Source organism: Nocardia tenerifensis NBRC 101015 (genome assembly GCF_000308715.1).
Classification (GTDB): Bacteria; Actinomycetota; Actinomycetes; order Mycobacteriales; family Mycobacteriaceae; genus Nocardia; species Nocardia tenerifensis.
Map to the genome: position 1 here is coordinate 1 of NZ_BAGH01000050.1, position 55226 is coordinate 55226.

Genomic DNA, 55226 nt, shown 5'->3' on the forward strand with positions numbered 1-55226 from the left:
GCGCCTGCGCCTGGCCAGCGCGGCGATGGCGGCGAAGAGCTGCTCGCGCGGCTCGCCCTCGAGATCGGCGACGACCACGACGTGACAGCTGTCCAGATCGACCTCGAGCAGCGCCGCGCGCCGCCGGAGCAGATCATGGTCGTGGGTCTGCGAGTTCAGCAGGTCGGCGAGCAGTTCACCGCGCACGCGAGCCTCGGCCTCGGCCATGCGGCGCCGGGTGACGAGCACCAGCGCCGCGACCAGTGCGGCGCGTTCGAGAATGCGGCGGTCGGGGTCTTCGACGGCCGACGAACCGAGCAGAACCAGGGTGCCGAGCGACTCGGACTCGGTGATCAACGGCACCGCGCAGAGCCGGCCCTCGACGACGCTGTGCCCGCGGGTATGGGCATGCCGGGCCAGTTCGGCGATCTCATCTCCGGTCCCGGCCGGTGCGGGCACCTCGCTGTCGCCGTGCAGCAGCACGACCTCGCCGGCGACAGCGGCCGCCGTCGCCTCGATGACCGCGTCGACGCTCGCGCCCTCGATCACCAGCTTGGTAAGCCGTTCGTGCACGTCCGCGGTCCGCTCGAGCTCGGCGACGTGAGTTCGAATGGTGGCGTTGGCGATTCGCAGATCCTCGACGGCGGCCTGGGTCGCGGTCAGCAGCCGAGAATTGTCGATGGCCACGGCCGCGTGCGCGGCCAGCATCACCAGCGCGCCGATATCGCGACTGCTGAACGGTCGCTGGCCGCGGTGTGCCGCGAGCAGTACGCCGATGATCTCCTGCTTGAGCTTCACGGGCACGCCGAGCAGCGACTCGATGCGCTCGGCGACGACCGTCTCGTCGATATCCGGTGTGCGCTCGATGGTGGGATCGTTGAAATACGAAGCCACACTGTAGGGTTCGCCGGTGCGGGCGACCTTGCCGCCGACGCCGGCGCCGCGCGGGAGTCGCAGTTCGTTCAGCAGTCCGGAGATGTTGCCCGAGGCGGCCTTGATGTAGCAGTCGCCGCGGGTGCGGTCGCTGAGGCTGATGTAGGCCAGATCGCAGCCGAGCAGGCGCCGGGCGCGGTCGGCGATGGCCTGCAAGATCGCGTCGTGGTCGCGCAGCGAGGCCAGATCGTTGGCGGTGTCGTTGAGCAGTTGCAGCTCCGCCTCGTTGCGGCGGTGGTTGACGAGCTTCTCGCGCAATCGCATCGCGACGGTGCGCTCGTGCTCCAGTTCGGCGAGCCGCTCGGTCGGCGCGTTGGCCTGTCGTGCCCGTTCCAGCGCCGAGTCGTACGCGCTGATGTCGGCGTCCTCGAGCAGCAGGTCGAGAATCGATCTGCCCTGGATGACCGTCATTGCTCCTCCACGGGGTACCGCGCGGGGCCCGGCGATCAGCGGTCGAGCGGTGGGTTTGCTGCACGGTGGCCGCTACGGTCCTGGCCCCATTGTCGTTCTGTTCGTCGCACTCTAGACGCCGCTGGCCTGCTGATACCCCCAAATCATCGGGTTGTCATCGCATCGGGCCGAGGTCGCGCCCAGTATGCCGATGCCGTTGCCGGTGGTCCGGAGATCGGCTCCCGTGGGGCAGGACGACCGCTACGGTCGACTCCGACGATGTCACGGCTGAACCCTCCTCCGAATACCCGGCGCATATCCCTGCTGCTGTGACTACGGACACTATTCGCGGCACCAAGGGTGCTCAATGTGCACACCGCATACCTCGGCGGGCGCTGATATGTGACCGCATGGGTGCACCCGCCACTGCGCGCACGGGCGTTCTCACCTACCCGCTGTCGCGCTGTCGGCCGGTCTGCTCGCCGGGATCCCACGGTGATCGGCTCACATCGCGTCACGGCGATTGTGTCCGCCGCACCCATCGCTATCCCCGGCACCGCTTTTTATGGTCTATTCACCTCGGGTGTCCCAGATCACAACCCGTCCGGCCCGAGGTCACGAGCGCTCATTTCCGGGTGCCGTGGTTCGGCGGGCAGGAGGCAAAGATGCTTTTCCGGTTGCGCAGAAAGCGTTCGAACAACGCGATGAGTGGCGGCGCGGGCCGTACGAATCGAGGATTGGCCGCGTTGTCGATCGCCGCGGTGATCGCGGCGGGTGGGGCGGTGGCGACCACGCTGCCGTCGGTCAGTGCCGCGCCACCCGTGCACGATCCGGTCATCATGATTCCGGGTATGACGGGCGACGTCGGGAACATGGACCCGATGCGGCAAAACCTGCAGGCCAACGGCTGGCCGGCGGATCGGCTGTTCACCTGGACCGACAGCAGCAAGATGACCCAGGACCTCGCGGTCGCGGCCAAGGAGCTGGGGGCGAAGGTGAATCAGGTGCGGCAGCAGACGGGCGCGAGCAAGGTGGTGCTGGCGACCTGGTCCGCGTCCACGCTGGCCGGGCGGTATTACATCAAGAAGCTCGGCGGCGCGGACACTGTCTCGCAATACATTTCGTTCTCCGGCCCGCACCACGGCACCACGTTCAACTCCTGTAAGCAGTACGTCTCGTGCCAGCAGTTCGCCGAGCCGAACACGCCGTTCCTCACCGATCTCAACTCCGGCACCGAGGTCCCCTTCAACGACAGGGTCGCCTATCTGACCCTGCGCTCGACCGGCGACTGGAACGTGGCGCCGACCGATTCGGCGAAGCTGGCCGGCGCGGACAACCAGTTGCTGACGACCCCCACCCATTTCACCATCATCACCGACGCGGGCGCGTTGAAGATCATGCGCGACTTCATCGTCGCGCACGAGGGCACTACGCCGACGCCGACCTCGACGACCACCCCACCGACCTCGACCACCGCGCCGCCGGTGCAGCCGTGCTTCTCCGATTCCAACTGGAAACACGTGCAGGCTGGCCGGGCGCACGACCAGGCGGGCCGAGCCCTGGCCAACGGGTCCAACCAGGACATGGGTCTCGACGTCGTCTCCGGCACGACGAAGCTGCGCAAGACCGGCGACAACTACTACGTGATCGACGCTTCGTGCCCCTGACGATCGCGGGAAGCGCTCGGGCCTGACCGGGCGGCGATGGCTTCCGGTGCGGATACGGCTCGTACCGGAAGCCATCGGACCGTGCCCGCGACCGAGCGACCTCGTCGGCTACCGCCCTGGTTCTGACTAAGGAGAGCAGATGAACACCGGGAACCAACCCCTGCGCGCCGGCGGCCTCGCCGCGGATCACGAGGTGCTGTGGGTCCCACCCCGCGAGGCGTGGGCTCGAACCCGCATGGGGGACTACCTGGATTGGGTTGCCCGCGAACAGGGTTACGCCTTCGCCGACTACCCGGAACTGTGGCGCTGGTCGGTCGACGACCTGCCCGCCTTCTGGGCGTCGATCTGGAACTACTTCGACGTGCCCGCGTACTCCCAGCCGACCGCGATCCTCACCGATGCGGACCGGATGCCCGACGCGCGCTGGTTTCCCGGCGCCCGATTGAACTACGCGCAGGCGGTCCTGCGCATGCCCGGCCTCGCCGACGGGGACACCGCGGTGATCGCGCACTCGCAGACGCGCCGACCCGTGCACTACACCGTCGCCGAGCTGCGCGACCAGGTGGCGCGGGCGCGGCGGGGTCTGCGCGAGCTCGGCGTCGGTCGCGGCGATCGTGTCGCGGCTTACCTGCCGAACATTCCCGAGACGTTGGTGCTGATGCTCGCGACCGCCAGCCTCGGCGCGATATTCACCTCCTGCCCACCGGAATTCGGCGCGCGGTCGGTGATCGATCGGCTCGGGCAGATCGAACCGAAGGTGCTCGTCGTGGTCGACGGTTACCGCTACGGCGCGAGATCGATCGACCGATCCGCGGACGTCGACGAAATCAGGTCTGCCCTAACCGGACTCGCGCACCTCGTACAACTTCCCTATCTCCACCCGACGGCGCCGCCGATGTCCGGTGCGTCGAGTTGGCACGAGCTCCTCGGCCGCGCAGGCGAATTCACCTTTGAGCCGGTGCCGTTCGAGCATCCGCTGTATGTGCTCTACAGCTCGGGCACCACCGGATTGCCCAAGCCGATCGTCCACGGGCACGGCGGCATACTGCTCGAGCACCTGAAATCGATTGCGCTGCATCATGATCTGGGGCCTGGGGATCGGTTCCTGTGGTTCACCACCACCGGGTGGATGATGTGGAACTATCTGGTGTCCGGCCTTGCGGTCGGCAGTGCGGTGGTGCTCTTCGACGGTGACCCCGGCTACCCGGATCTGACGGGTCTGTGGGAACTCGCCGCCACCACGCATACCAGCTATCTCGGCACCAGCGCGCCGTTTCTCCTCGCCTGCCGCAAGAGCGGCCTGTCGCCGAAGACGGCCGTCGACCTGTCGGCGCTGCGCGGGCTCGGCTCCACCGGCGCGCCGCTGCCCGCGGCGGGCTATCGATGGGTGTATGACGAGGTAGCGGCCGACATCTACTTCGCGTCCATCTCCGGCGGAACGGATCTGTGTACGGCCTTCCTCGGGGGCGCGCCTCTCTTGCCGGTGCGGGCGGGGGTCATGGCGTGCCGGGCGCTGGGGGCCGACGTGCAGTCGATCGACGAGGAGGGCTGGCCGGTACTGGGTCGCGAGGGCGAGCTCGTGATCAGCAAGCCGATGCCCTCGATGCCGGTCGGTCTCTGGGGCGATGTCGAGCGAGTTCGCTACCGCGAGACCTACTTCGGGGCGATACCGGGACTGTGGCGGCACGGGGACTGGATCACTATCGCCGAGGACGGCAGTTGTGTGATCGGCGGACGCTCCGACGCCACGCTCAACCGTGGGGGCGTACGGCTGGGCACCGCGGAGTTCTACGGCGTGGTCGACGCGATGCCCGAGATCCGCGACAGCCTGGTGATCCATCTGTCCGACAACGACTCCGGTGCGGACGAGCTGATTCTGTTCATCGATCTCGAGGAAGGCCGGGATCTCGATCTCGCGCTGCGACAGCGGATAGCCGCCCGGCTGCGCGCCGAGCTGTCGCCGCGTCATGTGCCGGACGAGATCCATCAGGTGCCCGAGATACCGCGCACGCTCTCGGGCAAGAAGCTCGAGATTCCCGTGAAGCAGATCCTGCGCGGTGCGCGGCCCGAGACCGTGACCGCCGCAGGCGTATTGGCCGATGCCGAGGCATTGCGGCCGTTCGTCGAACTGCGCGAGCGCCGGTCCGGTGCGGCTGGGTCGGCCGCACGCGACCACCGAAAGTTGTAAGCCCTCTTTATATCCATCGATCCTCGCCGATGGCGCCGTCGAATCGTCGCGCGTGTTCCTTCCGCCGATGTCCAACACTGAGCAAGGCAGCATAATGTCAACCAACACAACATTTTCGAGTGACCCGACAGACCTCGGGGCTACGCCGCGAGGTCTGAAACGGGTCGTCGCGGCGTCCATGGCGGGCACCGTCGTGGAGTGGTACGAGTTCTTTCTCTACGGCACCGCGGCCACGCTGGTGTTCAGCAAGGTGTTCTTCGCCAAGGGCACCAGCGATCTCGACGCGATCCTGGCCGCGTTCGTCACCTACGCCGTGGGCTTCGCGGCGCGACCGGTGGGCGGCTTGGTGTTCGGACACTTCGGCGACCGGCACGGACGCAAGAAGCTGTTGCAATTGAGTCTGCTCCTGGTCGGTGCCGCCACCTTCCTCATGGGCTGCCTGCCGACCTTCGGGCAGGTGGGGTATTGGGCACCAGGGCTTTTGGTCGCTCTGCGCTTCGTGCAGGGGTTCGCCGTCGGCGGTGAGTGGGGCGGGGCGGTCCTGCTGGTGGCCGAGCACAGCCCGAATCGTGCTCGGGCGTTCTGGTCGGCGTGGCCGCAGGCGGCGGTGCCCCTCGGCAATATGCTCGCGACGCTCGTTCTGCTGGTGCTGACCTCGACCCTGTCCGGCGCGGCGTTCCTGTCCTGGGGCTGGCGCGTGGCGTTCTGGCTCTCCGCGGTGGTGGTATTGATCGGCTACTACGTGCGGACCAAGATCACCGATGCGCCCATATTCCTTGCCGCACAGGCGGAACGGGAGACGTCCGCCGGGTTCAGCGCGCTGGAGGTGCTGCGGCGTTATCCGCGTGGGGTTTTCACCGCGATGGGGCTTCGCTTCGGCGAGAACATCATGTACTACCTGGTCGTCACCTTCTCCATCACCTATCTGAAGGTGCAGGTGGGCGCCGACACCAAGGCGATCCTGTGGTGGCTGCTCGCCGCACATGCCGTGCACTTTCTGGTGATTCCGGTGGCCGGGCGGCTGAGCGACCGGTACGGCCGCCGACCGGTCTACCTCGTCGGGGCGGTGACCGCGGCGACGTGGGGTTTCTACGCCTTCCCCATGATGGACAGCGGGCACCACGCGGTCATCCTCGCCGCCATCGTGCTGGGACTCGTGTTCCACGCGTTCATGTACGCGGGGCAGCCGGCACTCATGGCGGAGATGTTCCCGACCCGGATGCGGTACTCCGGCATTTCTCTCGGCTACCAGGTCACCTCGATCGTGGCCGGGTCGCTCGCGCCCATCATCGCCGTCCGGTTGCTCGACGACTACGGCTCCGCCGTTCCCGTCGCGGTCTATCTGGCCATCGCGGCCTCGATCACGGTGATCGCCGTTCTGTGCGCCCGCGAAACCAGCGGGGCCGATCTCACGGACCTCGACCGTGCTGACGAAATAGCGCGTCGCCCTTGAGCTTTCGTGCTCGATCACCTCGCCGGGGCGGCGAGTGCTCGGCTGGCCCGGGCACGGGGCGATGTGGTTAAGGGCGGGTAACGCTAGGGGATCGATTCTGTGGTCGGTGGGGCGCGCCGGTTCGGGGTGCGGGATCTGGGGGGCGCGGGTGGGTAGGGTGGCACCGGTTTGCTCGGTGGTTGCGTGATCGGGTGCGCTCGCCGGGTTCGGGCACCGTAAGGGCTGGACGAGGCGAGGAAAGGGACCTGGGACCGTGACGATCGCGGCAGAGCACGAGGTACTGAGCGCCACCGAGGTGGACCTCGGTGTCGACTGGCTGATCGAGCAGTTCGACTCCGGAGAAGAGCTGGTCGAAGACGTCGCGGAGCCCGCGGCCGCCCCGTTGTTCCGGGTGGAGAAGGGCAATCCGACCGACGAGGAGATCGCGGTGCTCGCGTGCGTGTTCGCCGCCGCCGCGCAGGCCGCCGCGAACGTCCAGCAAGCTCCACCGAACCGGTGGGGCTCCCGCGAGCGCAAGGGCAACCCGGCGTTCACCGACTACTCGTTCCCGGAGATGTCACACCTGCGCGCCTGAGCGTTCGGACCTGACCCGAGGCTGTGACCTTGCCGAAGACCCCTCAGCTCCGCGCTGGCGGATTGAGTCTGCGGGAGGCGATCCAGCCGAGCCACTCGGCATCTGTCGACGGCTCGCCGTCGGCGGCGGCGATGGCCTGACCTCGGTCGAACGCGGTGGTTCGCCATGGTGGTGGGCGGCGGTGCGCGGGGCGTGCGTCGGTGGCGCTGCCGAGTGCGAGCCAGCGTTCCAGGAGGATGCGTGCGGGTTCGGTGGCATCGATCGCCAGCAGCCAGTCGATGAGGGCCGGCAGGCAACCGTCGAGGAGGCGCTCGGGGATATCGGTGACGTTCAACGGATTTCGTGTGTACGTGAACCAAGGTATGCCGACTTCGCGGATGCTTCGCGCGAAAGTGTCGAGTCGCTCGACGCGGTGCCGGGGTGCGGACAGGTCGATGGTGTACTGGCGTCCGTAGTCGAGCACCTCGTCGAAACGTGTTGTGCAGGTCCAGGTATCCGTCTCGGTGCGGCCGGGTCGAGCCGGGTCGCACCGAATTCCCCTGTCTTGTACCAGCAAGCCGATGCCCGTGATAACGATGTCCTGACCTGCCCGGTTATCCGTGGACGTTTGAAACCAGATCTTCTCGGCCCGGGTCCCGTTTCGCCGTCGCAGCGCCTTCTCCGATTTGAGCCAGGTGTCGAACCCGCAGTCCGCGAGGTTCGCGGCGAGCCAGCGGCCCGCAGCATGCGCCACCTCCCCCGGTTGCTCCGCATTGATCAACTCGTCGGCGAGTTCCGCACCCGATTTCGTCCCCATCGCGCTACGGTAACCCGCCGCCGCCGGTCTCCGCCGGGAGTGTCCGAATCCGCTCCCGGAGGGTCGCGGATGCGATTATCCACTCCCCGCACGTGATTTCGACAGAACATCCTTGCGTCGGTGTGTGCGACGGTCGCCGCGGCGCGACAAGGCCGAAGGTGGGCTCGAGAATTGCCCGGCACGCCCACGGAGTCCGACCCATCCGGGACCTTTGCGGCAACGAACTAGGAGGAACACTCGACCAATCGTCGTCGCGCGGATCGGCAGGAAAGGGGAACGGCGATATGCATCGGATCGATACGTCGGACCGTCGCGTCGGTACGGTGTTGCCGGCACTTTCGACCACCGGTAATCGAGCTCGCGGTATGCGCGTAATCGATGGTGGTGTAGCGACTTTCGATGTCAGGGTGCCCGACAATCGGATACCGATCGAAGCGAAGAAGCGTCGACGCCAAAGCCGACATGGTCAACAGACCAATTTTCGATTGGGCGAACGTCCAGCGGTGGAAGCAATTGCTTGGTGACGGCTACGCGCCTCGTCGCGCCAAAGCTCCGACCGCCGAGAAACTTCCACGCGCCGGACGTCGAGCGCGGCTTACCGGATCAGATCTGTGGGAAGATGTTTCTGCACGCGAAGAGTGTCCGCACCCGATGCCGGAGGTGCCTTCGGCAGGCCTGAATACCGTTCGTCCAGTGAAGCTGTAGCTGACTTGGGAGGTCGAAGGTCATGAGGTACGAACGAATATCGGAGCACCCGTCGACACTGGCGGACATCTTGGTCGGCCGCGCCGTCGAACAACCCACGCGAGTCGGTTACACGTTTCTCGACGCGCACGGACACCGCGAAGTCGAGGATTACGCACTCCTACTGAATCGCGTGCTCGACCTGGCGACTCGGCTGCAGAAAGTCAGCGCGCCGGGCGACCGAATTCTGTTGCTCTGCCCACCGGGCCTAGAGATGGTGCACGCATTCTTCGCCTGTTTGCTGACCCGGCGTATCGCCGTACCGCTGTACGTGCCGACCTCGCAACGACATTCCGACACGGTGGCCGCGATCGCGCACGACAGCCGCGCCGTCGCCGTCATAGCCCCGCGGTCGGCCGCGCCGGTGGCTCGCGAACTGTTCGACCGGCCGGACGAGCAGATCATCGACAGTGCGGCGACGGAAAGCGGTGGCTCCCTTGACGTTCTCGACACGCCGCTACCCTCGGAGAACGAGGTAGCGCACCTCCAGTACACCTCGGGCTCCACCGGCTGCCCGAAGGGAGTGGTGGTGCGCCACCGCAACCTCATGCACAACCTCGAGAGTGTGCGGCGCGGCTTCGGACACACCGAGCACAGTTCGGCGGTTCACTGGCTGCCGCCCTCGCACGACATGGGCCTGATTCTGGGCATCCTTTCACCGCTTTTCGTCGGGTATCCCGTCACACTCATGTCACCGTTGACATTCCTGCGCGACCCACTCATCTGGTTGCGCGCCATATCGGAGACCGCGAATACCACTGCGGGCGGGCCGAATCTGGCCTTCGGCATCTGCGCCGAGCGAGTATCGAGCGCGGACGCCGCGCAGCTGGACCTGTCGCGGTGGGACGTCGCCTTTGTCGGCGCCGAACCGGTCAATCCTCTTGTGCTGCACAAATTCGCCGACAAGTTCTCCGTGAGCGGATTCCGGCGAGCGAGCTTCTTTCCCGGCTACGGGCTCGCCGAGGCGACTTTGTTTGTGAGTGGTGGACCCGTCGGTGCGGGCCTGCGCACGCGAGCGTTCTCGAGCGAGGAATTGGAGCAGAACCTGCTCGTGGAGAAGCCGGGCGATCGGGAATTGGTCGATCTCGGGCCGGTCCGGGCCGGGGCGGCGGCGGTGGTCGATCCCAAGACGCTGCGTCGCGCACTACCCGAGCGCGTCGGCGAAATATGGCTGTGCGGAGAAAGCGTCACCGCGGGCTATTGGAACAAACCCGAGGAGAGCGCGCGAACATTCTCGGCGCGGATCGCGGGCGAGGGCGCGACACCGTATCTGCGTACCGGCGATCTGGGATTTCTGGCCGACGGGCACCTGTTCGTCTGCGGACGCCTCAAAGAAGTCATGATCATCAACGGGCGCAACCTTTTCCCGCAGGATATCGAGTGGAGCATAGAGTCCGCTCATCCGAGAATTCGCCGCGGCGGCTGCGCCGCATTGTCGATCGAGGTGAACGGCGAGGAGCGGCTGATCGTCGTGCAGGAACTCGACGAGGAAACCGCCGCCGGCGATGTGACCGCGCTGGAGGAGTCGATCAGATCCGCGGTCAGCCGGGATCACGCCGTTTCGCTGTATCGGGTGATATTCGTGGGCAAGGGCGAGGTGCTGAAAACCACCAGCGGCAAGATCCGCCGCTCGCACCTGCGCCGCCTGTACGCCGCCGAGCTCGAATCGAGTGCCATATGAGCCGACCGCAGGGCGACCCCGACACCACGACATTCTTCCTGGACTGGGCGAGCCGGCGCCTCGGCCTCGCCACCGTCGACCCGAGGACGCCGCTCACCGCGCTGGGCCTCGACTCGGTCAAGGCGGCCGAGTTGCTGACGATCCTCGAGGACCGATTCGGCATCGAGATGTCCGCCGAAGACATCTACGCCGACCTCTGCGTCGCCGATCTCGCCGAGCGGGTCGTCGCGCACCGCGACTCCGGCGTCCGAGTCGGCGCGATGGCCGCCCCGGCCGCACCGGCCGGTGAGATCGGCGGCGGCCTCGCGTTCGGCCTGTTCTTCTTCGCCAGCGACGCGCAGCAGTGCAGCGCCCAGCGCTACCGGCTGTTGACCGACAGCGCCCGCTTCGCCGACGAGCACGGTTTCACCTCGATCTGGTTGCCGGAGCGGCATTTTCACAAGTTCGGCGGGCTGTACCCGAACCCCGCCGTCCTCGCGGCGGCACTGGCGCCGATCACGCGGCGGATACGCATCAGGGCGGGCAGTGTGGTTCTGCCCCTGCACAATCCGGTGCGGGTCGCCGAGGACTGGTCGGTGGTCGACAATCTGTCCGATGGCAGGGTCGACGTCGCGTTCGCCACCGGATGGAACCCCGACGACTTCGTGCTGGCGCCGGACAACTACCACGCCAGGGTCGACGTCATGCGCGACGGCATGCGGACCGTGCGGCAGCTGTGGCGCGGCGAGTCGATCTCGCTGCCGAACGGCGCGGGCGAATCGCGGTCGGTGCGCATCTTTCCCACGCCGATCCAATCCGACCTCACCGCCTGGGTGACCTGCAGCGGGGGCGTGGAGCGCTTCGAGATGGCGGGCGAACTCGGCGCGAATGTGCTGACCGCCTTGCTCTTTCAGAGCGTCGACGAACTGGCGGACAAGATCACCGCCTATCGCAAGGCGCGAGCCAGGCACGGCCACGACGCCGACGGCGGCAGGGTCACGGTCATGCTGCACACCTTCGTCGGCGACGACGACGCCGAGGTGCGGCGAACGGTGCAGGGGCCGTTCAAGAGCTACCTCGCCGACTCCGTCGATCTGTGGCGGCGCGGTGCGCAGGCCCTCGACGACCTGGACGACCGGTCGCGAAACAAGGTGCTGGACTTCGCCTTCGAGCGGTACTACCGCACCAGCGGACTGTTTGGCACACCCGATTCGGCGCTGCCGATGGTCGAGAGCCTGCACCGCGCGGGCGCCGACGAGATCGCCTGCCTCATCGACTTCGGCGTCGCCGAGTCGACCGTGCTCACCGGCCTGGAGTCGCTGGCCGCCCTCGCGAACAAAGCACGTTCTCTTTGAGATTCGGATCTTCAGGAGGCGGGATGCCCGACCACGAATCACCCCTGCGTGCCCGTGACGGTGGTCCGACCACCTATCCGCTGACCGCGGCGCAGCGCGCGATCCGGTTGCTGCAACAGCTGGCCGGTGACACGCCGCTGACGAACGCGTTGTACGTCGAGCTCACCGGCGATCTCGACGCCGCGCTGCTGAGCGCGTCGTTGGGGCGCGCGCTCGACGAATTCGAGGTCAGCCGAGTGCGCATCGTCGAGGTGGACGGGCAGCCGAGGCAGGTGGTGGACGACGCCGCCACCGGCTCGGTGCGGCGTCTGGATTACACGTCGACGCCCGATCCCGTTGCGGCGGCGCTGGAGTGGATGCGCGGTGACTACCGCGCACCCATCGACCTGTGTCGCGGCCCGGTGGTGCTGGGCGCGATAGTGCGGGTCGCCGAGCGCCGGTGGTTCTGGTACCTGCGCGCCCACCACCTCGTCCTCGACGGCATCGCCGCGCTGAACATCCTCACCCGCAGCGCGCAGCTCTACACCGCCGCGGTGGCGGGCGAAGAGCCTGGGGGACAAACGATTCGATCGCTCGCGGAGATCGTCGACGCGGACGAGCAGTACCGGGCCTCGCAGCGCTTCGACGACGATCGGGTGTTCTGGTCGAAGTACGTGGCCGAGCTGCCCGAGCCGGTCACCCTCGCCGATCGGGCCGCGCTCGCCGAGGAGCCGCCGCTCGCGGTGAGCGCGCTGCTGTCCGCCGAGACCGAGGCCGCGCTGCGGACGGCCGTCGAGACGCGCTCGGCCGGGCCCGCGGTGCTCTTCCTCGCCGCGTTCGGTCTGTACCTGGCGCGCATGACCGGCTCTGACGACGTGGTGCTGAGTCTGCCGGTGTCCGCCCGGGTCACGGCGTCCATGAGTCGATCCGGCGGCATGACGGCCAATGTCGTGCCGTTCCGGGTCACCGTCGCGCCCGGCCGGACCCTCGGGTCGCTGCTCGAGCAGACTCAGCGCACCCTCATGGATGTCCTGCGCGGGCAACGGTATCGGCACGAGGACATGCTGGAGGACGCAGAATCGGTGGCGGCCCGGCGCCTCCCGCAGGCCGCGGGCCCGATGGTCGATCTGATGATCCTCGATACGAAGATCGTCGTCGGCGATATCACCGGCCGATTGCAGGTGCTGACGCCGGGATTGGTCGCCGACCTCTCGGTGAACGTCTACCCGGCCGTCGGCGGCGAGAGCACCCGGATCGACTTCTTCGCCAACCCGAGCGTGTACACCTCCGAACAGGTCGCCGCGCACCACCGGCGTTTCGTACGATTCCTCGACGGCTTCCTGCGCAGCGTGATAGCGGACCCCGGCACGCCGGTGCGCTCCGTCGAACTGCTCGAATCCGACGAGCGCCGGATGCTGCGAAAGGCGGGCATCGGCGGCTCTGCGCCCGCACGGATTACGTTGCCGGGCTTGCTGTCTCGTGCGGCGGCCGGGCACGCGGAGCGGCTCGCGGTTTGTGACGCCGTCGGCGCCTGGACCTATCGCGAGCTGGATGAGTGGTCGAATCGCTGTGCGCGGGCCTTGATCGACTGCGGTGCGGGCCCGGAAACGACCGTGGCTGTGGCGGTTCCGCGTTCGGCGGCCTGGGTGCGCGCGGTATGGGCGGTCGCCAAGACCGGCGCGGCGTTCGTCACCCTCGATCCCGCCCATCCCGTCGAGCGGAATCGGTTCATTCTCGCCGACTGTCCGGCCACGATAGCGCTGACAAGTAGCGAAACCTTCTCGGACACAACCGGTTCGGTTGCGGTCGGTGTGCAGGTGATCGATATCGACCAGTTCGAACCGCACGAGTACAGCGCCGCCCCGATCACCGATGCTGATCGACACGGCGCGGTACGGATCGACAATACCGCCTACATCGTGTACACCTCGGGCTCGACGGGCACGCCGAAAGGTGTTGCGGTCACCCACGCGGGGCTGTCCGCGGTCTCGGACACGCTCGGCCGACAGTATCGCCTCGACAGCGACTCTCGCGTATTGGCCGTGGCCGCCCGTACTTTCGACGCCGCTGTGTTCGAGCTGCTGACGGTGGTCTCGGTCGGGGCCGCCCTGATCGTCGCTCCCGGAGAGGTTTTCGCCGGCGCGCCGTTGACGCGGCTGATGCGCGCAGAGGGGGTGACGCATGCGTGCCTGACGCCGGCCGTCGCGGCCACGCTCGACGCCCGGCGACTCGATGATCTGCGCGTGCTCATGGTCGCCGGAGACACGTGTTCGCCCGCCCTGGTGCCGCAATGGTCGGGGAGCGACGCGGCCGGTGTTCGCACGGTGCACAACCTGTATGGGCCGAGCGAGACCACGATCTGGGTCACCGCGGCACAGTTGCGCCCGAACGACGCTGTGTCGCTGGGTACTCCGATACCGGGCGCCCGGCTGGCGGTCCTGGACGCCTGGCTGCGGCCGACGCCGCTCGGTGTGGCGGGGGAGTTGTATGTGGCGGGACCCGGTGTCGCCCGTGGATATTCGGGCCGGTCCGGGTTGAGCGCGGCGTCGTTCGTGGCGGACCCGTACGGCCCGGCGGGTTCGCGGATGTACCGCACCGGAGACATGGTGCGCTGGGAGCGCCGCGGCGCCGACGACGCGACGCTGGTGTTCCTCGGCCGCGCGGACTCCCAGATCAAGATCCGGGGCCAGCGCCTCGAACTCGGCGAGATCGAGGCCGCGCTGACCGGGCAGGACGAGGTGGAGCACGCCATCGTCACGACCGCGGGCGAGGCCGACACGACGCGCCTGGCGGCCTATCTCGTCGCCGCGCCCGGCCACGCCCTCGACCCGGGCACCGTCCGGCGGGCGGTGGCGCGTCGACTGCCGTCGTACATGGTCCCCGAAACCCTCACGGTCCTCGATGAATTCCCGATGACGTCGAGCGGGAAGGTGGATCGCCGCGCGCTGCCAGTGCCGCGGCGGGTGGACGCGGCGTTCCGGGCCCCGGCGTCGCCCTTCGAGGAGATCGTCGCCGTCGCGATCGCCGAGGCGCTCGGCGTGGACCGGGTCGGCGTCGACGACGACTTCTTCGCGCGCGGTGGGCATTCCCTCTCCGCGACGCGGGTGGCGGCGCAGCTGGCCGAGGCGACGGGCCGCGAGGTGGGTGTGCGTGATGTCTTCGACGCGCCCACCGCCGCCGGTCTGGCTCGGTTGCTCACCGAACGCGAGACCGGCGCGGGCGCGGTGCGGACGAAGCTGGTCGCCGGTGCGCGGCCCGCGCGAATACCGTTGTCGTTCGCGCAGTTACGCATGTGGTTCATCAACCGGTTCGAACCCGCGTCGCCGACCTACAACATCCCGCTGGTGTTCCGGCTCGCCGGACCGCTGGACACCGAGGCGTTGACCGCGGCGCTCGCGGCGGTGGTCGCGCGCCATGAAGCGCTGCGGACCCGGTATCCGGATCTCGAGGGTGTGCCTCATCAGGAGGTGGTGACGGCCGCGCCCGAATTGGAGGTGACCGCCGTCGATCCGGCGCGGTGGACCGACGCGGTGGCGGAACGGATCCGCCGCGGCTTCGACCTGTCGGTGGACATGCCGCTGCGGGCAACGGTGTTGCGGTGCGGCGAGTTCGAGCACGTCCTGGTGTTGGTGGTGCATCACATCGCCGCGGACGGCCTGTCGATGGCGCCGTTGGTGCGGGACCTGTCGACGGCGTACGAGGCACGGCGGGCGGGACGTGCGCCGGGGTGGGGTTCGCTGCCCGCGCAGTACGCGGACTACGCCTTGTGGCAGCGTGAGTTCCTGGGGTCGGAGTCCGATGCCCAGAGCCCGCTTGCGGCCCAATGCCGTTATTGGGAACGGGAATTGGCGGATGCGCCGCAACCTCTGCCATTGCCGACCGATCGACCGCGCCCACCGGTGGCGAGCAACCGCGGCGACATCGTCGAGTTCACGATCGACGCGCCGTTGCGGGAGGCGCTGTATCGCCTCGCCCGCGAGCGCCGGGTCAGCGCGTCGATGGTCTTGCAGGCGGCGCTGACGGTGCTGCTGTCCCGGCTGGGGGCCGGAGACGATGTCTGCCTCGGCGGGCCGGTGGCCGGGCGGACCGAGGAGGCCCTGCGCGACCTGGTCGGATTCTTCGTCAATACCTGGGTACTGCGGGTGGATCTGTCGGATAGCCCCCATTTCGATCAGGTGCTGGACCAGGTCCGGCGAAAAGCCTTGAACGCTTACGAAAACCAGGACGCGCCCTTCGAACGGCTTGTGGAACTGATCAATCCCGCCCGATCCACGGCGTACAACCCGTTGTTCCAGGTGTCGCTCGAGCTGCAGAACGGCGGCCTGCCGGCCCTCGAGCTGCCCGGCCTGGACGCCGAGTTCCTGCCCTGCTCCACCGGAAGTGCGAAGAACGACCTGCATTTCGATCTGATCGACACGCCGGGCACCGCGGAAGAGCCTCCGGCGGTGATCGGCCGGGTCGAGTACGCCACCGACCTGTTCGACCGGGCCACCGTGGCCGACATCGTCGACCGCTACCTCCGGGTCCTGCGCGCGGTGAGCGCCGAGCCGTCGACGGCGATCGCCGATATCGGCCTCTTGGCCGACGGGGAACGCGAACGGCTGCTGGCGCAGGGGAAGTCGCGGTTCGAGGGCCCCGTGCCGGACACCTCGATCGTGGCCGTGTTCCGCGAGCGCGTCGCCGCGACGCCGGACGCGGTCGCGCTGCGGTTCGATGACGAGGAGCTGACCTACGCCGAATTGGCTGTGCGGGTCGATGGTTTGGCGGGGTTGTTGGTGGGTCGGGGTGTGGTGCGTGGGTCGGTGGTGGGTGTGGCGTTGCCGCGGTCGGTGGATGTGGTGGTGGCGGTGTTGGGTGTGGTGGTGGCGGGTGGGGTGTATTTGCCGATTGATCCGGAGTATCCGAGTTCTCGGGTGGAGTTCATTGTCGGTGATGCCGATCCGGTGGTGGTGGTGTCGACGGTCGGTGTTGCGGCGGATATGGCTTTGGGTGACCGGGATGTGTTATGCGTTGACGAGGTGGAGTTGTGTTGTGCGCCAGCAATTTTGCCGGAGTTATCCGGCTCCGATGGTGCGTATGTGATCTACACGTCCGGTTCGACCGGTCGCCCCAAGGGGGTGGTGGTCGAGCATCGCGGTGTGGTGAATATGGCGAAGTACGGGTGGCCCGGTGGTGCGGGCGAGCGGGTGTTGCTGCATTCGTCGATGGCCTTCGACGCGTCCGCGTATGAGTTGTGGCCTGCGCTGCTGGCTGGGTCGACCCTCGTCATCGCGCCGCCCGGCCGATTGGATGTCGCGGAGCTGAGCCGGGTCGTAACTCGGCACCGAGTCACGGCGTTGTGCGTGACGACCCCGCTGTTCGAGATTCTGGCGGGCGCGGAGCCGGAGCTGACCCTCGACTCGGTACAGCGGGTCGTCGCCGCCGGTGACGCGCTGCGATCCGTCGCGGTCGACCGCTTCCACGAGCGGTGGCCGGGCATCGGGGTGGCCAATGGCTATGGGCCGACCGAGAACACGGTGTGCGTGGCGACGTACGAGGTCCCCGCGTCGCGGGAGTGGGCGGGCGGAGGCAGCGTGCCGATCGGCACACCCGTGGGGAATATGCGGGTCTTCGTGCTGGATTCGCGACTGCGGCCGGTGCCGACGGGCGTGGCGGGCGAATTGTATGTGGCGGGCGTGCAGTTGGCGCGCGGGTACCGGCATCGCCCGGGACCGACCGCGCAACGGTTCTCGGCCTGTCCATTCGGCGACGGCGAGCGGATGTATCGGACCGGCGACGTGGTGCGGTGGACCCGCGCGGGCGTGCTCGAGTTCGTCGCTCGCGCCGACGAACAGGTCAAGGTGCGCGGGTATCGGATCGAACCCGGCGAGGTCGAGAACGCGCTGACCGCGCACCCGGCGGTCGCGCAGTCGGTCGTGATCGCCCGCGAGATCGACTCCGGCACCGGGGATTCGGCGGGCGTCGTGGACAAGCGGCTGATCGGGTACGTCGTGCTCGATCGGGGAACCGCACCGCCGGAGGAGGACGTTCGCGACGAGCTCCGGCGCTTCGTCGCGCGGCGACTGCCGGAGTACATGGTGCCGTCGGCGCTCGTCGTCCTCGACCGACTGCCGTTGACACCCAACGGCAAAGTGGACCGGCGGGCCTTGCCCGCGCCGGTCTTCGACGCTGCGGACTACCGCGCCGCGTCGACGCCGGCCGAGGAGATCGCCGTCACCGTCTTCGCCGAGGTGCTCGGGCGGGACCGAGTCGGGGTCGACGACGACTTCTTCGCGCTGGGCGGGCATTCCCTGTCGGCGATGCGGGTGGCCTCGCGCCTGTCCGCGGCGCTGGGGATAGAGGTGGGCGTGCGGGAGGTCTTCGAGGCCCCCACGCCCGCTCGGCTGGCGCGGGCGCTCGCCGAGCGCGGCGGTGATCCGGCGCGACCGCAGTTGACGGTGCGGGCGCGACCGGAGCGAATTCCGTTGTCGTACGCCCAGTCTCGACTGTGGTTCATCAACCGGTTCGAACCCGACTCCCCGGCCTACAACATTCCGGTCGTCTTGCGACTGCGCGGGCCGCTGGATCAGGAGGCGCTGTCCGAGGCTTTGACGGATGTCGTGGCGCGGCACGAGAGTCTGCGCACCGTGTTCCCGGACGCGGACGGGGTGCCGTACCAGCTTGTTCTGCCGGTCGAGCGCGCCGCGACGACCATCGCGACGAGCACCGTCGAGCCCGGCGAACTCGAGCAGGCCGTGGCCCGTCTCGTACGGCGGGGATTCGACGTCTCGACCGAGATGCCGTTGCGAGTGTCACTGCTGCGCAACGGCTTCGAGGATCATCTCGTCGTGCTGGTGTTGCATCACATCGCCGCGGACGGCTGGTCGGTCGCGCCGTTCGTGCGAGACCTCACGGCCGCGTACACCGCGCGCAGGCAGCGACAGTCCCCGCCGTGGCCGCCGCTGCCGGTGCAGTACGCGGACTTCACGCTGTGGCAGCGCGAGACTTTGGGAGCGGAGTCCGACCCCGACAGCGTGCTGGCGACCCAATTCGGCTACTGGCGCGCCGAATTGGCGGACGCGCCGCAGCCGATCGCGTTGCCGACGGACCGCCCCCGGCCGCCGATCGCCAGTCACCGCGGCGAGGTGCTCGAGTTCGGCGTCGACGATGCGCTGTGCGAGCGGCTGTATCGGCTCGCCCATGCTCGTCAGGTGACGGTGTCGATGCTGTTGCAGTCGGCGCTCGCGGTGTTGCTGTCGCGGGTCGGCGCGGGCGAGGACATCTGCATCGGCGGCCCCGTCGCCGGGCGCACCCACGAGGCGACCCACGATCTGATCGGCTTCTTCGTCAATACCTGGGTGCTGCGGGTGGATCTGTCCGGTAACCCCCGCTTCGATCAGGTGCTGGATCAGGTTCGGCGAAAAGCGCTGAGCGCCTATGAGAACCAGGACGCGCCCTTCGAGCAACTGGTCGAACTCTTGCAACCGGCTCGTTCCCCGGCGTATCACTCGCTGTTCCAGGTGTCGTTCGCGTTGCAGAACAACCTTTTACCCGATCTGTGCCTGCCGGAGCTGGACGTCGAAATCGTCCCGGCGCTCACCGGCACGGCGAAATTCGACCTGCACGTCGACGTGGTCGAGCGGGCGAATCCCGCCGATCGGGCCGGTGCGCCCGTGCTGGCGGGCCGGATCGAGTACGCCACCGATCTGTTCGATCGCGCGACGGTGGCGGACCTCGCCGATCGCTATCTGCGGCTGCTCGACGCCGTCACCGCGGATCCGGAAGTGCCTGTCGGCGGGGTCGATATCCTCGCGCCCGACGAACGCGACCGGTTGCTGCGGATCTGGAACGACACGAAAGCACCGCTGCCCGAGACGAGGTCGCTCGCGCACCTGTTCGCTCGACAGGTGGCGGCGACGCCGGACGCGGTGGCTGTCGCGCACGAGGGCGGCGAGATCACGTACCGCGAATTGGCTGTGCGGGTTGAGGGTTTGGCGGGTTTGCTGGTGGGTCGGGGTGTGGTGCGTGGGTCGGTGGTGGGTGTGGCGTTGCCGCGGTCGGTGGATGTGGTGGTGGCGGTGTTGGGTGTGGTGGTGGCGGGTGGGGTGTATTTGCCGATTGATCCGGAGTATCCGAGTTCTCGGGTGGAGTTCATTGTTGGTGATGCCGATCCGGTGGTGGTGGTGTCCACGGTCGGTGTTGCGGCGGATATGTCTTTGGGTGGGCGGGATGTGCTGTGCGTGGATGCCGTTGGGGATGAGACGGTTTCGGGCACCTTGCCGGTGTTGTCGGGCTCCGATGGCGCGTATGTGATCTATACGTCGGGTTCGACGGGTCGGCCCAAGGGTGTGGTGGTCGAGCATCGCGGTGTGGTGAATATGGCGGTGCACGGGTGGCCCGGTGGTGCGGGTGAGCGGGTGTTGCTGCATTCGTCGATGGGCTTCGACGCGTCGGCGTATGAGTTGTGGCCGGCGTTGCTGGCCGGATCGACCCTCGTCATCGCGCCACCCGAGCGACTCGATCTCGCCGCCCTGATGCGCACGGTGTCCCGCCATCGCGTCACCACGATGTTCGTCACCACAGCGCTTTTCGAGCTGCTCGCGACAGCCGACGCCGACCTCGACGCCGAACCGGTGCGTCAGGTGGTCACCGGCGGCGACGCCCTGAGCCCGACCGCGGTGGCCCGATTCCGCGACCGCTGGCCCGGTATCGATATCGCCAATGCCTATGGGCCGACCGAGAACACGGTGTGCGTCTCGACCCATCGGATCCTGGCCGCACGGCCGTGGATTGCCGACGCGCGGGTGCCGATCGGCACACCGGTGGCGAATGTCCGGGTGTTCGTGCTGGATTCGCGGTTACGGCCGATGCCTACGGGCGTGGCGGGCGAATTGTATGTAGCCGGAATGCAGTTGGCGCGAGGCTACGCGGGTCGGCTCGGGCTGACCGCGCAGCGATTCGTCGCGTGCCCCTTCGGCGACGGCGAGCGCATGTACCGGACCGGCGACGTGGTGCGATGGACCCGCGGCGGGGTACTCGAATTCGCCGGTCGCGCCGACGATCAGGTCAAGGTGCGCGGGTACCGGATCGAGCCCGGCGAGGTCGAGGCGGCGCTGGCCGCGCATCCCGCGGTATCGCGCGCGGTCGTCGTCGCCCGCGGTCTCGGCGCCGACGACGCGGCCGTGATCGATAAACAGTTGGTCGCCTACGTCGTGCTCGATCGCGAGACGACGATCGCCGACGACGGCGACCGGGCGGCCGATCTCGTCGGCCATTGGCGGCAGGTCTACGACAACCTGTACGCGGGCAAGGAAACCTACCTCGACGACGACCACGCGGTCGCCGAGCCGATGGCGCTGGACGCGGATTTCGGCGGCTGGAACAGCAGCTACTCCGGCGAGCCGATTCCCGTGGCGGACATGCGGGCCTGGCGCGACGCGGTCGTCGAACGGATCCTCGGCTTGCGGCCGACCCGGGTACTCGAAATCGGCGTCGGCTCAGGCTTGTTGATGTCGCGGTTGGCGGCGCGGTGCGCCGAGTACTGGTGCACCGACTTCTCCGAAGCGACCATCGAGAATCTTCGATCACGGCTGAGCGAATCGGCGGTGGACTGGGCGGACCGGGTACGGCTGCGCGTACAGGCCGCCGACGATGTGACGGGTTTGCCGAGGGACCGATTCGACGTGGTGGTGCTGAACTCGGTGGCGCAGTACTTCCCGAACGCCGGCTACCTGCTCGACGTGGTCGACAAGGCGATGGAGTTGCTGGTGCCCGGCGGCGCCATGTTCGTCGGCGATATCCGCAACCTGACGCTGCTGCGGGAGTTCGCCACCGGCACGCAGCTGGCCGGCGCGGACACCGACGACACGGTGGCGGTGGTGCGGGAGCGCGCGCGGCGCGTGGCGACGGCCGAACAGGAATTGCTGGTGGCCCCCGAGTTCTTTCTCGCCTTGCGGGAGAAGGTCCCCGGCGTGGCCGCGGTCGATATCGAGTTGAAATACGCCCCGGTCGATAACGAGTTGACGCGATACCGCTACGACGTGGTCCTTCGCAAAGATCCGGCCCGGGTTCGGTCGCTCGCCGGGCTGCCGCAGCGGGCCTGGGACGAGTTCGGCGACTTGCGCGGCCTGCGTGCTCATCTGGTCGCGCAGCGGCCCGAGAGCCTGCGCGTCACCGGAATACCGCACGCCGGAACGGCTCTCGACGTCGCGGCCACGCGCCTCGTCGACACCGCCGACGAGCACGCGCGGGTGGCCGACCTCGATCCGAGCACCGCCGCGGCCGTGCTGCCGCACGAAATCCACTCGCTCGGCGCGGAGTTGGGCTGCACGTTCGCGGTCACCTGGGCCGCGGCGCCCGGCCGGATGGACGCCGTCTTCGTCCGAGACGCCGACGAGACCACGGTGTTCGACGAGATATACCTGAGCGCTGAGCCTTTGGACACGCTGAGCGCCTACGTGAACGATCCCGGCATCGCCGATCTGGTCACCGAGATCCGCGAGTTCACGGCTGAGCGCCTGCCGGAGTTCATGTTACCGGCGGCCGTCGTCATCCTGGACGAGCTGCCGCTGACGCCCAGCGGCAAGGTGGACCGCCGCGCCCTGCCCGCCCCGCAGCTGCCCACCGCGGCGTACCGGGCGCCCTCGACACCGGTCGAGAAAATCATCGCCTCGGTGTTCGCGGAGGTGCTCGGCGCCGACCGGGTGGGCGTCGACGACGACTTCTTCGCGCTGGGCGGGCATTCGCTGTCGGCGACGCGGGTGGCGTCCCGCGTGGCCACGGCCACGGGCCTGCCGGTGGAGGTGCGTGATGTGTTCGACGCGCCCACCGCGGCGCGGCTGGCCGCGGTCGTGGCCGCGCGGTCCACCGAATCACCGAGTGTGGAGCTGGCGCCGCGGGACCGCCCGGCGCGAATACCGTTGTCGTTCGCCCAGTCTCGAATGTGGTTCATCAACCGGTTCGAGCCGGACTCACCCGCGTACAACATCGCGATGGTGCTGCGCCTACGCGGGCAACTGGATTCGTCGGCGCTGTCGAGCGCGATCGGTGACGTCGTGGCCCGGCACGAGAGCCTGCGAACGATATTCCCCGACGAGAAAGGGGTGCCGTGCCAACGAATTCTGGCTCTCGACGGTGCCGCCGTCGTAGTGAACGAGCAAGTCGATCCAGGCGAGCTCACGCGCCGGGTCACGGACATCGTGAGTGCGGGATTCGACGTATCGGCCGAGCCGCCGTGGCGGGTTGCGTTGCTGCGCAGCGGCTTCGACGACCACATGCTGGTCGTGGTGCTCCACCATATCGTCGCCGACGGGTGGTCGATCGCGCCGTTGGCGCGTGATCTGTCGCTGGCGTACACCGCGCGCCGGGACGGGCGGGCCCCGCAGTGGGCGAGGCTGCCGCTGCAGTACGCCGATTACACGCTGTGGCAGCGCGAAGCGCTCGGCGCGGAGTCCGACCCCGAGAGCGTGTCGGCGCGCCAACTCGCCTATTGGACAGAGCATTTGGCCGGGTTGCCGGACCGGTTGGACCTGCCGGTCGATCGACCCCGGCCGGTCGAGGCGTCGCAGCGCGGCGGCGTCTACTCTTTCGACCTCGACGCCACGACGGTGGCCGGGTTGAGCGCGGTGGCGCGAACGCACCGGGTGACCGTGTTCATGGTGCTGCACGCGGCGCTGGCGGTGTTGCTGGCGCGGCTGTCCGGCGGTGGCGACATCGCGGTGGGCACGCCGATCGCGGGTCGCGGTGCGTCGGCGTTGGACGGGCTCGTCGGCATGTTCGTCAACACGCTCGTCCTGCGCACCCGGGTCGACCAGGCCGATTCTTTCACCGACCTGCTCGACCAGTGCCGCCGGGTGGACCTGGCCGCCTTCGCGCACGCCGATATTCCCTTCGAGCGGGTCGTCGAGGCTGTCGACCCGCCGCGCAGCCAGGCGCATCACCCGCTGTTCCAGGTGATGCTGGCGTTCCAGAACCTCGACCTGGACCCGGCCATGGTGCAGTTGCCCGGGCTGGCGGTCGAGCCCCTGAAAAGCCTCGATATCGGGGTCGAACGATTCGATCTCACCATTACCGTCGCCGACATACCCTCCCGCACCACCGCTGATACGCCGGTCACCATCAGCTTCGCACTCGACCTGTTCGATCGGTCCACGATCGCCCTGTTCGCCCACCGCCTCCAGCGCACGCTGCGCGCGGTGGCGGCAGATCCCGCGGTCAGGCTTCGCGATCCGGATGTTCTGGAACCGGACGAGCGAATGCTGTTGCGCCAGTGGGGCGACGGCGGCGCAGGCCCGGAGCCGAGTGTCCTGGCCGAGATACTCGCTCGGGCCGCCGCGGAATTCCCGGAGCGGCCCGCGGTCGTGGCGGCTGGACGACAGTGGACGTATCGAGAACTCGACGAGTGGTCGAACCGCTGTGCGCGGGCGCTGATCGAGCTGGGTGCGGGTCCGGAAACCGTTGTGGCGTTGGCCGTTCCCCGGTCGGCCGCGTGGGTGCGGGCCGTGTGGTCGATCGCCAAGACGGGGGCCGCGTTCGTCTCCGTGGATCCGGAACAGCCACGCGAGCGCAATCTCGGCATCCTCACCGACTGCGCGGCGACCGTAATCCTCACTGCCGGTCAGACTTCGGGGGAGTGGCACGTGCCCGGAGCCGCCGTGATCGCTCTGGACGGATTCGACCCGTCCCCATGGAGCGCCGCTCCGATAGGCGACGGCGATCGGCTCGGCCCGGTGCGGCCGGACAATACCGCCTTCGTCGTCTACACCTCGGGCTCGACCGGCACGCCGAAAGGTGTCGCGGTCACGCACGCCGGGCTCACCACGATCGTCGCGGCCCACTGCCGAGTCCTTCGCCCGGATGCCGAGTCGCGCGTCCTGGCGGTTGCCGCGCGCACTTTCGATGCGGCGATCTCCGAACTGCTGGTCGCCGTGCCTGCGGGCGCGGCGCTGATCGTCGCTCCCAGCGAGGTTTTCGCCGGGCCGCCGCTGACGGAGTTGTTGTGTGCGCAACGGATCACCCACGCGTTCCTCACTCCGATGGTCGCGCTGTCGGTGGATCCCACCGGGCTCGATGACCTGCGCATACTCATGACCGGCGCCGAAGCGTGCCCGCCCGCGCTGGTGCAGCGGTGGTCGGGAACCGACGCCGCCGGTGTCCGCGAGGTGCACAATCTGTACGGGCCGAGCGAGGCCACGATCTGGGTGTCCGGCGCGCGGTTGGCGGCCGGGGCGCCGGTGTCGGTCGGCAAGCCGATTCCCGGTGTGCGCGCGGTGGTTTTGGACGCGTGGCTGAATGTGGTGCCGCCGGGTGTGGTCGGCGAACTGTACGTCGCCGGGCCCGGCACAGCCCGTGGATACCTCGACCGGGTGGGCTCGACGGCCGCGGCGTTCGTGGCAGATCCCTTCGGCCCCAGCGGGTCTCGCATGTATCGCACCGGAGATCTGGTGCGGTGGCTGCCCGACGGCACGCTGGCGGTCGTCGGCCGCGCCGATCATCAGGTCAAGGTTCGCGGGCAACGCTTGGAGCTCGGCGAGATCGAGTCCGTCCTGGCCGAACTGGACGAGGTGCGGCGCGCCGTCGTCGTCCACGTCGCGAGCGGCGAGACCGCCCGGCTGGCCGCCTATGTCACTCCCGCGTCGGATCTGCCCCCCGACCCGGTCGCCCTCAGGCAGGCCGTGGCGCGGCGGCTGCCGTCGTACATGGTCCCCGACACCGTCACCGTGCTGGACGAGTTGCCGCTGACGGCGAGCGGGAAAGTGGACCGGCGAGCGCTGCCCGCGCCACAGTGGGCGGCGGCGACCTACCGGGCGCCCGCCACCGCCGCGGAAGAGGTTGTGGCAGAGGTCTTCGCGCAGCTCCTCGGCGTCGATCGGGTGGGCGCCGACGACGACTTCTTCGCCCTCGGCGGCGACAGCATCGTGTCGATCCAGCTGGTGGCCCGCGCGAAGGACCGCGGCGTGGTGTTCACGCCGCGGCAGGTGTTCGAGGCGCGGACGGTCGCCGCGCTCGCGCGCGTGGCCGAAACCGTCGAGCCCGCACGGGTTCTCGCCGAGCTGCCCGGCGGCGGCCTCGGCGAGCTGCCGTTGACGCCGATCGTGCGGTGGATGGTGGAGCAGGGCGAGTTCCGGCGGCTCAACCAGACTTTGGCGCTCACGACGCCGGTCGGGATGGACCACGCCGCGGCGGTGGCGATCGTGGCGGCGCTGATCGACCGGCACGACATGCTGCGGGCTCGGCTGTGGCACGACGGCCGGGAGTGGCGGCTCGAGACGCGACCGCGCGGGGCGGTGGACGTCGAGTCGCTGGTGCGTCCGGTCGCGGTCGCCCCGGACAGCGACCGCGGTGAGCTCGTGCGGGCGGAGGTCGATGCGGCGCTGGATCGATTGGATCCGGCCAACGGCCTTGTCTTGCAGGTCATCTGGTTCCATCACGCCGACTCGGCGCAGGCAGGACAGCTGATCTTCGTCGGGCATCACCTTGTGGTGGACGGCGTTTCGTGGCGCATCCTGCTGCCCGACCTGATCTCGGCGTGGCAGCAGCACCGCGCCGGCGGCGCTGTCGCGCTGCCGCCGGTCGGGACGTCGATGCGCCGGTGGGCCCACGGCCTGGTCGAGGCGGCGCGGTCGCCGCGACGCGTCGCGGAACTGCCGCTGTGGCAACGGATCACCGACGGGCCGGACCCGCTGCTCGGGTCGCGCGCGGTGGATCCCGCCCGCGATATCGCCGGCACGATTCGCCTACGGCGAGTGCGAGTGTCGTCCGAGCTGACCGAGGCGTTGCTTACTCGAGTGCCCGGGGCCGTCCACGGCGACGTCCAAGACGTGTTGGTAGCCGCGCTGGCCGTGGCGGTGTCGCGCTGGCGGGCCGGTCGGGGGGTGGCGGAGCCGTCGACGCTGCTGCGGTTGGAGGGACACGGCCGCGAAGAACAGATACTCCCCGGCGCGGACCTGACCGCCACGGTCGGGTGGTTCACGACGGTGTATCCGGTCCGAATCGACTTGGCGGGAGTCGATCTGGACGACGCCTACGCCGGTGGGCCCGCGATCGAGACGGCGGTCAAGACGGCGAAGGAGCGGCTGCGCGAGATCCCGGACCACGGCATCGGTTACGGACTGCTGCGCTACCTCAATTCGGAGACGGCGCGCGCCCTGCCCGCCGGGCCGCCCGCACAGGTCGCCTTCAATTACCTCGGCCAACTGTCGCCGAGCCGAACCGTCGGGGCGACAACGACATCCGAGTTCGCCGTCGCCGAGGAACTCGGCGCGCCGATTGCCGACGGTGACCTGCACGTCATGGCCACCGCCGCAGTCGATATCACGGCGGCGGTCACCGAGGGGCGCCTGTCGGCCACCTTCGGCTACCCCGAGGCCGTGCTCGACGACGCGGAGGTCGGCGAGATGGCCCAGCTGTGGGTCGACGCGCTGCACGCCGTCGTCGCCCGGCTGGGCCTGCCGCACGCCGGCGGGCACACTCCCTCCGACTTCCCGCTGGTGCGGGCGGCGCAGTCCGACATCACGAGGTGGGAGGCGCGCTACCCGGGTCTGGTCGATGTGTGGCCGTTGTCGCCGTTGCAGACCGGTCTGCTGTTCCATGCCCGCTTGGCCGAGTCGGCGGTGGACGTGTACGCGGTGCAGGTCGCGATCATGCTGTCCGGCGTCGTGGATGCCGAAAGGCTGCGCCACGCCACCGATTTCCTGTTGCGGCGGTATCCGAATCTGCGCGTCGCGTTCGCTACCGACGCCGCGGGCGAAGGCGTGCAGATCGTCGCCGACGGCGTGCGAATGCCGTGGCGCGAGGTCGATCTGCGTGCGCTGGCTGCCACGGAGTCCGAGTCCGCGCTGGCGGAGGTGATCGAGCGGGACAAGGCGGCGGCGTTCGACATCGAGACGGCGCCGCTGATGCGGTGCACCCTGGTCGCCGTGGCCGAGGATCGCTACACGCTCCTGCTCTCGTACCACCATGTGCTGTTCGACGGCTGGTCCATGCCGTCGCTGCTGCGAACCTTGCTGGCGGTGTACGCCGAACCGGACGGGGCGGCGCTCGCGGAGCCCACGGGTTCGTACCGGTCCTACCTCGACTGGCTGAGCCGGCAGGACGCGGAAGCCTCACTGCGGGTGTGGCGTTCGGCGCTCGACGGCGCGGAAGCGACGCTGCTTGCTCCGCCCGGCGCCGACTCGACCGGCCGAATGGGCTCTGTCGAACTGGATCTGGACGAGGCGTTCACCGATCGACTGCTCGCCGCGGCGTCGTCGGCCGGGGTCACCGTGAACACCGTGTTCCAGGCGGCATGGGGCATCGTCGTCGGGTATCTGGCCGGGCGCGAGGATGTCGTGTTCGGTACGACGGTGTCCGGGCGGCCCGCGGAGCTGCCCGGTATCGAGTCCGCGGTCGGCCTGTTCATCAACACCATCCCGGTGCGCATCCGCCGCAGCCCGGGTGAGCCGATCGACGCGATGCTGAGCCGGGTACAGGCTGAGCAGTCGGGTTTGCTCGGGCATCATCACCTCGGGCTCGCCGATATCCATGCCGCGCTGGGAGTGTCGGCCATGTTCGACACGGTGCTGGTGTTCGAGTCCTACCCGGTCGACAAGGCCGCGCTCGCGGCCCAGGCCACTGCGCTCGGCGGCATGCGCGTCGAGGAGCTGCGGTCCAACGACTCCGCGCACTATCCCCTCGCGTTGGTGGTGGTCAAAGGGGAGCCGTTCCGCGCGCAATTGCAGTACCGGCCCGGTGTTTTCGCGCCCGAGTGGGTGCGGGACTGTGCCGATCGACTGGAGCGCGTGCTGGCGGCGATGATCAGCGATCCATCGGTTCCGGCGGCATCGATCGATCTGTTGTCACTTGCCGAGCGTGCTCGGCTCGCGCCCGTGCGCGGCCGCCCGGCCGAGCCGCCGCGGCCGCTGGCGGATCTGCTCGTCGCGGGAGCGGCCATCGAACCGGCCGCGCCCGCGGTGGTGTCGGGCGCGGTGACCCTGAGCTTCGGCGATCTGGACGGCTACTCGAACCGGTTGGCGCGGTTGCTCATCGGGGGCGGTATCGGGCCGGGTGACGCGGTCGCGCTGGCGATGCCCCGGGGCGTCGAGTTCCTCATCGGACTGTGGGCGGTGACCAAGGCCGGCGCGGCCTTCGTGCCGATCGACCCGCGCCATCCCCTGGACCGGGTCGCCGGCATGATCGCCGATTCCGGTGTGCGACTGGCCTTGTCGGTGGAGGGCACGGTCGCCACGGTGCCGGACTCGGTCGAGCGGTTGATGCTCGACGGGCCGAACCTGCCCGCGCGCCTCGCGGAGTTGTCCGCGGACGCGGTGGACGACGCGGGCCGGGTGCGCCCGCTCCGCCCGGAGCACGCCGCTTACGTGGTCTACACCTCCGGCTCGACGGGCACGCCGAAAGGCGTTGTGGTCACCCACGACGGCCTGGCGAACTTCACCGCCGAGCAGCGCGAGCGGTACGGCCTCGACCAGAACGCGCGGGTATTGGCCGTCTCGGCGCCGGGTTTCGACGCGGTCATGATGGAACTGCTGATGGCCCACCCGAACGGGGCCGCGCTGGTGGTGTCGCCGCCCGACATCTTCGGCGGCGCGCCGCTCACGGAAATCATTCGCCGGCAACGGGTCTCCCACGCCTTCGTGACGACGAGCGTGCTGGCGACCATGTCGCCGGACGACCTGGAGTCGCTGCGGGTGCTCGTCACCGGCGGCGAGCGGGTGCCCGCGGAGTTGGTGGCGGCGTGGGCGCCCGGCAGGAGCCTGCATATCGCCTACGGGCCGACCGAGACCGTCATCGTCACCACCATCAGCGATCCCATGGCCCCCGACGCGCCGGTCACTCTCGGCGGGCCGATCCGCGGCGTCGAGGCGGTCGTCCTGGACGCGTCGCTGCGGCCGGTGCCGGTCGGCGTGCGCGGCGAGCTGTATCTCGGTGGCATCCAGCAGGCCCGGGGTTACTCGAGTCGGCCCGCCCTGACGGCGGCGTCCTTCGTCGCGAACCCGTTCGGTCGCAAGGGCTCCCGCCTGTATCGGACCGGTGACTCAGTGTGCTGGACCGACAAGGGCGACCTGGTGTTCCTGGGACGCAACGACTTCCAGATCAAGGTCCGCGGACAGCGGGTCGAACTGGGCGAGATCGAGGCGGTGCTCGCCGGGGAGGCGGGAGTGGCCCGGGCCGTCGTGGTGCACGACGCGAAATCCGATCGGCTCATCGCCTACCTCGTCGGGGAAGGCCTGCAGCCGGAACAGGTCCTGGCCGCCGCCCGGCACCGGCTGCCCGCGCACATGATGCCCGACGCGTGCTCGATCCTGCCCGAACTTCCACTCACCGTGAGCGGCAAGCTGGACCGCGCGGCCTTGCCGGAGCCGGAGCAGCTCGCGCGGGCGTACCGCGAGCCATCGACGCCGGCCGAGCGGCTGGTGGCGGAGGCGTTCGCCGACCTGCTCGGCGTGGACCGGGTCGGCGCGGACGACGATTTCTTCGCGCTGGGCGGGCATTCGCTGTCGGCCATGCGCCTGACCTCGCGGCTGTCCGCGGCGGCGGGCGTGCACCTCGGGGTGCGGGAGGTGTTCGAGGCGCCGACGCCGGCGCGGCTGGCGCGGGTGCTGGCGGCCGGCGTCGGCGGTTCGACGGAGCCCGCGTTGACGGCCCGGGAGCGACCGGAGCGAATCCCGTTGTCGTACGCGCAACTTCGGATGTGGTTCATCAACCGGTTCCAGGGGGCGTCGGCGGCGTACATCATTCCGCTGGTGTTGCGGTTGACCGGCGAGTTGAACATCGACGCCCTGGTCGCCGCGATCGAGGATGTGGTGGCGCGGCACGAGAGCCTGCGCACGGTGTTCCCCGACGACGAGGGGACGCCGTTCCAACGGGTGCTCCCCGCGGGCCGGACCGCGGTGCCGGTCGAGGTGCGGCCGGTGGATCCGGCACAGCTCGATGCGGCCGTGGCCGAGTCGACGCGGTACGCGTTCGACCTGTCGCGGGAGCTTCCGTTGCGGGTTACGGTGCTGGACAGCGGTTCCGGGGAGTACGTGCTGGCGATGGCGATCCATCACATCGCCGCCGACGGGTGGTCGATCGCGCCCCTGGCGCGGGACCTGTCGACCGCGTACGCGGCGCGCTGTGCGGGGCGGCCTCCGGTGTGGGACCCGCTGCCGGTCCAGTACGCGGACTACACGCTGTGGCAGCGTGCGGTATTGGGCGCGGAGTCCGATCCCGAGTCGACGTCGGCACGCCAACTCGCTTACTGGACACAGCATCTGACAGGAGTGCCGGAACGGCTGGAGCTGCCCGCCGATCGCCCGCGGCCGTCGGTCGCCTCGCAGGCCGGCGGCGGCTACTCGTTTGTGCTGGACGCCGAGTTGTTCGCGAGGATAAACGCGTTGGCGAAGTCCGGCGGCGTGACGGTGTTCATGGTGTTCCACTCGGCGCTGGCGCTGCTGCTGTCGCGGCTGTCGGGCGTCGCGGACATCGCGATCGGCACGCCGATCGCCGGGCGGGGCGCGGCGGCACTGGACGAATTGGTCGGCATGTTCGTCAATACGCTGGTGCTGCGGACCCGGATCGACGAGTCCGGTTCGTTCACGGACCTGCTCGGCGAGGTCCGGCGGGTGGATCTGGATGCCTTCGCCCACGCGGACATCCCGTTCGAGCGGGTGGTCGAGGCCATCGATCTGCCCCGCACCCAGGCGCACCATCCGCTGTTCCAGGTGATGCTGGCCTTCCAGAACCTCGACCTGGACCCGGCTTCCGCGCGGCTGCCGGGGATTCGGGTCACGCCCGTCGACCTCGACACCGGCGTCGAACGATTCGACCTGTCCATTACCGTCGGCGACATCCCGAACGCGAACGGTGATACCCCGGTCACCATCGGCTACGCCACAGACCTGTTCGATCGATCGACGGTCGCCCGGATGGCCCGGCGGCTGGAGCGGATCCTGCGCGCGGTGGTGGCCGATCCCGAGGCCGGATTGCGTGATCTCGCGGTGCTCGAGACCGATGAGCGAGAGTCATTGCGGCAGTGGGGCGATGGGGGTAATGGACCGGAGCCGACGACGCTGGGCGAGATGCTGACCCGGGTAGCCGCGCGGTTCCCGGATCAGCTCGCGGTCGCCGACGCGGCGAATCGACTGGTCTATCGAGAACTGGATCGCTGGTCGAATCGATACGCGCGGTTGCTGATCGAGCACGGCGCCGGTCCGGAAACGGTGGTGGCGATCGCCACGCCGCGTTCGGCGGCGTGGGTGCGGGCGGTGTGGGCGGTCGCGAAGACCGGCGCCGCCTTCGTGTCCGTGGATCCGGCGCAGCTGTGGGAGCGGAACCGATTCGTGCTCACCGACGTCGCCGCGACGGTCGTGCTCGCCGATGCCGAAAGTGGCGCCGACGCAGCCGGATCGGGCATCGATGGACTGGACACGGCGGAATTGACCGCCGCCGGGATCTCGGTCATCGCCCCGCGCCGGGTCGATCTCCTCGGATACAGCGACGCGCCCGTGACCGACGGTGATCGACTCGCTACCGTGCGGCTGGGCAATACCGCCTACGTCGTCTACACCTCGGGGACGACCGGAACGCCGAAGGGCGTCGCCGTCGCCAACACCGGGTTGGCCGCCGTCGCCACCGCCCAGCGTCGCCAGTTCGATCTCGACACCGAATCGCGCGTATTGGCCGTTGCCGCACGCACTTTCGACGCGGCCGTGTTCGAGCTGCTGGCGGTGGTCTCGGTGGGCGCGGCGTTGATTGTCGCCGCCCCCGACGTGTACGCCGGTGCGCCGCTGACCGAGTTGATCCACGCCGAGGGCGTCACGCACGCCATGATGACGCCCGCTGTCGCCGCCACGTTGGATGCCGAGCGGCTCAATAACTTACGTGTGTTGATGGTCGGCGGGGAGGCGTGCCCGCCCGCGCTGGTGGGGCAGTGGTCCGGCACGGACGACGCCGGTGTGCGCGAGCTGTACAACCTCTACGGGCCGAGTGAGTCGACGATCTGGGTCACCACGGCCGAATTGGATGACGGCGCACCGGTATCGCTGGGCGGGCCGGTTCTCGGAGTCCGGCTGGCGGTGCTGGATCCGTGGCTGCGTCCGGTACCGCCCGGCGTGGTGGGGGAGTTGTACACGGCCGGACCAGGTGTGGCGCGCGGATATCACGATCGGGCCGCATTGACGGCGGCGTCGTTCGTCGCGGACCCCGCCGGGCCGGCCGGGTCGCGGATGTATCGCACGGGAGATCTGGTGCGGTGGTTGCCGACCGGTGCGTTGCTGTTCGTCGGCCGCGCCGATGGTCAGGTCAAGATCCGCGGTCAGCGCCTGGAACTCGGCGAGATCGAGAGCGCCCTGGCCGGTTTGGCCGACGTACAGCACGCGGTGGTTGTCACGCACACCGTGGAAGGCGACCAAACGGTCGGCGGCACAATGCGATTGGCCGCATACGTCACTCCCGTCGCCGGGCGCCTGCCCGACCCCGGCGACGTCCGGCAAGCCATCGCGCGCCGTCTGCCGTCGTTCATGGTCCCCGACACCGTCACCGTGCTGGCGGAGCTGCCGCTGACGGCGATCGGCAAGGTGAATCGCCGCGCGCTGCCCGCCCCGGAGTGGATGGCGGTGGCGTATCGGGCCGCCTCGACGCCGTTCGAGGAGATCGTGGTCTCGGTGTTCGCGGAGGTGCTCGGCGTGGACCGGGTGGGCGCCGACGACGACTTCTTCGCGCTGGGCGGGCATTCGCTGTCGGCGACGCGGGTGGCGTCCCGGGTGAGCGCGGTGGCCGGCGCCGAGATCAGCGTGCGGGACGTGTTCGACGCGCCGACCCCGGCGCTGCTGGCGCGGGTGCTCACCGAACGCTCGGCCTGCGGCGCGGATCCGGCGCGGGCGAGTCTGGTGGTGCGCGAGCGCCCCGAACACCTGCCGCTGTCGTTCGCGCAGTGGCGCATGTGGTTCATCAACCGGCTCGAACCGGACTCGCCGGCCTACAACATTCCGCTCGTACTGCGGCTGACCGGTGCGCTGGATATCGACGCGCTGACTGCCGCGCTCGGCGATGTGGTGGCGCGCCACGAAACCCTGCGCACCGTATTTCCGGACCGGGAAGGGAGTCCGTACCAGCGGATCCTGTCCGATGCCGCCGTGACCGTCGAGGTGCGGGCCGTCGACGCGGCGGAGCTCGAGCAGGTGGCGATGTCGTTGGCGCGCCGGGGATTCGATCTGTCCACCGTGCCGCCGCTGCGAGTCACCCTGCTGGACACCGGCTCCGAGGAGTACGTGCTCGTGCTGGTCATGCATCACATCGCGGCGGACGGCTGGTCGCTGGCCCCGTTGGCGCGGGATCTGTCGCTGGCGTATACGGCCCGCCGGGCGGGCCGGGCGCCGGAGTGGACGCCGTTGCCGGTCCAGTACGCGGACTACACCCTGTGGCAGCGCGCGGTTCTGGGATCGGAGTCCGACCCGGCGAGCGTGTCGGCGCGGCAAATAGCCTATTGGACAACGCAGTTGGCGGGCTTGCCCGACCGGCTCGAGCTGCCCGCCGACCGGCCGCGGCCCGCGGTAGCCTCACAGCGCGGTGGCACGTACTCGTTCACGATGGACGCGGAGACGGCCGCGGGGCTGCGCCGGGTCGCCCGCGCACACCACGCGAGCGAGTTCATGGTGATGCACGCGGTGCTGGCGGCCGTGCTGTCCCGGGTGTCGGACAGCGGCGATATCGCGATCGGTACGCCGGTCGCGGGGCGCGGCGCGGCCGTCTTGGACGGGCTGGTGGGCATGTTCGTCAATACGCTTGTGCTGCGTACCCGCGTCGACGCGGCCGCCTCGTTCGACGAGCTGCTCGGCCAGTGCCGACGGGTCGACCTCGAGGCATTCGCGCACGCCGACATTCCGTTCGAGCGGGTGGTGGAGGCGGTCGATCCGCCGCGGACACAGGCGCATCATCCGCTGTTCCAGGTGATGCTGGCGTTCCAGAACCTCGACTTCGATCCGGCGGACGCTCGGCTGCCGGGAATCCGGTTGGCCCCCATGGATCTCGGTGTCGGGGTCGAGCGCTTCGATCTCACCGTCACCGTGGCCGACGACACCGAGGGCGGCCTGATGGTGGGAATCAGCTACGCCCTGGACCTTTTCGATCAGCCGACGATCGTCGCGCTGACGCGGCGACTGCGGCGAATCGTCGACGCGGTGGTCGCCGACACCGCGATGGGCCTGCGCGAGGTCGAGGTGCTCGAGGCGAGTGAGCGAGTTCTGGTGTCGCAGTGGGGCGATGGCGGCGCGGGGCCGGAGCCGGTCACCTTGACCGAGATTCTGGAGCGAGCCGCCGTCGAGCACACGGATCGGCTCGCGGTCCGCGACTCCGCGTCCGAATGGACGTACCGGGAGTTGGACGAGTGGTCGAACCGGTGCGCGCGGGTGCTGATCGAGGCGGGTGCGGGGCCGGAAACAGTGGTGGCGATCGCGCTTGCGCGTTCGGCGGCGTGGATGCGCGCGGTGTGGGCCGTCGCCAAGACCGGGGCCGCGTTCGTGTCCGTCGACCCCACCCACCCGGCCGAGCGTAATCGGTTCATCCTCGATGACTGCGGCGCCGCCATCGTCCTCACCGCCGGCGAGACGCCCACTGTCGCAATACGAGTCATCGACGTGGACCGGCTCGACCTTTCCCGGTACCGCGGCACGCCGATCGGCGATGGCGAGCGGCGCGGGACGGCCCGACCGGCCAACACGGCCTATGTCATCTACACGTCGGGATCGACCGGTACGCCGAAGGGAGTGGCCGTCACGCACGCGGGGCTGGCCGCCGCCCAGCGTTCGCTCTACCGGGTCGGCGATGACTCGCACGTATTGGCGCTTGCCGCAAGGACTTTCGACGCCGCAGTACTCGAGATACTGATGGCGGTACCGGCCGGCGCCGTACTGGTCGTCGCGCCGAGCGACGTCTTCGCCGGGGAACCGTTGGCGGAGTTGATGCGTGCCGAGCGCATCACCCATGTCTTCATGTCGCCCGCGGTCGGCCTGTCGGTCGACCCCGGCGGGCTCGACGACCTGCGGGTCGTGGTGTGCGGCGGCGAGACGTGTCCGCCGGAGCTGGTGCGGCGGTGGTCGGGCACGGACGCCGCCGGTGTCCGCGGGTTGTACAACGTGTACGGGCCGACCGAGTGCACGATCTGGATAGCCGGTACCCGGTTGGCGGTCGGCGGCCCGGTGTCGGTGGGCGGACCGATACCCGGAACCCGTGTGCTGGTGCTGGATTCGGCGCTGCGGCCGGTACCGCCGGGCACGGTCGGGGAGCTGTACGCAGCCGGGCCCGGGGTGGCGCGCGGATATCTCGACCGGGCGGGATTGTCGGCGACGTCGTTCGTGGCCGATCCTTTCGGGTCGCCGGGGTCGCGAATGTATCGCACCGGGGATCTGGTGCGGTGGACGACCATCGGCGACGACCCGGCGCTGCTGTACGTGGGACGCGCCGACTTCCAGGTCCAGATCCGCGGCCAGCGCATCGAACTCGGCGAAATCGAAGCGGCACTGGTGAGTTCGGACGAGGTGGACCACGCGGTCGTCACCGTCTATCAGCCCGGCGACGATCACGCTTGCGGCAGTGCTCGTTTGGCCGCCTACGTCACCGCCGCACCGGGATCAGGCCTCGACTCGTCCGCGATCCGGCAGGCGGTCGCGCGACGGTTGCCGTCGTACATGGTCCCCGACACCGTCACCGTGCTCGACGCGTTGCCGCTGACGGTGCACGGAAAGGTCGATCGGCGTGCGCTGCCCGCGCCGGAGTGGGTGGCCGCGACCTACCGGGCGCCCTCGACGCCGCTCGAGGAGATCGTGGTGTCGGTGTTCGCGGAGGTGCTCGAGGTCGATCGGGTGGGCGTCGACGACGACTTCTTCACGCTGGGCGGGACCTCGGTGGTCGCTATGAAATTGGTGTCGCGGCTCCGCGCCCGCACCGGAACGGCCGTTCCCTATCGGCTGCTGTTCGCCGACTCGACGCCCGCGTCGCTCGCGCGGTACTTATCGAAACCGCAGTCGGACATGGGCGTATCGCTCGGAGTGCTTACGCCGCTGCGTTCGACGGGCCGTAAGGCGCCGGTGTTCTGCGTCCATCCGGGTGGCGGTCTGGCGTGGGTGTACGGCGCGCTCGCGGGACATCTGGACCCGGATCGGCCCGTCTACGGACTCCAGGATCCCTATATCGTCGAGGAGAGTTCGCGACTCGGGTCGGTGGAGGAGTACGCCGAGCGCTACGTCGAGGAGATCCTGAAGGCCTTCCCCGACACCACCTTTCACCTGCTCGGTTGGTCGCTGGGCGGGAAGATTGCGCACGCCATGGCGGCGCGGCTGCAGCGGATGGGCCGCCCTGTCGGACTGCTCGCGCTCGTCGACGCGGGCGTCGCGGAGAATCTCGCGCAGCCGTCCGAACCCGACGAGGCGCGAGACCGCCGGGCGATGACCGAATTCCTGCGTGGCTGGCGCGATTTCCTGGGCATGACCGACGATCAGCGGATCGACAACCCCGAGGAGCTGTTCCCGCTACTGGCGCAGCGGCTCAGCAGCGAGGGCATCCTGACCCCGCGGCAGGTGGAGCGGGTGACGGAGAGTTTCCTGACCCCGGTGCCGCACACGCCGGGACGATTCGACGGCGACGCCGTGCTTTTCGTCGCCGCCCGCGAGTCGTATCGCGATCAGATCGCCGCGACCTGGCACGGGCATATCACCGGCGCCATTCACGAGATCCCGATCGACGAATGGCACACGGGGATGATGAATCCGGCGGGCGCCGGCGAGATCGGCCCGATCCTGAACAGGCTACTGCGGGAACACGACAGGGAGAGGTGAGACCGGCCTCACCGCACGCGCAACACTCCTTCCATCCACGGGTGGACGGCGTCGAAGAAGTGATGGTCGCCTTTCTCGGTGCCGTCGTTGATTCGCACGCTCCAACTCCGTGCGGTCGGCCCCAGGCCGTACCTGCTCCCGACGAGCAGGCCCGAACCGATGCCGCCCGCCCGGCGGGTCAACGCCGTGCCATCGGGTGCCGTGCCGGGGTCGCAGGAGAAGCGATAGGCCCTCGGGCCGGGCCTCAGATATTTGGCGGGCGGCGGGGCGTTGAAGATGTTGTCGGTCGCCTCGTAGGTGCCGTCGGGCGCGGTGAAGCCGAAGGGGGAGCGCAGCTTTCCCGGGTGTTCGGCGAAGCCGACGGCGTGGACTCCGTAGGCGTTGGTCCAGCAGAAGTGCACGCGATCGCCGGGCATCACCTCGAGCGGATTGCGCGGGAAGAACTCGTTGATGAGGACCCGCCCCGCCGCGGCGCTCGCGCCGACGAGCACGACGACGTCACGCTCGCCGAATTGCCCGGTGCAGAGGTCGATCTCGCACAGTTGCTCCTCCACCGACAGCGCCGCCGTCCGGGCGGTCTCGAACTGTCGCTCGGCCGCGGCATCGAGCTCCGCCTGAGTGGACACGTCGCCGTCGGCGACGACGGTCAGCGTGCCGCGGGTCGCCGGGTGGAGCATGTCGAAGAAGGCGTACGTGCCCACCGGAGCGTCGATCTCGATGATCTGGTCGATCGTCGCCGGGCGCTGCTCGATGTCCCACCCGACCGTCGGGCCGATGATCTCCACGGTGTCGCCGCCGCGGAAAACCCCTGGGGGCTGGCCGAATTGGACGGCGCCGACGGCGGGCGGCCCCTTGCCACGTGATCTGTCGATCAGGCCGCCGCCGGACGTCGAACCACCGGTCACCGGGAACGCGCCGTCGCCGAACGAGAGCGACGGCAGGCCGGTGCCGAGCGTGGGCGGATCGTCGTGGTTCAGCTCGATGATGGGATACGCGGCGCGCGCGAGGTTCTCGTCCGCGGCGAGGGCGACGATGTCGAAGCTGAAGGGCTGGGTCTGGAAGTTCACCCGGTCGCCGCGGCGCACGGTGACCGACCGCGGGAAGAAGTCGGTGTACTCGAACAGCCGGTGGAACGGCGGAAACGGTTGCTGATTCGCCTCATCGCGGTGGCCGATGCGAATGATGATGTCGTCGTTCATGATTGGGGCCTCGCCGGGAGGGTCAGGGGCAGGTGCGGGATGGAACGCAGGCCCGTCGCGTACTCGATCGTCGTGCCGCCGGGTATCGCGTAGTCGGGAAATCGGGTATGCCAGACGCGCAGGGCTATGCTCAGCTCCAGCTTGGCGAGGTAGCCGCCGAGGCATCGGTGGATGCCGCCGCCGAAGGCGAGGTGCGGATTGCGCGGGCGATCGAATCGGACGGTATAGGCGTCGGGCAGGGCCGCCTCGTCGGTATTGGCCGAACCGAGGCTCAGGAACAGCACCTCGCCGGGCCGGACCGGACAGTCGCCGATCCGCGTCTCGGTGGTGACCAGCCGCGGCAGGCCGGGGACGGGCGTCTCCCAGCGCAGCAGTTCCTCGACGGCGTGGTCGGTCAGCGCGGGATCGTCGACCAGTTCGCGCCTGCGCTCGGGGTGCTGGGCGAGATAGGCCGCGGACAAGGTCAGCGTGTCGGTCACCGTGTCCAGCCCGGCCAGGATCAGCAGGTAGCAGATGTCGGCGATCTCCTCGGCGGTGAGCCGCCGCTGCCCCACGTCGGTGCCGAGCAGGTCCGCGATCAACCCGCCGCGGGCCCGGACCGCCTCGTCGTCGAGGACGGCCGCGAAGTATTGGTACAACCGCGCACCGGCCTCCGCCTGCGACCGCTCGGTTTCGGCGGGGTCGCCCCATGGCGGGTGGACGATCGCGTCTTTCAGCGCGATCAGCAGCGCCGCGTCCCGCGCGGGCAGCCCGAGCAGTTCGAGCAGGACGAGCGCGGGCAGCGGAACGGCGAACTCGGTGGCGAAGTCGACTTCCGCGCGATCGCCCAATCTGTCGATCAGCGACTCGGCGATCCTGATGATCGCGGGCGTCATCGGCCGCAGCCTGCCCGCGGTGAACAGGCGCCGGATCGCCTTTCGATACGCGCCGTGCGCGGGCGGATCCAACTGCATGGGGATGAGCGGTCGCGTATTGCCCAGCCGCGCGGACGACATTGCCGAGGAGAACTCCGCCGGCCGGTCGAGCGCCTCCTCCACCAGTGCCCGCGGGTGCACGACGACCATCGGGCCGATCCGCGTCGTATCGCCGGCCGCGCGGTGGCGCCGGTACATGGTTTGGGGGTCGCTGCTGAGCTCCGGGTTGCCGTAGATCGCCATGAACGCGGCCGCGAGATCCGCTTCCCGCGAGGAGGGTTCGGCCATGTGCTGCCTCGATTCCGGTGTCGTCGTCGGTGTGCGCGCCGGGACTAGGTCGCCCGATACGCGCCGCGGAACTCGCGTTCCCGTTCGGCCATGCGGCGTTTCACCGCGGGCAGCCGGTTCACCAGGCGCATGCCGGTGCGGCGGCTCGCCAGCACGAACCGTCCGATGTACGGCTTGTACACCGGGTCTTGCGCGTTCATTCGTTTGCGCGAACGCTCGACGGCGAGGTTGGCGTAGTCGCGCATCGCGGCTTCGTAGCGCGAGATCGCCTCGAGCACCGTCGTTTCCCCGTTCCGTACGCGGATCAACGCGTCGCACAAGGCCGCGGCGTCGCGCAGCGCGGTGTTCGCGCCGACGCCGCGGCCCGGTGTCATGGTGTGGACGGCGTCGCCGATCAGGGTGACCGCGCTGGACGGCCACGGGGTCAGCGGGCGCGATGTCCGGATATTGAGGGGGAAACAGGTGGCGGGGTCGGCGGTCGCGAGCAGCGCCCGCAGCGTCGGATGCCAACGGCTGACCCGCGACTGGACTAGGTCGTACAGCGGCGCTCCCGGCATGTCGAGCAGGTCGCCCGGCAATGAGCTTGCGGCAGAGGCGAACCCGAACATGATGTAGTCGTGGGTGGTGTCATAGCGCAGGCCGTCCCAGCGGCGCAGCAGCTCGGCCTGCGCGTCGTCGACCCGCGGTTTCGGTTGCCCCTGCGCGTCCCACGGCAGGTCCACGACGTGGAAGACGCAGCTGTCGCCGCGCGGGCCGGCGAAGATCGCGACCCCGTCGCGCACCCGCGGCGGCAGCAGCGCGCGCACGCCGTCGGTGAGCGGAATCTTGCCGGTGATGCCCCACAGTCCGGTGTCGTCCAGGCCCGCGCCGGGCAGGTACTGCGCGCGGATCACCGAGGACGAGCCGTCCGCGCCGACGAGCACATCGCCGGTCGCCGTCGTGCCGTCGGCGAAGTGCGCGACCACCCCGGTAGGCGTCGATTCGTAACTCGTGCACTGCTTTCCGAAATGCACCCCGTCCAGGTCGGCGAGCAGCACCTGCCGCAGCGTCGACCGGTTGACCGACTTCTCGCTGGTCACGGCGTCGTCGCCGGGCGGGACGTCGAGGCCGAGCACCTCGTGCATCCGCTCGGTGTACATAGTGAAGAACTGAATCGGCAGCGCACAGCTGGCCACGAAGGTGTCGAACAGGCGCGGCGGCAGGCACCGGTGCAGCGCCCGGCTGCCGTCATGGTCGATCCCGATCCAGAAGCCCTGCCTGCCCTCGCGCCGGTCCGAATCGCGCTCGTACACCGCGACTTCGAGTCCGGCCCGCGCCAAACCGTGTGCCAGACACAGCCCGCCGACGCCCGCACCGATCACGAGCACTTTCAGCGGCCGGGTGTTCTCGAAGGCATTGGCGCCGAGCGTCATCGGTCAGCCCGTTCCTTCGCGGCGTCGAACCAGTCCGCCCAGCGCGCCCGGCGCAGCAGCGTGCCGAACGGGGAACGCGGCAGGCCGGCGACGAAATCTATGGTGTCCGGCACTTTCTCGGGACCGCAGCGGGCTCGGACGTGTTCGGCCAGCCGGGCGGCTGTGTGGTCGTTCACCCCGTCCTCGGTCGGCACCACCGCGGCGACGAGCTCGCCGGCGGCGGCGTAGACACCGGCCTCGGCGACCGCGGGGTCCTCGAGCAAGACCTGCTCGATCTCCATCGGCCCGAAAGCGACTCCGCCCCGGCGGATCAGGTCCTCCGCCCGTGCGACGAAGTGATGGTCGCCTTCCTCGTCGACGGTCAGCCAGTCACCGATGTGCACCCATCCGTCGCGGACGCTCGCGCGCTGCCGCCGGGTTACCTCGTCCGCGTTCGACGGGTGCCCCCAGTGCAGCGTCCCGATCGGGCCGCGCACCTGAAGGCGGCCCGGCTCGCCGACGGCGGCGAGCCGATCGTCCTGCGTCACAAGCCGTGTCGTGTAGCCGGGCAACGGGGTGCCCGCCGAGCCGGGCTTGACCCGCTTGGTCACCGCGGTCGTGAGGAACACGTGCGCCATGCCATTGGTGCCGAAGCCCTCGTAGATCTCCAGCCCGAACCGCTCGCGCCAGCCCGCGGCCACGCGCGGGTCGAGCGGCTCGCCGCCGCCGGACACGATCCGCAAGGAGCGCAACGCCTTCGGGTCGGCGCCGGGCACCGCGAGCATCTCGCCGTAGCGGGTCGGCAGCGCGGCCAGCAGCGTCACCCCGTGCGCGGCGATCAGCGGGAACATCTGCGCGGGCGTGGTCGCCAGCGGGAAGATCGCGGCCGCGGCGCCGAACCGGAACGGGATGGTCAGATTGGTCGAGTAGCCGCCCGCGAAGCTGATCGGGCCCGCCCCGGCGATCACGTCATCCGGCGTGACGGCCCAGCCGTGCCTGCCGAAGCGGTCCGGGATCAGCAGTAGCTCCTCCTGGAGATGCGCTGTGGCCATGGCGGGTTCGAGCAAGCCGGAGCTGTACAGCAGCAGTGCCACCGCGTCGTGCGGCCGCGCGGTCGGCGCCAGCTCCTCGGCCGCCGATTCGGCGAGGGCTTCGAGCGATTCCCACCCCGGCGCGGCCCGCCCTTGCCCGCGGTCGGTCGCGTCGAACGCGACGAAGCGGGGTGCGTCGCTGGTCAGGTCGCGGGTGGCGTCGATCATGGCGATCAGATACGAGCTCGCCACGACAAGCTTTGGGGTGCAATCCTTTACGATCACAGCCAACTGCTCGGGCGTGAGGAGCGGCGAGGTCGGCACGATCGTGGCGCCGAGCTTCAGCACGGCGAAATTGGTGACGAAGGCCTGCCATTCGTTCAGCGAGGCGAGAACGACGCGGTCACCGGGCCGCACGCCCAGTTCGCGTAACGCGTTGCCGAACCGGTTGACCCGGCGGGCCAGTCGCTCGTAGCTGAGCACGGTGTCGCCGTAGCGCAGTGCGGGACGATCGCCGTGGCCCGCGTCGAGGTGCCGATCGAGCAGCACCTCGGTGGCGTTGAACGTCGCGGGATACGACCGCGACTCGCCGTGCACGCGGTGCGGCCACAGGTCGCGCGGCGGCAGATGGAGGTCCGCGCTCGGCTCCGATGTGGTCATTGGCGAGACTCCTCCCGGACATCGAGAGGCCACTGTGTCAGGATGGGCGACGTCGAAATGTCTGCCGCGCGTCGGCGCCGTGTCTGACCGGCGCGAAAACCGGCTCTGAACAGCGCACACATGGCTGGGAGACGATCGCGGCCGAACTCAACGAGACACCGGGGAGTCGCGCTGTCAGACACCGGAGCCGACCGCGGCGTCGAATACTGCTCGCCATGAACGCGCCCGACCCCCGTGACGTAGCCCGGCTCCGCGAGTTGATCCACGGACGATGGAAGTCCCGAGCCCTGTCGGCCGCGCTGCGCCTGGGCGTGATCGACGGCGCCGTCGAGGGCCGCCACACGATTCCGGAGTTGGCCGGGGTGTGCGGAGTCGACGCTGGCGCGTTGGACCGGCTGGTGCGCCTCTTCATCGCCCTGAACGTGCTCGCCCTCGATCCCGCCGGCCACGTCGTGCTGGCCGAGGGTGGTCGCCGACTCGCCCCCGACCACCCGCATACCGCGATCAGGGACGCCGATTACACGCTGTCCGAAACGGTAGTAGCAGCGTGGGAGCGACTGCCGCACATGGTCTTTGGCGGCGACTCCCCGTCGAGCGTCGCGGTAGCAGAACAGGACGCGCCGAAGATCGCGGCCTACCGGCAAGGCGTCGCGCGAAAGACCATGGGCGCGCTCGGACTCGCGGAACCCGATCAGGTCCGGGTCACCGCCGACATGACCGAGATACCGTGCGCGGCAGGGCGTTACCTCTGCCTTCACGCCCTGCGCGATCTGCCCGACGATGCCGCCCGCGCCTTCCTCGACCGCGTCAGGCAGGCCATGTCGCCGGACTGCGTGCTCACCGTGGTCGCGATCGACGCCGCGGCCGCCCGCGCGGCGCTACTGCCCGCGTACCTCGTCGTGCAGCAACGACTGCTGTCGGCCGGACGCGAGCGCACGGCGGCCGAATACGACCTCCTGCTGCATGATTCGGGCCTGCGCGTCACCGAACGGACCTTCGTCACCGGCCGGTCGGACATCCTCGCGCTCACGGCCACCACCGTGCGACAACCTCGGGTGCTCAGTCGCGGGTCGCGGTGATGACGGCGAGCGCCGACCTGGGCTCGATCGTCTCGATCGACCGCACGGCGAGGCCGCTCGCCGCGAGCAGCCCGGTGTAGTCCCGCGCGGTCCGCTCCCGCGCACCCCACGCGGTGAGCATGAGCACATCGAGATAGGAGACCAGCAGGGCGGGCGGGTCGGTCTTCAGGTTCTCCAGAATGACGAGGGTCGAGTCGTCGGCCATGCCCGCTCGAACGGTGCGCAGAATGCGCGACGCGTCCTCGTCGGGCCAGTCGTGCAGGATGTGCGACAGTAGATAGACGTCGGCCTTCGCGGGCACCCGATCGAAGAAGTCGCCGCCCTGCACGCGCACTCGTTCGGCCAGCTCCGCCGGAATGTCGCTGTCCGCAACGACTTCCGGCAGATCGAACACGACCGCGCGTAGCGCAGGCAGAGCCGCGCACAGCTGGGTGGCCAGGGTGCCGCGCCCGCCGCCGACATCGACGACCTCGCCCGCCGGTGCGAAGCCCGAGCGCAGCAGCGCCGCGCCGTTGCGCCGCGTGACCTCGGCCTGAAAGCGCTGAAAGTCGCTGAGCTCGCGGGGATGCCGGCGCAGATAGTCGAACAGCTCCTCGCCGGTCGTCTGCCGGAATCCGCTGTCGCCCGCGCGCACCGCGAGATCGAGGCTGCCCCAGGCGATTCGCGCCCACCTCGACAGCGCGTGCCGCGCCTCCGCGCGCAAGGAGTGCGGATGGCCGGCCGAGAGCAGGCTCGACACCGCGTTGTTCGCGATCGCCCCCGTCTCGGTCCTGGTGAACAGCCCGAGGTGACCGGCCAGGGTCAGCACGAGCTCCAGTCGCGGTGCGCTCGTGCCGGTTTCGTACGCGAGCCGGGCGACGGTCTTCGACGTGCCCGCGAGGCGATCCGCGAGCTCGAGCTCGACGACGAGTTCGAGCACCTCGGCCTGCCAGCCGCCGTGGATCAATGACGCCGGTGCGTCGGCCATTTCAGCGGTGCCGGACATGGATCACGCTCAAATTGCTCGGCGGCTCGCACCGCGTGAGCCCGGTGACGGCGAGCCCGCAGTCGGCGAGCAGGGCCCCGAAGTCCGCGACGGTCCGCTCCACACCGCCCGTGCACACCATCATGTTGAGATCGCTGATCACCATGAAGCGTTCGCGCACGAGCTGGTCGTCGGTGTCGGGGACGACGGGCTCGATGATCAGCAGCGTGGCGTGCTCGGCCATCGCCGCGGCGCAGTTGGTGAGGATGGTCCGCGCCTCGTCGTCGTTCCAGTCGTGCAGGACGCTCTTGAGCAGGTACACGTCGGCGCCGGGCGGAACCTCCTCGAAGAAGTCGCCGCTGACCACCGTGACCCGCTCCGTCAGCCCCTCGGCGGCGAACCGGGCGGCGGCCGCGGCCGTGCTGGCCGGTCGGTCGAACAGAATGCCTTTCACGTGACCATTGGTCTCGAGCAGCTTCGCCAGCAGCACGCCGTTGCCGCCGCCGATGTCGGCCACCGTCGAGGCCGCCCACAGGTTGACGGCGGCGGCGATGCCGGGCGCGGCGATCATGGTCGTCTCGGTCATCGCTCGGTCGAACACGGCGCTGTCCTCGGGATGATCGTCGAGATAGTCGAAGAACGGTGCCCCGGTGACGGTTTCGTAGGCGGGCCGGCCCGTGCGCACGCTCCAATCCAGCCGGCCCCAGGCCTGCCAGCTGTTGTCGCCGGCCCACAGGACCACGAGGTTGCGCACCGAGCCCGGCACGTCGGGGCGCAGCAGCGCGCCGCGGGCGCTGAGCTGCACGGTATCCGAGCCGAGGTGATAGACCAGCCCGAGGCTCGCCGCGGCGCGCAGCAGCCTGCGCAGCGACCTCGGTTCGGTGCCGGTGGCCTCGGCGAGGTCCTCGATGGCGACCGACCGGTCCGAGATGGCCTCGGGCACACCGAGTTCCACCAGGGTGTGCAGGATCTGAGCCGGTGCGAAGCCGAACACCAGCTGTAGCAACTCGGCCCGGCGCGCTCGCGGCGCCGGGGGGACATACGCGATGGGACTCGTCATACGGCGATCACAGCCAACGGCCGTGCGCGCGGGTGTCTCGCCGTCCGTCTCTCGCCCGTCCGCCCGACGACATCGAAAACCAACCACACGGAATCGAAGAATCGACGCGGTACCCGGGCAATTCGGTGTCGGCGATAAGTCGTAGGGGTAAGAAAATCCCCGATGCGGTGACACCGAGACTAGGGGATCCGGACCGAACGGTTTCGGTGATAAACTCGCGCTGGGGTGCTGGGGGAGTAAAAAGCACAATCCCGATGTCGGCCATCGGCAATCGTGCCGAAGAGTGACACGGGAGAGTTCCGCATCGGAGGGGGCGCGTGATAACTCACCGTATATATCTGCTGGGCCGATTCGAGGCATGTACCGATACCGGTGCCGCCGTGCACGGCATCGAGGCGCGCAAGGTCAAGGAGCTGCTGAGCTTGTTGATCTTGTCCAAGGGGCGTCCGCTGCAACGCGAACGCATCGCCGATCAGCTGTGGCCCGAGATCGACGCGCGACGATCGAAGAAGTATTTGCGCCAAACGCTGTGGCAGCTGCAGCGGGCCCTCGATGAACACGTCGAGGACGGCTCGAAACTGATCGTGGCCGAACAGGAATGGATCGGCCTCGCCGACTCGGGTTCGGTGTGGGCGGACGTCTTCGAGTGCGACCGCGCCTACGCGCGCAGCCTCGACGCGCCCGCCGGCCTGCTGTCCGACGATGTGCGCGCGGAACTGACGCGCGCGGTCGGATTGTTTCGGGGGGATTTGCTGGAGGGCTGGTATGTCGACTGGACCACCAGCTACATCGATATCTATCGGTCGATTAATATTATGCTGCTCGACAAATTGATGCTGGATGCCGAGTTGCGCAAGGAATGGGAACTCGGGCTGGCTTACGGGCGAGCGGTATTGGGTATCGACGCGGCCAACGAGCGGGCGCATTTCCGCATGATGCGAATGCATGCCCTCGCGGGTGACCGCAGCGGGGCACTGCGGCAGTATCGGGCGTGCGCGCAGGCGCTCGCCGAGGAGTTGGACGTGACGCCCGAACCGCGAACCGAGGTCTTGTACGCGCTGCTGAAGGACGGCAGGTCGCTGCCCGACGAGGGGGACGAGGCGCCCGGCGGGGTGCGTGACGGGGAGTCGGTGCACGCCACGGTCGAGAAGCTGCGCCATTTGGAGGGCTACCTCAATTCCGTTCAGCGAGAGGTCAACTCGCGCATCAGGCTGCTCGAGCTCGGCGCGTAGGCGGCACCCGTGCAGACGTCGCGGAGACGGCGCCGCAACCCCTCGATCCGCATCCTCGGTCGATGACCGAAATAGTGGAGATCGCCGACGGAGTGCTCGTCGCCTCGCCTCGCGCCGCCGCGCCGGGGACCTCGAACTCGACGCTGCTGCTCCGGTACGGCAGCGCGACGGTGGTGGACACCATGCTGGTGCCGAGCCTGGCCACGGTGCTCGTCGCGGAGCTGGCCCGTCGGCGGACGACCGCGCGGATCGTCGTCAATACCCATCCGCACATCGACCACGTCGGGGGGAACGCGGCGTTCGCGGACGCGCTCATCGTGGCCGACCCCACGACCGCGCACTCCGTTGCCCGGATGGCGACGCAGAAGTCGCTGTTCATGCGGCTCTACCCGGAGCACGCGGACGAGTTCGCGCGCATGGAGATCGTGCCGCCGGACGGGCGAACCGCCGGTCTCATGCCGAGATTCGACGGGTGCGAGGTGCTGTTCGCCGGGCCGGCGCACACGCCGGGCGACCTCGCGGTCTGGGTGCCGGACACGCGGACGCTCATCGCGGGCGATCTGTGCTTCAACGAGGTGACACCCTTGGCGCTGCCCGGACACGCCTCCATCGCAGGCTGGATCGCGGCGCTGGATCGCCTGCTCGCTCTCGACCCCGTCGCGGTGGTCCCCGGGCACGGTCCGGCGGGGTCGAGCGCGGTGCTCGAGTCGACACGCGCCTACCTCGTCGCCGTGCGGACCGTCGCCGCCGCGGCGGCACAAGAGGGGATCGATATCGCCGCGGCGGCGGACGACGCGGCCTTCGCGCCGTTCGCGGACTGGTCGCAGGGTCGCCGCACCGAACTGAACCTCAGGGTCGCGTTCGCCGAACTCACCGGCGATACCTCCGTGCTGCCTGCGGGCATCCCGGCCGCCAGCGGCGGGGGTCGCCGCCCGTGAGCACCGGCCACGCGGCGGGCGGCGCGGTACACCCGACGGACGCGACCGAGACGCCCGCGCGATCCACCCGCTGACAGCATCGCTGAAGTCAGGACGGACAGACACAGGGAGGGATCTTGTCGGTCATCGACCGCGAGCACCGAGGGGACAGCGACCTCGGCTATCGCTTCACCACACGCAGCCTCGGGCATACCCGAAACCTGCTGGCGCTGGTCGAGAGTGGGCTTTTCGCCGAGTACTTCTCCTATGAGCGCGACGGCGTCCGCTGGTTCGCCGCGGACACCAAGGCCACGGTGCGGCTCACGGCCACGGAGGTGCGGTGGACCGTCGACGGGCGCGACTATCGCGAGCCGCTGGGGCGCCGACCGTTGCGGCAGCTCGGTGACGTGCTCGGCGACCTCCTCCCGCCGACGCGGCGCGCGTACGGATACATCGCGTTCGACGCCGCCCGGCTGATCCACGCGCTGGACCGGCCCGCCCCGGAGAAAGTGTTGGCGCACTTCATGATTCCGGGCACGGAGATCGTCTGGCGCGGCTCGACGGTCAGCGTGGAGTCGGAGAACCAGGCCTCGGCCGCGGCCGTCACCCACCTCGTGCGGGACCTGCCCGTCATCGACGACCAGGCGGCGTCGCGGATCGAACTCGACGACCGCGCCGCGCGATCGCGCTATGAGGCGATGGTCGACAAGGTCGTGGCGTCGATCGAGGCGGGGGAGTTGCGCAAGGCGATCCTCTCGCGCCGGGTCGAGGTACCCTTCCCGGTCGATCTGGCCAGGAGTTACGTCAAGGGGCTCACGGTCAATACCCCGGCGCGGTCGTTCCTGTTCGATCTCGGCGAGATCGGCTGTGCCGGTTTCAGTCCCGAGATCCTGCTGCGGGTCTCGGCCGACGGACTCGCCAGCACGCAGCCGCTCGCCGGAACCAGGCCGCTGCGGGTTCCGCCCGACGCCGCGGTGCGCGAGGAGCTCGAGTGGGACGTGAAAGAGTGCTACGAGCACGTGATCTCGGTGCGGCTGGCCGTGCAGGAACTGGCGACGGTGTGCTCGCCCGGCACGGTGGCGGTGCGCGACCTGCTCGACGTCCGCGAGCGCGGCACCGTTCAGCACCTCGGCTCGATGGTGACGGGGGCGCTGTCGCCCGGCGCGGATTGCTGGGACGCGCTGGAGGCCTTGTTCCCGGCCGTCACCGCCTCCGGCATTCCGAAAGTAGCGGCGCTGCGGTCGATCAGCGCGCTGGAGGTCGACGAACGCGGCCTGTACTCGGGGTGCGCGTGCGTGGTCGACGGCGGCGGCGAGCTGGACAGCGCGTTGATCCTGCGCTCGATCTTCCAGGACGCCACCGGATCGACGTGGCTGCGGGCCGGCGCGGGCATCGTGGAGGGCTCCTGCGCCGCAGCGGAATTCGACGAGACCACCAACAAACTCCGGTCGACCGCGCGCGCCCTCGTCGGCGCCGGGGATTGACCCGCGATCACAACTAGGAGCGAGATGACTCATACGGAAGCCTTCGTGACGGAGCGGCAAGTGCGCGCCACGCTCGTCGAGGCGATCGAGGAGCTCGGCATCGAGGCCGAGGCGATCGAGGACTCGGCGCGACTGCACGACGACCTCGGGCTGGATTCCACGGAGACAGTACAGGTTTCGCTGGCGGTCGGCCGCGCGTTCGGCCGGAAGATCACCCTGGAGAAGTTGCTCGACCGCACCGTGGCCGACGTCACCGCCCTGGTGCTGGCCCAACTCCAGGACGCCGAGTCGCCTGCGGACGAGACGACATGAACAAGACCGCCTTCGTCTTTCCCGGCCAGGGCGCGCAACGCCTCGGCATGGGAGTGCAACTGGCCGAGAGACATCCGGACGCGGCCCGGATATTCGACGTCGTCTCCGAGGCGGCGGGCGTCGACCTCCTGTCCATCTGTCGCGACGGGCCCGAGGAGATGCTGGCGCAGACCGAGATCACCCAGCCCGCGCTGCTCGCCGTCGGATTGGCGTCCTACGAGGTGACGCGGACCGCGGTGCCCGCACCGCACTTCTTCGCCGGGCAGAGTCTCGGCGAGTACACCGCGCTCGCGGCGGCGGGCAGCCTCACGGTCGCCGACGCCGCGGCCCTCGTCCGGCGGCGGGGCGAGCTGATGAAGTCCGCGACCGCCGGACGGGACGTCGGCATGGTCGCGGTGCTCGGCCTGAGTTTCGAAGAGGTGGCCGAGTTGTGTGCTGCCGCCGCGCCATTGGGGGTTTGCGCGCCCGCACTGCACAATTCGCGGACGCAGACCGTGGTCGCGGGGGACGTCGCGGCTCTCGAGAACGTGGCGTCGGCCGCGGAAAGCGCTGGCGCGCAGATGAAATGGCTGCCGGTGTCGTCGGCCTTCCACACCGCACTGCTCGCGCCGATCGTCGACGAGTTCGCCGCGCTGCTGGACGAGACGGTGCTGTACCCGCCGTCCGCGCCGATCATCAGCAATACGACGGCGCGACCGACGAGGGATCCGGTCGAGCTGAAACTCCGGCTGCGTGAGCAGCTCTGCCACACCGTGCAGTGGTCGAAAACCCTTGACGCGCTGGCGGCGTACGGGGTCGACACCATCGTCTCGATGAGCCCCGGCGCGACCTCTAAGGGCCGTCCCCGCCGCGCGGGCATCACCCGGATCTCGGCCGACGCGCTGCCGCCGGAACGCCTCGCGGAGTACCGGGCGGTGCCGAGCGAGTGCGCGGCGCGATACCGCGCGGCGGGCTTCTGGCGCGACGACCCGATCTACGCCGACATCCGCGCCCACGATCCCGATCGGCTCGCCGTGATCGACGCCGCCGAGGGCCTGACCTACGGCGAGCTGCTCGCGCGGGCCGAGGCGACCGCGCACGGGCTGCTCGACCTCGGTGTGGCGCCGCGAGATCGGGTGCTCGTGCAACTGGGCAATACGGCCGCCTTCGTGGTCGCGGCCTTGGCGCTGTGGCGGATCCGCGCCGTCCCCGTGCTGTTGCTGCCGACGACCGGCCGCTTGGACGTCCAGCACGTCGCCGAGGCGTCCGGGGCCGTCGCCCTGATCGCGGAGTCGGCGCCGATGCGGCGCGGGCAAGGCCTCGACGTCGCGCGGGCGGTCACGGCCGGATGCGGGGCGATCCGGCGGCTCATCGTGGTCGGCGCGGCCGATCTCGCGCCCGGCGAGATCGCGTTCACCGACCTGGCCGCGGGCCCCGAGCGGGCACTGCCCGACCATCCGATGGGGTCGGACCTCGCGATGCTGCTGCTGTCCGGCGGCACCACCGGGCGGCCCAAGCTGATTCCGCGTACCCATCAGGATTACCGCTACAACATTCGAGTCAGCAGTGAGATCTGCGGATTCGGCTCGGACACCGTGTATTTGGCGGCGTTGCCGGTAGCGCACAACTTCGCGCTGGGCTGCCCCGGCGTCCTCGGCGCGCTCACGGTGGGCGGGACGGCGGTCCTCGCGCCGGACCGCTACCCGCACACCCTGCTCGATCGGCTCATGGAGTTCGACGTGACCGCGACGGCGCTCGTGCCCACCTTGGCGACGGAGATCGCGGAGCTGGCGGCCGCGACCGGGGTACGGCCGAAGGCGTTGCGGCTCTTGCAGGTCGGCGGTGCTCGGCTGCTGCCGTCCCCGGCGCGGCTGCTGCTCCACCAGTTCCCCGGCACGACGCTGCAGCAGGTGTACGGGATGGCCGAGGGGCTGCTGAACTTCACCCGGCTCGACGATCGAAGGGACGTCGTCGTGTTCACCCAGGGCGCGCCCGCCTCGCCCGCCGACGAACTGCGCGTGGTCGGGCCCGACGGCCTGCCGGTCGCGCTGGGCTACGTCGGCGAGCTGCTCACCCGCGGGCCGTACACCATCGCCGGCTACTTCAACGGCGGCCCGTCCGGCGAGGCGGCGTTCGACGACGAAGGCTTCTATCGCACAGGCGATCTCGTGCGGCAGACCCCGACCGGCTACCTCGTCGTGGAGGGCAGGCTGCGCGACGCCGTCAACCGCGGCGGCGACGTCATCTCGGCGGCCGCGGTCGAGGACGCGCTGCTGCGGCACCCGGCCATCCGGCAGGCCGCGGTGATCGGCGTACCGCACGAGAGTCTCGGCGAGACGCTGTGCGCGATCGTCTCGCTGCGGGACGGACATTCGATCGAATTGCGCTCGCTGCGAACGTATCTGGCGGGCGAGGGACTCGGCTCCCAGCAACTGCCCGAAGATCTCGTCGTCCGCGCCGAGCTGCCCGTCACCGCGCTCGGCAAACCCGACAAGGCCGTCTTGCGCCGGCTGACGACATTGGAGCCGGTGACATGATGGCCGGCTTCATCAACACGGATCGGTTCGGGCGCAACGACTCTCCGGACGCCACCGACGTGCTGCTCATCCACGGCGCGGGCGGCAGTTCGCGCCACTGGCGCTGGGTCGCCGCCGAACTGGCGGCCGATCTCGCGCCCGTCGGCGTCGACCTGCCAGGCCACGGCGCGAGCCCCGGCCGCACGCCCCGGACCGTGGAGGCCGCCACCGACGCGGTGATCCACGCGGTGGAGTGCGAAGAGCTGTGCCGCGAACCCGGGATCGTCGTCGGGCATTCGGCGGGCGGGCTGGTCGCGCTCGACCTCGCCTACCGATACCCGCACCTCGTCGCGGGGCTGCTGCTGATCGGCACCGCCGCGCGCATCGGCCTGCATCCTGACCTGCTCACCCAGCTCGGCCACGGCCGGGTCGAGCGCGACTTCCTGCGCGGCGCCTTCCACCGATACCCGGGTTATCAGCGGTTCGAGCAGGTCGTCACGGATTTCCGCCGGTTGCGCGTCGCGCAGCGCGGCGACCTGCTCGGCCTCGCCGACCACGACTCGACCGAGAAACTGGCGGCGCTGTCGATGAACGTGCTCGTTCTGGTCGGCGAGCACGATGTGGTCGTCGCGCCCCGCCGGTCCCGCGCCATGGCGGCCCGATTCCGACACGGTCGGCTGCGCAGCGTCGACGCGGGCCACTACCTCCCGCTCGAATGCCCGGACGTGGTCGCCGAGGCCATCGACGAACTCGCGCTCAGCAGGCGCGTCGTAACCCGAAGGAGCAACTGATCGTGCGTGCCGTGATAACCGGGATCGGTGTCGTCGCACCGAATGGTCAAGAGCCCGAAGAGTTCTGGGACAATGTCATGCGCGGCGAGGTCCGGATCGAGGACGAGCCGCTGATGACCGCGCTCGGGCTCCGATGCCACGGCGTGGCGCGCGTCGACGACTTCGACCTCGCCGATACCTGGTCGCCCAGGGAGGCCGACGAACTCGCCGGACTCGGCCGCTTCGTCCAGCTCGGCGCCACCGCGGCGCGAAAAGCCATGGAAGACTCCGGACTTCCCGCCGCCGGCGCCGACTTGTGCGGCGGCGCGGCGATATTCGCCTCCGCCGTCGGCGGCGCGCCGGAGATGCAGGAGATGTATGAACGCGCCACGGTGAACTCGTTGCCGCCCATCCTGCCGCGCCGGATGAGCCCGGCCACCTACGACTCGATCTTCCTGGACTACGTGCCGGGCCTGCTGGCCGAGCGTTACGGGCTCAACGGCATGACCACCACGCTGACGACCGGCTGTACCGCCGGATTGGACGCGCTGGGCCTGGCGTTCGACCTCGTGCGCAACGGCGAGGCGCCGTTCGTCCTCGCGGGCGCGGGGGAGAGTCCGCTGAACGGCCTCAGCTACGCGACGCTGGACGTGATCGGCTGCCTCTCCCGGGCCGAGGGGCCGGTCGAGCGGGCGTCACGACCGTTCGACATCGGCCGGGCCGGCTTCGTCATCTCCGAGGGCGCGGCGTTCGTCGTGCTCGAGGAGCGCGCGCACGCCCTGGCTCGCGGCGCCCATATCTACGCGGAGGTACGGGGTTTCGGCAGCACCTCGAACGCGAAGCACATGACGGACCTGGACTCGACCGGTGCGTCCATGGTCCGCACGATCGACGCGGCGCTGGCCGACTGCGGCGTCGACCGCGCCGCCATCGACTACATCAACGCGCACGGGAGCTCGACTCCGCAGAACGACCTGTTCGAAACCAACGCCTTCAAAACGGTTTTCGGGCCGCGCGCCTACCAGATCCCCATCAGCTCACTGAAATCGATGATCGGGCACTCGCTCTCGTCGGCGAGCCTGATGGCGGTGATCGCCACGCTCGGCGCGATCGACCGGCAGACGGTGCCGCCGACCGCGAACTACCGTGAGCCCGACCCGGAGTGCGATCTCGACTACGTCGTCGACGCGGCGCGACCGGCGACGGTCGAGACCGCGATGGTGGTCGCCAGTGGCTTCGGCGGTATCCACTCCGCCGCCGTGCTGGAGCGGGTGACATGAGCGGGCGGCGACGGGTGGTCGTCACCGGTTTCGGCGCGGTGAACGCCGCGGGGTCGAATGTGGCGGACTTCGAACAGAATCTGCGCAAGTCGGCGTCGTGCCTCACGCGCATAACGGCTTTCGACGCCGAGGACTTCCCGGTCCGAGTCGCGGGGCAGGTGACCGACCTTCGGGCCGCCGATCATGTGCCGCGCCGGTTCCTGGCCAAAACCGATCGCTTCACCCATCTTTCGTTTGTCAGCACGGACGAGGCGCTGGCCGACGCGGGACTGGATCTGGCGGGCGAGGACCGCTCGCGCGTCGGGGTCTGGTTCGGCAACAACACCGGCGGCTGGGATCTGTGCGAACGCGGCTTCCTCGAGTACTACCGCGACGGCGCCGACGTGGTGAATCCGTGGCAGGCGACGGCGTGGTTTCTCGCAGCGCCCCAAGGGTTCACGACCATCCGCTACGGCATCACCGGGATGAGCAAGAGCTTCTCCGGGGATCGGACCAGCGGCGCGTCGGCGATCTACTACGGCGCCCGGTCGATCGGGTGGGGGCGCACCGACGTCGTGCTGGCCGGCGGTTGCGAGGCGCCGGTGACTCCGTTGTCGATCGCCTGCCACGGCTCAACGCGAGCTGAGCACCGTCGCCGATCCCGAGACC

The 55226-nt window shown here is 69.4% G+C and carries 24 protein-coding genes; 16 read left to right on the forward strand and 8 right to left on the reverse strand.

From position 1 onward, the window contains the following. A partial coding sequence (locus ON39_RS04345; RefSeq protein ID WP_051186285.1) for a GAF domain-containing protein occupies positions 1-1323 on the reverse strand: 1323 nt, incomplete at its 3' end. Positions 1324-2039: 716 nt separating this feature from the next. Here ON39_RS04345 and ON39_RS45600 point away from each other — a divergent pair. The 4 genes from ON39_RS45600 to ON39_RS04365 all read left to right on the forward strand — a co-directional run bounded on the left by ON39_RS45600 (position 2040) and on the right by ON39_RS04365 (position 7184). Then, entirely contained in the window at positions 2040-2969 is a 930-nt protein-coding gene (locus ON39_RS45600) for an esterase/lipase family protein (RefSeq protein WP_051186286.1), read from the forward strand. A gap of 139 nt (positions 2970-3108) precedes the next feature. After that, a complete protein-coding gene (locus ON39_RS04355; RefSeq protein WP_051186287.1) occupies positions 3109-5157 on the forward strand; it encodes an acetoacetate--CoA ligase in 2049 nt (682 codons plus the stop codon). 94 nt (positions 5158-5251) lie between these two features. Further along, positions 5252-6610, forward strand: a complete 1359-nt coding sequence (locus ON39_RS04360) for an MFS transporter (protein ID WP_051186295.1) — start codon at positions 5252-5254, stop codon at positions 6608-6610. Between the two features lie 253 nt (positions 6611-6863). Then, on the forward strand, positions 6864-7184 hold the full coding sequence (locus ON39_RS04365; protein ID WP_040731216.1) for an acyl-CoA carboxylase subunit epsilon: 321 nt from the start codon (positions 6864-6866) through the stop codon (positions 7182-7184). Positions 7185-7227: 43 nt separating this feature from the next. Here ON39_RS04365 and ON39_RS04370 read toward each other — a convergent pair whose 3' ends face one another. Further along, positions 7228-7980 carry a hypothetical protein gene (locus ON39_RS04370; protein WP_040731219.1) on the reverse strand — a complete coding sequence of 251 codons (753 nt, stop codon included), beginning with the start codon at positions 7978-7980 and terminating at the stop codon, positions 7228-7230. Between the two features lie 727 nt (positions 7981-8707). Between ON39_RS04370 and ON39_RS04375 the strand changes: the two genes are divergently transcribed. Genes ON39_RS04375 through ON39_RS45605 form a run of 3 tightly spaced genes read left to right on the forward strand, consistent with a single transcriptional unit; the run spans position 8708 to position 37502 of the window. Beyond that, positions 8708-10405, forward strand: coding sequence for a fatty acyl-AMP ligase (locus tag ON39_RS04375; RefSeq protein WP_040731222.1), 1698 nt, complete (start codon positions 8708-8710; stop codon positions 10403-10405). Then, complete coding sequence (locus ON39_RS04380; RefSeq protein WP_040731225.1) at positions 10402-11739, forward strand: MupA/Atu3671 family FMN-dependent luciferase-like monooxygenase; 1338 nt, start codon at positions 10402-10404, stop codon at positions 11737-11739. The genes ON39_RS04375 and ON39_RS04380 overlap by 4 nt, the downstream gene beginning before the upstream one ends. A 23-nt stretch (positions 11740-11762) precedes the next feature. Continuing rightward, on the forward strand, positions 11763-37502 hold the full coding sequence (locus tag ON39_RS45605; protein ID WP_051186288.1) for a non-ribosomal peptide synthase/polyketide synthase: 25740 nt from the start codon (positions 11763-11765) through the stop codon (positions 37500-37502). An 8-nt stretch (positions 37503-37510) separates the two neighbouring features. On the opposite strand, the gene ON39_RS04395 is transcribed toward ON39_RS45605, so the two are convergent. The 4 genes from ON39_RS04395 to ON39_RS04410 are packed head-to-tail and all read right to left on the reverse strand — an operon-like array spanning position 37511 to position 42985. Next, positions 37511-38701 carry a hypothetical protein gene (locus ON39_RS04395; protein ID WP_040731228.1) on the reverse strand — a complete coding sequence of 397 codons (1191 nt, stop codon included), beginning with the start codon at positions 38699-38701 and terminating at the stop codon, positions 37511-37513. Continuing rightward, on the reverse strand, positions 38698-39903 hold the full coding sequence (locus tag ON39_RS04400) for a cytochrome P450 (RefSeq protein ID WP_051186289.1): 1206 nt from the start codon (positions 39901-39903) through the stop codon (positions 38698-38700). Before ON39_RS04400 ends, ON39_RS04395 begins: the two co-directional genes overlap by 4 nt. 44 nt (positions 39904-39947) lie before the next feature. After that, complete coding sequence (locus tag ON39_RS04405) at positions 39948-41315, reverse strand: FAD-dependent oxidoreductase (RefSeq protein ID WP_040731231.1); 1368 nt, start codon at positions 41313-41315, stop codon at positions 39948-39950. Next, positions 41312-42985: an acetate--CoA ligase gene (locus ON39_RS04410; RefSeq protein WP_040731234.1), complete on the reverse strand. Its 1674-nt coding sequence runs from the start codon at positions 42983-42985 to the stop codon at positions 41312-41314. The genes ON39_RS04405 and ON39_RS04410 overlap by 4 nt, the downstream gene beginning before the upstream one ends. Positions 42986-43200: 215 nt before the next feature. On the opposite strand from ON39_RS04410, the gene ON39_RS04415 reads away from it, so the two are divergent. Further along, on the forward strand, positions 43201-44064 hold the full coding sequence (locus tag ON39_RS04415) for a methyltransferase family protein (protein ID WP_040731237.1): 864 nt from the start codon (positions 43201-43203) through the stop codon (positions 44062-44064). Here ON39_RS04415 and ON39_RS04420 read toward each other — a convergent pair. Continuing rightward, positions 44045-45049, reverse strand: coding sequence for a methyltransferase (locus ON39_RS04420; RefSeq protein ID WP_083894234.1), 1005 nt, complete (start codon positions 45047-45049; stop codon positions 44045-44047). The two genes, ON39_RS04415 and ON39_RS04420, sit on opposite strands and share 20 nt — an antisense overlap. After that, positions 45033-46088, reverse strand: a complete 1056-nt coding sequence (locus tag ON39_RS48435; RefSeq protein ID WP_051186290.1) for a methyltransferase — start codon at positions 46086-46088, stop codon at positions 45033-45035. The genes ON39_RS04420 and ON39_RS48435 overlap by 17 nt, the downstream gene beginning before the upstream one ends. A 317-nt stretch (positions 46089-46405) precedes the next feature. Between ON39_RS48435 and ON39_RS04430 the strand changes: the two genes are divergently transcribed. The 8 genes from ON39_RS04430 to ON39_RS04465 all read left to right on the forward strand — a co-directional run. Next, positions 46406-47320: an AfsR/SARP family transcriptional regulator gene (locus ON39_RS04430; protein ID WP_083894236.1), complete on the forward strand. Its 915-nt coding sequence runs from the start codon at positions 46406-46408 to the stop codon at positions 47318-47320. 62 nt (positions 47321-47382) lie between these two features. After that, positions 47383-48258 (forward strand): MBL fold metallo-hydrolase, encoded by an 876-nt coding sequence (locus ON39_RS45610; RefSeq protein WP_051186291.1) that lies wholly within the window; start codon positions 47383-47385, stop codon positions 48256-48258. Positions 48259-48374: 116 nt separating this feature from the next. Further along, positions 48375-49721, forward strand: a complete 1347-nt coding sequence (locus ON39_RS04440) for a salicylate synthase (RefSeq protein ID WP_051186292.1) — start codon at positions 48375-48377, stop codon at positions 49719-49721. 24 nt (positions 49722-49745) lie between these two features. Continuing rightward, complete coding sequence (locus ON39_RS04445) at positions 49746-50033, forward strand: acyl carrier protein (RefSeq protein ID WP_051186293.1); 288 nt, start codon at positions 49746-49748, stop codon at positions 50031-50033. Further along, entirely contained in the window at positions 50030-52549 is a 2520-nt protein-coding gene (locus ON39_RS45615) for an AMP-binding protein (RefSeq protein WP_051186294.1), read from the forward strand. Before ON39_RS04445 ends, ON39_RS45615 begins: the two co-directional genes overlap by 4 nt. Beyond that, a complete protein-coding gene (locus ON39_RS46945) occupies positions 52546-53319 on the forward strand; it encodes an alpha/beta fold hydrolase (protein WP_083894239.1) in 774 nt (257 codons plus the stop codon). The genes ON39_RS45615 and ON39_RS46945 overlap by 4 nt, the downstream gene beginning before the upstream one ends. A 2-nt stretch (positions 53320-53321) precedes the next feature. After that, positions 53322-54578: a beta-ketoacyl-[acyl-carrier-protein] synthase family protein gene (locus tag ON39_RS04460; protein ID WP_169335857.1), complete on the forward strand. Its 1257-nt coding sequence runs from the start codon at positions 53322-53324 to the stop codon at positions 54576-54578. Then, the coding region (locus ON39_RS04465) for a beta-ketoacyl synthase N-terminal-like domain-containing protein (protein ID WP_303621512.1) at positions 54575-55226 on the forward strand (652 nt) is incomplete at its 3' end. The genes ON39_RS04460 and ON39_RS04465, both read left to right, overlap by 4 nt.

Bases quoted from the DNA above. Each gene is read 5' to 3' on its own strand.
- ON39_RS04355 (WP_051186287.1), top strand. From the start codon at position 3,109: ATGAACACCGGGAACCAACCCCTGCGCGCCGGCGGCCTCGCCGCGGAT.
- ON39_RS04360 (WP_051186295.1), top strand. From the start codon at position 5,252: ATGTCAACCAACACAACATTTTCGAGTGACCCGACAGACCTCGGGGCT.
- ON39_RS04370 (WP_040731219.1), bottom strand. From the start codon at position 7,980: ATGGGGACGAAATCGGGTGCGGAACTCGCCGACGAGTTGATCAATGCG.
- ON39_RS04375 (WP_040731222.1), top strand. From the start codon at position 8,708: ATGAGGTACGAACGAATATCGGAGCACCCGTCGACACTGGCGGACATC.
- ON39_RS04380 (WP_040731225.1), top strand. From the start codon at position 10,402: ATGAGCCGACCGCAGGGCGACCCCGACACCACGACATTCTTCCTGGAC.
- ON39_RS45605 (WP_051186288.1), top strand. From the start codon at position 11,763: ATGCCCGACCACGAATCACCCCTGCGTGCCCGTGACGGTGGTCCGACC.
- ON39_RS04395 (WP_040731228.1), bottom strand. From the start codon at position 38,701: ATGAACGACGACATCATCATTCGCATCGGCCACCGCGATGAGGCGAAT.
- ON39_RS04400 (WP_051186289.1), bottom strand. From the start codon at position 39,903: ATGGCCGAACCCTCCTCGCGGGAAGCGGATCTCGCGGCCGCGTTCATG.
- ON39_RS04405 (WP_040731231.1), bottom strand. From the start codon at position 41,315: ATGACGCTCGGCGCCAATGCCTTCGAGAACACCCGGCCGCTGAAAGTG.
- ON39_RS04410 (WP_040731234.1), bottom strand. From the start codon at position 42,985: ATGACCACATCGGAGCCGAGCGCGGACCTCCATCTGCCGCCGCGCGAC.
- ON39_RS04415 (WP_040731237.1), top strand. From the start codon at position 43,201: ATGAACGCGCCCGACCCCCGTGACGTAGCCCGGCTCCGCGAGTTGATC.
- ON39_RS04420 (WP_083894234.1), bottom strand. From the start codon at position 45,049: ATGTCCGGCACCGCTGAAATGGCCGACGCACCGGCGTCATTGATCCAC.
- ON39_RS48435 (WP_051186290.1), bottom strand. From the start codon at position 46,088: ATGACGAGTCCCATCGCGTATGTCCCCCCGGCGCCGCGAGCGCGCCGG.
- ON39_RS45610 (WP_051186291.1), top strand. From the start codon at position 47,383: ATGACCGAAATAGTGGAGATCGCCGACGGAGTGCTCGTCGCCTCGCCT.
- ON39_RS04445 (WP_051186293.1), top strand. From the start codon at position 49,746: ATGACTCATACGGAAGCCTTCGTGACGGAGCGGCAAGTGCGCGCCACG.
- ON39_RS45615 (WP_051186294.1), top strand. From the start codon at position 50,030: ATGAACAAGACCGCCTTCGTCTTTCCCGGCCAGGGCGCGCAACGCCTC.
- ON39_RS46945 (WP_083894239.1), top strand. From the start codon at position 52,546: ATGATGGCCGGCTTCATCAACACGGATCGGTTCGGGCGCAACGACTCT.